This window comes from Litoribrevibacter euphylliae, assembly GCF_042646085.1.
Lineage (GTDB): Bacteria > Pseudomonadota > Gammaproteobacteria > Pseudomonadales > Litoribrevibacteraceae > Litoribrevibacter > Litoribrevibacter euphylliae.
On sequence record NZ_JBHRSZ010000007.1, the window covers coordinates 747,073 to 804,743 of the forward strand.

General features: G+C 46.2%; 47 protein-coding genes and 1 tRNA gene (2 of these 48 only partly in view). 26 read left to right on the forward strand and 22 right to left on the reverse strand.

Annotated elements, in window-relative coordinates; all coding sequences use genetic code 11:
* The 4 genes from guaD to ACFOEK_RS18535 form a co-directional block, all read left to right on the forward strand.
* A protein-coding gene (gene guaD / locus ACFOEK_RS18520; RefSeq protein ID WP_386722964.1) for a guanine deaminase crosses the window boundary here: on the forward strand, positions 1 to 692 show its 3' portion. The gene continues 664 nt to the left of window position 1, outside the view; the window shows 692 of its 1,356 coding nt (coding positions 665-1,356); its start codon lies beyond the left edge, outside the window; its stop codon occupies positions 690 to 692.
* On the forward strand, positions 692 to 1,870 hold the full coding sequence (locus tag ACFOEK_RS18525) for a urate hydroxylase PuuD (protein ID WP_386722965.1): 1,179 nt from the start codon (positions 692 to 694) through the stop codon (positions 1,868 to 1,870). The genes guaD and ACFOEK_RS18525 overlap by 1 nt, the downstream gene beginning before the upstream one ends.
* Positions 1,871 to 2,246: 376 nt before the next feature.
* A complete protein-coding gene (upp, locus tag ACFOEK_RS18530) occupies positions 2,247 to 2,873 on the forward strand; it encodes a uracil phosphoribosyltransferase (protein WP_386722966.1) in 627 nt (208 codons plus the stop codon).
* Between the two features lie 83 nt (positions 2,874 to 2,956).
* Positions 2,957 to 4,183, forward strand: a complete 1,227-nt coding sequence (locus ACFOEK_RS18535; protein WP_386722967.1) for a uracil-xanthine permease family protein — start codon at positions 2,957 to 2,959, stop codon at positions 4,181 to 4,183.
* 110 nt (positions 4,184 to 4,293) lie between these two features.
* Here ACFOEK_RS18535 and puuE read toward each other — a convergent pair whose 3' ends face one another.
* Positions 4,294 to 5,193 (reverse strand): allantoinase PuuE, encoded by a 900-nt coding sequence (puuE, locus tag ACFOEK_RS18540; protein ID WP_386722968.1) that lies wholly within the window; start codon positions 5,191 to 5,193, stop codon positions 4,294 to 4,296.
* Between the two features lie 96 nt (positions 5,194 to 5,289).
* Between puuE and ACFOEK_RS18545 the strand changes: the two genes are divergently transcribed.
* Both ACFOEK_RS18545 and ACFOEK_RS18550 read left to right on the forward strand, forming a co-directional pair.
* Positions 5,290 to 6,306 carry an alpha/beta fold hydrolase gene (locus ACFOEK_RS18545; RefSeq protein ID WP_386722969.1) on the forward strand — a complete coding sequence of 339 codons (1,017 nt, stop codon included), beginning with the start codon at positions 5,290 to 5,292 and terminating at the stop codon, positions 6,304 to 6,306.
* Positions 6,307 to 6,710: 404 nt separating this feature from the next.
* Positions 6,711 to 7,073, forward strand: coding sequence for a PilZ domain-containing protein (locus ACFOEK_RS18550; protein WP_386722970.1), 363 nt, complete (start codon positions 6,711 to 6,713; stop codon positions 7,071 to 7,073).
* Positions 7,074 to 7,154: 81 nt separating this feature from the next.
* On the opposite strand, the gene ACFOEK_RS18555 is transcribed toward ACFOEK_RS18550, so the two are convergent.
* From ACFOEK_RS18555 to yrfG, 4 genes are all read right to left on the reverse strand, one after another.
* Positions 7,155 to 8,705 carry a phosphoenolpyruvate carboxykinase gene (locus ACFOEK_RS18555; protein WP_386722971.1) on the reverse strand — a complete coding sequence of 517 codons (1,551 nt, stop codon included), beginning with the start codon at positions 8,703 to 8,705 and terminating at the stop codon, positions 7,155 to 7,157.
* A gap of 244 nt (positions 8,706 to 8,949) precedes the next feature.
* A complete protein-coding gene (hslO, locus tag ACFOEK_RS18560; RefSeq protein ID WP_386722972.1) occupies positions 8,950 to 9,855 on the reverse strand; it encodes an Hsp33 family molecular chaperone HslO in 906 nt (301 codons plus the stop codon).
* A 61-nt stretch (positions 9,856 to 9,916) separates the two neighbouring features.
* Positions 9,917 to 10,327 carry a ribosome-associated heat shock protein Hsp15 gene (gene hslR / locus ACFOEK_RS18565; protein ID WP_386722973.1) on the reverse strand — a complete coding sequence of 137 codons (411 nt, stop codon included), beginning with the start codon at positions 10,325 to 10,327 and terminating at the stop codon, positions 9,917 to 9,919.
* Between the two features lie 147 nt (positions 10,328 to 10,474).
* A complete protein-coding gene (gene yrfG / locus ACFOEK_RS18570) occupies positions 10,475 to 11,152 on the reverse strand; it encodes a GMP/IMP nucleotidase (RefSeq protein WP_386722974.1) in 678 nt (225 codons plus the stop codon).
* Between the two features lie 104 nt (positions 11,153 to 11,256).
* Here yrfG and nudE point away from each other — a divergent pair, with 104 nt between their 5' ends.
* Both nudE and ACFOEK_RS18580 read left to right on the forward strand, forming a co-directional pair.
* Entirely contained in the window at positions 11,257 to 11,838 is a 582-nt protein-coding gene (nudE, locus tag ACFOEK_RS18575; protein ID WP_386722975.1) for an ADP compounds hydrolase NudE, read from the forward strand.
* A gap of 99 nt (positions 11,839 to 11,937) precedes the next feature.
* The gene (locus ACFOEK_RS18580; protein WP_386723082.1) at positions 11,938 to 13,092 is read left to right on the forward strand and encodes an alpha/beta fold hydrolase; all 1,155 of its coding nucleotides are present in this window, start codon (positions 11,938 to 11,940) and stop codon (positions 13,090 to 13,092) included.
* An 8-nt stretch (positions 13,093 to 13,100) separates the two neighbouring features.
* Here the strand turns inward: ACFOEK_RS18580 and ACFOEK_RS18585 are convergent, their stop codons facing one another.
* Both ACFOEK_RS18585 and ACFOEK_RS18590 read right to left on the reverse strand, forming a co-directional pair.
* A complete protein-coding gene (locus tag ACFOEK_RS18585) occupies positions 13,101 to 13,688 on the reverse strand; it encodes an HAD family hydrolase (protein WP_386722976.1) in 588 nt (195 codons plus the stop codon).
* Positions 13,689 to 13,862: 174 nt separating this feature from the next.
* Positions 13,863 to 15,971 (reverse strand): phytase, encoded by a 2,109-nt coding sequence (locus ACFOEK_RS18590; protein WP_386722977.1) that lies wholly within the window; start codon positions 15,969 to 15,971, stop codon positions 13,863 to 13,865.
* Positions 15,972 to 16,446: 475 nt separating this feature from the next.
* Between ACFOEK_RS18590 and ACFOEK_RS18595 the strand changes: the two genes are divergently transcribed.
* Together ACFOEK_RS18595 and ACFOEK_RS18600 are read left to right on the forward strand one after the other, a co-directional pair.
* Positions 16,447 to 17,421, forward strand: coding sequence for a GGDEF domain-containing protein (locus ACFOEK_RS18595; protein WP_386722978.1), 975 nt, complete (start codon positions 16,447 to 16,449; stop codon positions 17,419 to 17,421).
* A 9-nt stretch (positions 17,422 to 17,430) separates the two neighbouring features.
* Positions 17,431 to 18,468: an AraC family transcriptional regulator gene (locus ACFOEK_RS18600; RefSeq protein WP_386722979.1), complete on the forward strand. Its 1,038-nt coding sequence runs from the start codon at positions 17,431 to 17,433 to the stop codon at positions 18,466 to 18,468.
* Here ACFOEK_RS18600 and ACFOEK_RS18605 read toward each other — a convergent pair.
* Both ACFOEK_RS18605 and rpiA read right to left on the reverse strand, forming a co-directional pair.
* Positions 18,465 to 18,692: a hypothetical protein gene (locus ACFOEK_RS18605; RefSeq protein WP_386722980.1), complete on the reverse strand. Its 228-nt coding sequence runs from the start codon at positions 18,690 to 18,692 to the stop codon at positions 18,465 to 18,467. The two genes, ACFOEK_RS18600 and ACFOEK_RS18605, sit on opposite strands and share 4 nt — an antisense overlap.
* On the reverse strand, positions 18,692 to 19,369 hold the full coding sequence (gene rpiA / locus ACFOEK_RS18610; RefSeq protein ID WP_386722981.1) for a ribose-5-phosphate isomerase RpiA: 678 nt from the start codon (positions 19,367 to 19,369) through the stop codon (positions 18,692 to 18,694). The genes ACFOEK_RS18605 and rpiA overlap by 1 nt, the downstream gene beginning before the upstream one ends.
* A 212-nt stretch (positions 19,370 to 19,581) precedes the next feature.
* Here rpiA and ilvA point away from each other — a divergent pair, with 212 nt between their 5' ends.
* Positions 19,582 to 21,093, forward strand: coding sequence for a threonine ammonia-lyase, biosynthetic (ilvA, locus tag ACFOEK_RS18615; RefSeq protein WP_386722982.1), 1,512 nt, complete (start codon positions 19,582 to 19,584; stop codon positions 21,091 to 21,093).
* 62 nt (positions 21,094 to 21,155) lie between these two features.
* On the forward strand, positions 21,156 to 21,938 hold the full coding sequence (locus ACFOEK_RS18620) for a substrate-binding periplasmic protein (protein WP_386722983.1): 783 nt from the start codon (positions 21,156 to 21,158) through the stop codon (positions 21,936 to 21,938).
* 58 nt (positions 21,939 to 21,996) lie between these two features.
* Here ACFOEK_RS18620 and ACFOEK_RS18625 read toward each other — a convergent pair whose 3' ends face one another.
* Entirely contained in the window at positions 21,997 to 22,305 is a 309-nt protein-coding gene (locus ACFOEK_RS18625) for a DUF1244 domain-containing protein (protein ID WP_449280227.1), read from the reverse strand.
* Between the two features lie 201 nt (positions 22,306 to 22,506).
* Between ACFOEK_RS18625 and ACFOEK_RS18630 the strand changes: the two genes are divergently transcribed.
* Positions 22,507 to 22,583: transfer RNA gene (locus ACFOEK_RS18630), tRNA-Arg, on the forward strand.
* A 124-nt stretch (positions 22,584 to 22,707) separates the two neighbouring features.
* A complete protein-coding gene (locus ACFOEK_RS18635) occupies positions 22,708 to 23,094 on the forward strand; it encodes a hypothetical protein (RefSeq protein WP_386722984.1) in 387 nt (128 codons plus the stop codon).
* A 73-nt stretch (positions 23,095 to 23,167) separates the two neighbouring features.
* Here ACFOEK_RS18635 and ACFOEK_RS18640 read toward each other — a convergent pair whose 3' ends face one another.
* From ACFOEK_RS18640 to ACFOEK_RS18670, 7 genes are all read right to left on the reverse strand, one after another.
* Positions 23,168 to 25,036, reverse strand: a complete 1,869-nt coding sequence (locus ACFOEK_RS18640) for a sensor domain-containing diguanylate cyclase (RefSeq protein ID WP_386722985.1) — start codon at positions 25,034 to 25,036, stop codon at positions 23,168 to 23,170.
* Positions 25,037 to 25,191: 155 nt separating this feature from the next.
* The gene (locus ACFOEK_RS18645) at positions 25,192 to 25,944 is read right to left on the reverse strand and encodes a GNAT family N-acetyltransferase (protein WP_386722986.1); all 753 of its coding nucleotides are present in this window, start codon (positions 25,942 to 25,944) and stop codon (positions 25,192 to 25,194) included.
* 178 nt (positions 25,945 to 26,122) lie between these two features.
* Positions 26,123 to 26,827 (reverse strand): hypothetical protein, encoded by a 705-nt coding sequence (locus ACFOEK_RS18650; RefSeq protein WP_386722987.1) that lies wholly within the window; start codon positions 26,825 to 26,827, stop codon positions 26,123 to 26,125.
* 41 nt (positions 26,828 to 26,868) lie between these two features.
* Positions 26,869 to 27,504, reverse strand: a complete 636-nt coding sequence (locus tag ACFOEK_RS18655) for a hypothetical protein (RefSeq protein WP_386722988.1) — start codon at positions 27,502 to 27,504, stop codon at positions 26,869 to 26,871.
* A gap of 171 nt (positions 27,505 to 27,675) precedes the next feature.
* Positions 27,676 to 31,206: a hypothetical protein gene (locus tag ACFOEK_RS18660; RefSeq protein ID WP_386722989.1), complete on the reverse strand. Its 3,531-nt coding sequence runs from the start codon at positions 31,204 to 31,206 to the stop codon at positions 27,676 to 27,678.
* Positions 31,207 to 31,395: 189 nt separating this feature from the next.
* A complete protein-coding gene (locus ACFOEK_RS18665) occupies positions 31,396 to 32,712 on the reverse strand; it encodes a Na+/H+ antiporter NhaC family protein (protein WP_386722990.1) in 1,317 nt (438 codons plus the stop codon).
* Positions 32,713 to 32,887: 175 nt separating this feature from the next.
* Positions 32,888 to 34,567 (reverse strand): CocE/NonD family hydrolase, encoded by a 1,680-nt coding sequence (locus ACFOEK_RS18670; protein WP_386722991.1) that lies wholly within the window; start codon positions 34,565 to 34,567, stop codon positions 32,888 to 32,890.
* Positions 34,568 to 34,984: 417 nt separating this feature from the next.
* On the opposite strand from ACFOEK_RS18670, the gene ACFOEK_RS18675 reads away from it, so the two are divergent.
* A complete protein-coding gene (locus ACFOEK_RS18675; protein WP_386722992.1) occupies positions 34,985 to 35,401 on the forward strand; it encodes a c-type cytochrome in 417 nt (138 codons plus the stop codon).
* Between the two features lie 414 nt (positions 35,402 to 35,815).
* Positions 35,816 to 38,353 (forward strand): putative bifunctional diguanylate cyclase/phosphodiesterase, encoded by a 2,538-nt coding sequence (locus ACFOEK_RS18680; RefSeq protein WP_386722993.1) that lies wholly within the window; start codon positions 35,816 to 35,818, stop codon positions 38,351 to 38,353.
* A gap of 27 nt (positions 38,354 to 38,380) precedes the next feature.
* Here the strand turns inward: ACFOEK_RS18680 and rep are convergent, their stop codons facing one another.
* A complete protein-coding gene (rep, locus tag ACFOEK_RS18685; protein ID WP_386722994.1) occupies positions 38,381 to 40,420 on the reverse strand; it encodes a DNA helicase Rep in 2,040 nt (679 codons plus the stop codon).
* Positions 40,421 to 40,744: 324 nt separating this feature from the next.
* On the opposite strand from rep, the gene ACFOEK_RS18690 reads away from it, so the two are divergent.
* The gene (locus tag ACFOEK_RS18690) at positions 40,745 to 41,311 is read left to right on the forward strand and encodes an acyloxyacyl hydrolase (RefSeq protein ID WP_386722995.1); all 567 of its coding nucleotides are present in this window, start codon (positions 40,745 to 40,747) and stop codon (positions 41,309 to 41,311) included.
* Between the two features lie 36 nt (positions 41,312 to 41,347).
* Here the strand turns inward: ACFOEK_RS18690 and ACFOEK_RS18695 are convergent, their stop codons facing one another.
* A complete protein-coding gene (locus ACFOEK_RS18695; RefSeq protein ID WP_386722996.1) occupies positions 41,348 to 42,868 on the reverse strand; it encodes a YifB family Mg chelatase-like AAA ATPase in 1,521 nt (506 codons plus the stop codon).
* 338 nt (positions 42,869 to 43,206) lie between these two features.
* On the opposite strand from ACFOEK_RS18695, the gene ACFOEK_RS18700 reads away from it, so the two are divergent.
* Positions 43,207 to 44,862 (forward strand): ABC transporter substrate-binding protein, encoded by a 1,656-nt coding sequence (locus tag ACFOEK_RS18700; RefSeq protein WP_386722997.1) that lies wholly within the window; start codon positions 43,207 to 43,209, stop codon positions 44,860 to 44,862.
* 1 nt (position 44,863) lies between these two features.
* Positions 44,864 to 45,589, forward strand: coding sequence for a substrate-binding periplasmic protein (locus ACFOEK_RS18705; protein WP_386722998.1), 726 nt, complete (start codon positions 44,864 to 44,866; stop codon positions 45,587 to 45,589).
* Positions 45,590 to 45,628: 39 nt separating this feature from the next.
* Here the strand turns inward: ACFOEK_RS18705 and ACFOEK_RS18710 are convergent, their stop codons facing one another.
* Positions 45,629 to 45,883: an accessory factor UbiK family protein gene (locus ACFOEK_RS18710; protein WP_449280228.1), complete on the reverse strand. Its 255-nt coding sequence runs from the start codon at positions 45,881 to 45,883 to the stop codon at positions 45,629 to 45,631.
* Positions 45,884 to 46,238: 355 nt separating this feature from the next.
* On the opposite strand from ACFOEK_RS18710, the gene glnK reads away from it, so the two are divergent.
* Positions 46,239 to 46,577 carry a P-II family nitrogen regulator gene (glnK, locus tag ACFOEK_RS18715; protein WP_284382534.1) on the forward strand — a complete coding sequence of 113 codons (339 nt, stop codon included), beginning with the start codon at positions 46,239 to 46,241 and terminating at the stop codon, positions 46,575 to 46,577.
* 87 nt (positions 46,578 to 46,664) lie between these two features.
* Positions 46,665 to 47,942: an ammonium transporter gene (locus ACFOEK_RS18720; protein WP_386722999.1), complete on the forward strand. Its 1,278-nt coding sequence runs from the start codon at positions 46,665 to 46,667 to the stop codon at positions 47,940 to 47,942.
* Between the two features lie 97 nt (positions 47,943 to 48,039).
* Here ACFOEK_RS18720 and ACFOEK_RS18725 read toward each other — a convergent pair whose 3' ends face one another.
* Both ACFOEK_RS18725 and ACFOEK_RS18730 read right to left on the reverse strand, forming a co-directional pair.
* Entirely contained in the window at positions 48,040 to 48,504 is a 465-nt protein-coding gene (locus tag ACFOEK_RS18725; protein ID WP_386723000.1) for a hypothetical protein, read from the reverse strand.
* A 187-nt stretch (positions 48,505 to 48,691) separates the two neighbouring features.
* The gene (locus tag ACFOEK_RS18730) at positions 48,692 to 50,296 is read right to left on the reverse strand and encodes a phytoene desaturase family protein (protein ID WP_386723001.1); all 1,605 of its coding nucleotides are present in this window, start codon (positions 50,294 to 50,296) and stop codon (positions 48,692 to 48,694) included.
* Between the two features lie 90 nt (positions 50,297 to 50,386).
* Here ACFOEK_RS18730 and ACFOEK_RS18735 point away from each other — a divergent pair, with 90 nt between their 5' ends.
* The 5 genes from ACFOEK_RS18735 to ACFOEK_RS18755 all read left to right on the forward strand — a co-directional run.
* A complete protein-coding gene (locus ACFOEK_RS18735) occupies positions 50,387 to 50,929 on the forward strand; it encodes a PadR family transcriptional regulator (protein ID WP_386723002.1) in 543 nt (180 codons plus the stop codon).
* Between the two features lie 94 nt (positions 50,930 to 51,023).
* A complete protein-coding gene (gene glnE, locus ACFOEK_RS18740) occupies positions 51,024 to 54,020 on the forward strand; it encodes a bifunctional [glutamate--ammonia ligase]-adenylyl-L-tyrosine phosphorylase/[glutamate--ammonia-ligase] adenylyltransferase (protein WP_386723003.1) in 2,997 nt (998 codons plus the stop codon).
* A 50-nt stretch (positions 54,021 to 54,070) separates the two neighbouring features.
* Positions 54,071 to 55,003: a branched-chain amino acid transaminase gene (locus ACFOEK_RS18745; protein ID WP_386723004.1), complete on the forward strand. Its 933-nt coding sequence runs from the start codon at positions 54,071 to 54,073 to the stop codon at positions 55,001 to 55,003.
* A 143-nt stretch (positions 55,004 to 55,146) separates the two neighbouring features.
* Positions 55,147 to 56,907 (forward strand): lipid A export permease/ATP-binding protein MsbA, encoded by a 1,761-nt coding sequence (gene msbA, locus ACFOEK_RS18750; RefSeq protein WP_386723005.1) that lies wholly within the window; start codon positions 55,147 to 55,149, stop codon positions 56,905 to 56,907.
* A gap of 2 nt (positions 56,908 to 56,909) precedes the next feature.
* A protein-coding gene (locus tag ACFOEK_RS18755) for a mitochondrial fission ELM1 family protein (RefSeq protein ID WP_386723006.1) crosses the window boundary here: on the forward strand, positions 56,910 to 57,671 show its 5' portion. Its footprint extends 207 nt past the window's final position; 762 of the gene's 969 nt are visible here — the first part of the coding sequence; its start codon is at positions 56,910 to 56,912; its stop codon lies off the right edge, out of view.

The following is a 57,671-nucleotide window of genomic DNA, read 5'->3' on the forward strand; positions in this document are numbered from 1 at the left end:
TGGAAGAGTACCCGGATGTGTACATGCAAACGCACATTTCCGAAAACAAGGACGAAGTCGCTTTTGTTCAAGAACTATTCCCGGACAGCAAAGACTATCTGGACGTTTATGATCAGTTCGGTTTGTTGGGCAAGCGCAGTGTCTTTGCTCATGGTATCCATCTGACGCCGCGCGAACACCAACGTTTCCGTGAAACGGGCTCGAGTGTCTCTTTCTGTCCGACTTCAAACTTATTTTTAGGCAGTGGCCTGTTGGATATCAAAGAGCTGGAAGAAGAACAGGTGGCTTACAGTGTAGCTACCGATGTGGGCGGTGGCACCAGTTTCTCTATGCTCCAAACTTTGAATGAAGCCTATAAAGTGACTCAGTTGAATGGCAACAAGCTGTCAGCGTTAAAGAGCTTGTATCTTGCCACCTTGGGGAATGCCAAGACGCTTCAATTAGAAGATAAGATTGGTTCCTTCAAAGAGGGTAACGAAGCTGACTTCGCGGTATTGGATTTCAACAGCACTCCGTTGATGAGCTTGAAACAGTCGAAGTGTAAAACCTTGGCTGAGAAGCTGTTCGCCATGATTATTCTGGGAGATGACCGTGCTGTACGTGCGACCTATGTTGCGGGTAACTGTGTTCATGACCGTGACAATTCTAGTGCCTCGCAAACTAACCAAAATAAAGAAGTAGGAGCGGCTTAATGGAAGCGTATCTATTAGAGTGGGCGAATTTATTCTTCCGCTGGTTTCATGTGATAGCAGGGATTGCTTGGATTGGTGCGTCTTTCTATTTTGTGTGGTTGGACAACAGTCTTGAAAATCCACCTCAATGGAAAAAAGACAAAGGCATTGGTGGTGACTTGTGGGCTATTCATGGCGGTGGTTTCTATGAGGTGGCCAAGTACAAGTTAGGGCCTGAAAAAATGCCGGAAAACCTTCATTGGTTTAAGTGGGAGGCCTACACCACCTGGCTAACCGGAATGGTCATGCTGTGGATTGTTTACTACATCGGTGCAGAAAGCTTTTTAATCGATAACTCTCGTCTTGAGCTGACACAATGGCAGGCTATTGGTCTGGGTATGGGCTACATCGCAGTAGGCTTTGCGGTGTATGAAATGCTGGTTAAAACCCCGCTTCGCCATAACGGTAAAGCCTTTGGCTTGGTGTTGTTCTCTTTCTTAGTGTTTATGGCGTGGTTTGCCAGTGAAGTGTTCTCGCCGCGTGGTGCGTTTATTCATGTGGGTGCGTTGATCGGTACCATCATGGCGGGCAACGTGTTCCTGGGGATTATGCCTTCTCAGCGCGCGTTAGTAGAGGCGGTGCAACGTGGTGAAGCGCCGGACCCGAAATACGGGGCCTTTGCAAAACTGCGCTCAACCCATAACAACTATTTCACGCTGCCGCTGATCTTCATCATGATCAGTAATCACTATCCAATGACCTATTCACATGAGCTGAACTGGTTGGTGCTGTCGGCGATCTGTTTCATTCTGGCTTTCGCCCGTCACTTCTTTAATTTGCGCCATCGTGGTGAATTCAAACCGTCCATTCTGCTGATCGCAGCGATCATGATGGCAGGTGTGGCGGTTTGGATTGCGCCAAAGCCGGTGGAAGTGAATGAAGAGGTGGTTGCTGGGTTCACGGATCAACAAGGTATGGCGATTATTAAAGAACGCTGCGCAAGCTGTCATGCAGCAACGCCAACGCAAGCCGGGTTTGCGTCACCTCCGGCAGGTGTTTCCTTGGAGACTATGGATCAAGTGATGGTGATCAAGCCAAAACTCATTGAAGTCATTAACTCCAGCTACATGCCGTTGGGTAATATCACTCAGATGACAGACAAAGAGCGTCAACAGGTGATTGGTTGGTTGTCGATGTAACTCGCGTTATGTCGCCAGTAAGAAGTTTTTACACTCCCTCCGAGTAATACAACGCAAGTTGTACCTTTTAAGGGGCTTGATGATGCAACCAGGCTAGGTGCTGCATCATCTACCACACAGCTTTCCTGAAGCTATGAACTTACCAAGTTTTTGAGCTGTGTGTGCCCCGTTTTTTATTGCGTTCGTCTTGATTGGTCAAGAAATCAACAAAATCGGACGAAATGCTTGGTTTGACTGTACAGACAGCTTTCCAAGAGTCCTTCCCTTTGGCAAAATAGCTGCCCAATTAGTCAGGTGGTGGCATTAGCTTTGCTAGTCTATACCTATCTGGCGATACATTTCTTTTATTGCCCATCACAGTTAATTGGAGATCCTCATGGCTGTTCATGAAATTAAGCACCCTCTTGTCCAACACAAATTATCTATCCTTCGTGAGAAAGAGATCAGTACTAAGCGTTTCCGCGAGTTGGCGGGTGAAATCGGTGCTTTGTTGACCTATGAGGCGACGGCTAACTTTGAAACTGAGTTGGTTTCGGTTGATTGCTGGTCAGGTCCTGCGGAAGTTGAGAAGTTAAAGGGCAAGAAAGTGACTGTTGTACCTATTCTTCGTGCAGGTATCGGAATGTTGGACGGTGTGCTTGAAATGATGCCAAGTGCCAAGATCTCTGTTGTCGGTCTTTATCGTGATGAGGAAACCTTCGAACCTGTTTATTACTTTGAGAAGTTGGTAAAAGACATCGATCAGCGTGTGGCTATGATTATTGATCCTATGTTGGCAACCGGCGGCTCATTTATTGCGACAGTAGATTTGCTGAAGAAGGCAGGTTGTCAGAATATTATGGGCTTGTTCTTGGTAGCGGCGCCAGAAGGGATTGCCAAAGTACAAGAAGCTCATCCAGACGTAGATTTGTATGTGGCTTCAGTGGATAGTCATTTGAACGATCAGGCATATATTATTCCGGGTCTGGGCGATGCCGGTGATAAGATCTTTGGTACTCGATAATAGCTACTTGGGAGCTCTTAGCTAAAGAGAGTTCCTATTAATAAGTACTGAATAATAAAACTACCTGATAAAAGGAAAACTCAATGGATAACATGAAACCCTGGCAGACAGCGCTGTTGGGCGGCCAGATGCTGTTCGTCGCATTTGGTGCCTTGGTGTTGGTGCCGATTCTAACGGGCTTAGATCCTGCTGTTGCCTTGTTCACGGCGGGTGTTGGTACGCTTATTTTCCAAGTGGTAACTAAGCGTCAAGTGCCTGTTTTTCTGGCGTCCTCGTTCGCATTTATTGCGCCAATCATTTATGGAACACAAACTTGGGGTATCGCCGCAACCATGTCGGGGCTGGTGGCTGCGGGTGTGTTGTATATGGTGTTGAGTGCGCTAATCGCATGGCGTGGACAAGGTTTCATTCATCGTATTTTGCCACCAGTAGTGGTTGGCCCAGTGATTATGGTGATTGGCCTTGGTTTGGCGCCTGTTGCAGTACATATGGCGATGGGGAAAACAGGGGATGGTGCCGTACAATTAGTTGATCAGGGCCAAGCCTTAATCGTTGCGGCAATTTCATTATTTGTCACCATTGGCGTCTCGGTATTTGCAAAAGGCTTATTCCGATTACTACCAATTTTGAGTGGTATCATCGCAGGTTATGGTGCGGCGATGGCGTTTGGAATGGTGGATTTCAAAGCCGTTCAGGATGCAGCATGGTTTGTTGTACCGAATTTCACTGCGCCTGAGTGGAATTGGCAGGCTGTGTTGTACATTTTGCCAATTGCTATTGCGCCTGCAGTGGAGCACATCGGTGATGTAACGGCTATCAGCGCGGTGGCTAATAAAGACTATCTTAAGAAGCCTGGTTTACACCGCACTATGCTGGGTGATGGCTTGGCGACGTCTGCAGCTGCTATGGTGGGTGGCCCGCCAAACACAACTTACTCTGAAGTCTCTGGTGCGGTAGCGCTGACTAAAGCGTTTAATCCTGTGATCATGACGTGGGCGGCGGTATTTGCGATTGTCTTGTCTTTCTGTGGTAAGCTGGGTGCGATGCTGTCAACAATTCCTGTTCCTGTGATGGGCGGCATTTTGATCTTGTTATTCGGTACCATTGCTGCCATTGGTATGAATACTTTGGTAAAAGCACAGGTTGATGTGACCGTGCCTCGTAACATGGTGATCGTTGCGGTAACGCTGGTATTTGGTATCGGTGGTATGGCGTTGCAGGTGGGTGATCTGATGCTGAAAGGCATAGGCTTGGCCGCGATTGCTGCGATCATATTGAACCTGGTGTTGCCTAAGCATTTGGGTGAATAACCAAAGGATCAGTGTTCTGATCTAGGTTCTAAATAAAAAGCCGTGCTGGGATGAATACCTCAGCACGGCTTTTTGCGATTCAGAATAATGAGTTAATCATTATTCTGAATCTATTTAGGCTTATGGTGCGTGTGCCAATGTTCGGCAATATCAATACGGCGTGGCACCCAGACATCCTCATGAGACTGAACATAGTCGAGGAAACGCATTAAAGACGCTGCACGACCAGGGCGGCCTATTAAACGGCAGTGTAAGCCAATGCTCATCATTTTGGGCGCTGTTTCACCTTCGGTATACAGCACATCGAACGAATCTTTTAAGTAGCTAAAGAATTGATCGCCTGAGTTAAAGCCTTGATTGGTCGCAAAGCGCATGTCGTTGGCATCAAGAGTGTACGGAATGATTAAGTGATCTTTATGTTCATGAGACCAATAAGGCAGATCATCGGCGTAGGCATCCGAGTCATACATAAAGCCGCCAGCCTCTACCACCAAATCACGTGTATTGGGGCTCATCCGGCCGGTATACCACCCCTGCGGACGCTGGCCGGTGACACGAGTGTGAATGTCGATGGCTTGCTGAATGTGTTCGCGCTCAATGTCTTTATCAATGTATTGGTAATCAATCCATTTTAGGCCGTGAGAAGCGATTTCCCAGTCAGCGGCGTTCATCGCAGCTACAACATCAGGATTCCTCTCTAGGGCTGTAGCAACACCATAAACAGTGACTGGCAGATTGCGTTCGGTAAACATCCGATGCAGTCGCCAGAATCCTGCTCGGCTGCCGTATTCGTAGATGGATTCCATGTTCATGTGACGAACACCTTCCAGCGCCTGTGCGCCTACGATTTCTGAAAGAAATGCTTCGGAAGCTTTGTCGCCATGAAGCACGCAGTTTTCACCACCTTCTTCATAGTTAATAACAAATTGTACGGCCACGCGGGCGTTGTTAGGCCATTTAGGGTCTGGCGTATGTTGACCATAGCCGACCATGTCTCTTGGGTAAGTCATTGGGTAATTCTCTGTTTACGTGTTACAGGTAATTATCGTAGATTTGGAGAGGTTTGATGAATGATCTAATGTTAGTGTATTTAAAAAGTTGACTCAATGGTTAATATTTTATTTAAAAGATCTCTTTTACTTAATCGATTAGTGGTGTTTTTCGGTGCGCTGCTGCTTTCATTTTTAAGTTGGTCAGATCCTCTGTGTGAGTCGTTATCGGCAGGCTTGGCTGATCAATATCCCACTTATATACAGAAGCAAGCGATGAATCCGCAAGGTCGGATTATTTCTTGGAGTCGAGTTGGCTCTGAGGATGGAAAACCTGTTTTCTATGCGCACGGTAACCCTGGTTCACGGTTTGAGTTGTTGTTTTTTCATGAGGTGGCTGAGAAAGAGAATGTCACTTTCTATCTTATGGAGCGGCCTGGGTTTGGCTGTTCTGAGTTTGTTAAGAACTACTCTTTGTTGGATTATGCGCAGGACTTGAAGTGGTTTATTTCATTTCTAAAGATAGATACGCCAGTGAACCTGATGGGCTGGTCCAGTGGCGGGCCGCCGATGCTTTCATTTGCTAAAGCGTTTCCGGATTTAACAAATAAGGTTGTTATTGCGTCGAGTTACAGCGACTTTGGTGAAATGGCTGAAGCGAAGGCTCTGATGCGTCAGTATCATCGTCCTGGCCCTATGTTATCCGATAAAACACCAAGGCTGTTCCATGGCTTGGTGAGCCTGGTTGGGTGGGCCAGTCATAAACTTCCAAACGTGTATTTTCGAGTGACAGAGAAAGAAGTATCAAAGGCTGATCGAATGATCTTAGAGTCAGGTCATATCAAGCCATTATTTCTATTAAATCAAGATCACGCCTTTGCTCAGGGTGCCCAAGGTGCGATTCAGGATCTAGAAGTTCAATGGCAGCCGTGGCCGTTTGATTTAGCCTCAATTATGGTGCCGGTTTTGTTATTGCAAGGCGGTGAAGACCAATTGGTTCCAAAAGAGTTTGCGCGCCATTTACATCAAAACTTGGCTCATTCCACATTACAATTATTTTCCGACCAAGGACATTTATTTGTGTTGCAGTTGAAATATCAGCGAGAGGCCCTGATGTGGCTTGGGTCACATTAATTAGAGGCGTTTTTTGTTAACGAATCGATAACTAAAAGATTACAAAAATAGATCGTTTCTAAGAGTGGAATTGATTAATGTATTGCCAGCTTCAAAACTTAAGGAATCTCTGAACAAGTCCGCTCTAGCTCAGCGGGTGCTAGAAAAGTGTTAGAACAAGGTGGACTTCGTAGAGAATGTCTAGACCTTTTCAAGAAGTTCAACGCAGTTATAGCACTTTTAAAGCCCCGCCCTTTGGGGCCTTAAGAGAAATGCCTCTTTTTTGTTGCTGTTTTTTGACGTAACCCTTCGGGTCGAACCCGTTAGCCTTCAAAACCGCGCCTCAAATAGTCATTTCTCTTATAGGCCTGAGCAGAGAGAGACTTATTCAGAGGTTCCTTAACCAATTAGAAAGTATAAAAAGTATGGCAGCAATGTTTGCAATCAATGATATTTCTGAAGGCGGTAGTCGTCGGCAATCTGTGCGTAGAATGGCATTTTGGAGCGTTATCTTTCAGGACTTATCTGGAAAGTGGTTTAGGGCGAAAACGGATAATGTGTCGTCTGGTGGAATGCAGATGATGACAGATACGGCCTTTCCTGTGGGAACCAAATTGTTTATTAAAATGCCCTTGGTTTATCGTGAGCATAAGAAGCAAATTGAAGCCATAGTTGAAACCAAATACAGCGTTGCAACAAGTGCAGGGTTTAAGACAGGTATGATGTTTACGCGCATTACTAACGCTGACCGAGAGTTTCTGCGTGCTTATTCAGAAAAAGAGATTTAAAAGCTAAGTAAGAGTTTTAGATATAAAAAGGCGGGATATTTACTATCCCGCCTTTTTTATGAGAGTAATCTGATATTCAGATTAGTCTAGAGAAGGACCTGCAGAAACGATCTCTTCTGATACATCGAACTTCTTGAAGTTTTCGATGAACTGACCTGCAAGGTTACGAGCAGTCTCTTGGTAAGCAGAGCTGTCAGACCAGCATTCAGCCGGGTTCAGCAACTTGCTGTCAACACCTGGTACTTCAGTTGGGATGTCCAAGTTGAAGATAGGTAGACGAGTTGTTTGTGCGTCTGCAATGTCGCCATTCTGAATCGCTGCAATAATTGCGCGAGTCGTAGGAATGCTGAAACGCTCACCGCCTTTACCGTAAGCACCACCAGTCCAACCAGTGTTTACTAGGTAAACTTTAGAACCGAATGCGTCCATACGCTTCATTAGTAGTTCTGCGTACTCACCTGCTGGGCGTGGGAAGAATGGTGCACCGAAGCAAGTAGAGAAGGTCGACTTAAGACCCGCTTCAGAACCCATCTCAGTTGAACCAACCAATGCCGTGTAACCACTTAGGAAGTGGTAAGCAGCCGCTTCTTTAGAAAGAACAGACACAGGAGGAAGAACACCTGTCATGTCACACGTTAAGAATACGATGGCTTTTGGTTCGCCAGCACGGTTTTCAAGAACGCGTTTTTCAACGTGCTCAAGAGGGTATGCACAACGAGAGTTTTCAGTAAGAGAAACGTCGTTGTAGTCAGGAACGCGAGTTTCGCTGTCGATCATTACGTTCTCAACGATGGCGCCGAAACGGATAGCGTCCCAAATGATAGGTTCGTTCTTCTGGCTAAGATCGATACATTTAGCGTAGCAACCGCCTTCTAGGTTGAATACAGTACCTTCGCCCCAGCCGTGCTCGTCATCACCGATTAGGTAGCGTGCAGGGTCAGCTGAAAGAGTGGTTTTACCTGTACCAGAAAGACCGAAGAATAAGCAAGTGTCGCCGTCTTCACCAACGTTTGCAGAGCAGTGCATTGGAAGAACGTCTTTCTCAGGAAGAAGGAAGTTCTGTACAGAGAACATGGCTTTCTTCATTTCACCAGCGTAGCGCATGCCAGCTAGAAGTACTTTGCGTGCTGCAAAGTTGATCATTACGCAGCCATCGCTGTTAGTACCGTCACGCTCAGGTACACACTCAAAACCAGCAACGTTAAGAATTTGCCACTCTTGTTTGTTCTTAGGGTTGTATTCGCTTGGACGAATGAACAGATTGCGACCGAACAAGTTCTGCCACGCTGTTTGCGTAGTCATGCGAACCGGTAGGTAGTGCTCAGGGTCGGCACCAACGTGAACGTCAGAAACAAATGAATCTTGCTCTGCAAGGTACGCTTCTACGCGCTCCCACAGTGCGTCAAACTTGTCAGCGTCGAATGGGCGATTTACTTTACCCCAATCGATAGCATCTGCTGTGCTTGGTTCTTGGACGATGAAACGATCCATTGGTGAGCGACCAGTACGCTTACCTGTTTCAACAACTAGAGAACCGTTCGCAGCAAGACGGCCTTCTCCGCGAGCAAGCGCTTCTTCTACCAGTTTTGCCGACGTTAGGTTGTAGTTAACCTTGTCACTTGTTGTGGTCATTCTGTTATTTCCCCGGATAAAAATGAACAACTGCTTAAAAAAGCAGTGACCGAAAACACTCTCTCGAATCGCTCAGCGAAACGAGCACGATAAACTTTTAGGCGCGGGATTATGCCAGAAAATAATCAGTAACGCTAAAAAAAGTGTTTCTTAATGTGAATGATTCTTAAAAACTCGATGAAATGTTTGATCTCTCAACGAATTAGTTAACACCGCAATATTTTTGAAATACAGACGCTTGCGCTTAATGCACTGAACTGTCGTTAGGATCGGTTCCGTCCGACGAATGAGTGCCTTCAAAGAACGACGTTATGTCAATTTTGTCAAAACTGTAGGTTTCATTGCAGAACTGACAAGTCACATTAATCTCAGGCTCGGATTCCAGAATGCTCAATAATTCGTCTTTACCAACGGTCTTGATGGATTCTGCGGTGCGATCACGCGAGCATGTGCAATGAAAGTCAATGTCTTGAACATCGAACAGACGAATGTCTTCTTCATGGTACAAACGATGAAGAATGGAGTCGTTGTCCAAGCTGAGCAACTCTTCGGCTTTGATGGTGTCAGCCAGCGTTACTGCATGTTCCCATTGATGATGGCTGGTTTCTTTCTCTTCGTCGGTCGCGTCTTGTTCCACTGGTAATTTTTGTAAAAATAGGCCAGCGGCTTGTTTCCCGTCGGCTTGAAGCCAGATTCGTGTCGGAAGCTGTTCGGATTGCTCGAAATAGTGCTCCAGACACTTCGCCAGTGAATCACTGTCCATCGGAACAATTCCCTGATAGCGGCTGCCTTTCTCCGGTTGAATGGTAATCACCAAGTGACCGGCACTAAAGAGTTCTTTGATGCTTGTGGTGGTAACGTCACCATGAACCTGGGCGATAGCCCGAATTTTCTGCTCATGTGTGCACTCGGCCATTAGGATGCCAATGCCTTCGTTACCCCGAGCTTGCAAAATTACTGAGCCTTCAAATTTCAGGATTTCACTTAACAGCGATGCTGCGGCCATCCACTCACCCAGTAACTGTTTAACGGGATCCGAATAATCGTTTTTTCTGATTACCGTTTGATAGGCGTCATCAAGACCAACCAATTCACCTCGAATGTCGTGATGTTCGAACATGAAACGTTGGATTTGATCTGAATTACTCATGGGTTAACCGTACCTTTTTAATGAAACGCTTGAGGTTAAAAGTATTTTTCAAACGTTATGTTTATTCGTAAATGTCTGATTTCAAACGACTGATTTGACGGCGCTCTTTTTTGTTGGGTTTATGATCGATAATAAACGCCGCTGCGCCCATGCTTTTACGGAGAGCGGTTTCTTTTTCGCGTTTCTCAATGCTTTCCGTCGTTTCTTGATAGAGTTTTTGCGCTTCTGGCGCACTTTTGCGCTTTTCTTCCAAGGCAAGAACTTGAACCGTCTTCTCGGTATGACCTTGTCGAAGGGTAATCAACGCATTGATTTCGACAAAGCGACTGGGCTTGGTTCGTTGACCGTTGTAATGAACTTTGCCACCTTCGATAAATTGCTTGGCTAAATTGCGGGTTTTGTAAAAACGAGCGGCCCAAAGCCATTTATCTAATCGAATTTTCTCACCGTCTTGAGGGGTGTTTTTGTCCATTGCGTAGCCTGAATAGAGAAAACAGCGAATGACTCACCACTGCCAAATGGCATTCAAGTAGCGTTAATGAGGCATTCTTTGTTTATAAGAAACGTGTTTATGTAAATCGTGTTTGTTTGAATCGCATTTATATGACTCAAAGATACTTCAATAAATGGGGAGTAAATCTTTAAATTCAAGGATAGCAGGGTAACGTCTGTCGAAGTTTTCCGGTTGTTTGCTGTCGGGTTTGACGATGGCTCGTAAGAAGCGGATATCATAGTCGTTAGCAGAGTCCAAAACGCTTTCGCTGTCATCAACAAATAAGGTTCGTTCTGGATCAAATGATTCGACGTTTTGCAGCGATTGCCAGAAAGAACGGTCTTCCTTGGGTTTGCCGAAGTCGTGAGAACAAATCACCATGTCGAGATAGCGGTCGATGTTGGTGTTGGCCAGTTTTAACGACAGACTACCCTGGTGGGCGTTGGTGACCAGTACCGCACGTTTATGTGAATTTGACAGCTGTTGCAAAAAGTCTTCGACGCCCGGTCGGATAGCAATCAGATGTTCGACTTCTTTCTTCAACGCTGCCACATCGAGGTTCAGTCGTTCGGACCAGAAATCAAGGCAGTACCATTCCAATCGACCACGGTAGGAATCAAAGGTATCGACTAATTCAGCGTTGCTTTGCTCTAGTGTGATGTTATGCAGTTCCGCATATTTTTGAGGGATGTAGTTAATCCAAAAGTGATTGTCGAAGTGGAGATCGAGCAGGGTGCCGTCCATATCCAGAAGCACAGTATCGATCTGATCCCAGTCTACAGAAACCTCGGTCTTTGGATGCATAAGATTTGTATCACCTTGAGTTGTGGCGCATATAAGGGTTTAAAAAGCAGTAAAGTTCACCCATTATAAGGCGCTGTTCATTCCTTTGCCTAGCGAGGTTGTGTATGTCCATTAAACCTTCCATTCTTGATCAAAAAGTAGTGGCTGATACTGCGATTTTTCGAGTGGAGTCTCAGAAACTAAAATTCAGTAATGGCGTAGAGCGCACTTACGAGCGTTTGGTTCCCAAAGGGAAGCACGCTGGTGCCGTGATGATTGTGGCGATTAATGATGATAACGAGGTCATGTTGATTCGTGAGTATTCTGCCGGAACTGAGTCTTACGAGCTGTCTTTACCGAAAGGTCTGGTGGAGCATGGGGAGACTATTTTTGATGCGGCTAACCGTGAGCTTAAAGAAGAGATAGGGTTTGGCGCTGAAAATATCGAGTTTTTAACCGAAATGACGGTGTCGCCAGGCTATATGTCGTACCGCCTGCAAGTGGTGATTGCGACTGGTTTGTATCCTGAGCGGTTGGAAGGGGATGAGCCGGAACCCATTGAAGTGGTGCCGACCGATATGAATCTTGCGATTGAATACGCCAATGGCAATGAGATCACTGAAGCCCGTGCGGTGGCGGCTTTATATATGACACGTGAGTTATTTAGAAATCGAGGTGACAGTGATCAGGAAGAGTCTTTCTTTTAACAAGTGATATTTCTGCTTTGTGTCCTCGATGATGTGCTGTAGTTGTGGTGAAGTGAACAAATCAAACATAGACGTAGTTTGGAGTGGTGTGTGTTGAATATGAATGGGTTGATTCGTCTGGGTAAGGCAACGTCTCAGAAGTGGATAAATAAGGGTTTCATTATTGCCAACAATGCTGCCGAACGAATGCTCTATAAAGATAACCTGATTCTTTCTGACAAAAGTGCGTATGACGTCGTTTGTGAGAAAGGTCTAATGTCGTTGAAGCGTTACCATCCGTTAAAAGAAACCTCGATTGAAGTGGATGGAGAGAAAGTTGAAGTTAGTTCTGAACGTAAAAAGACACCCATTATTTTTGTGCCGCCGTTAGGGGCTACTGCTCAGATTTTTGATTTAATGCCGACGCGCAGTTTGGTTCGTTATTATTTGGCGCGCGGTTACGATTGTTATCTGATTGATTGGGGCGATCCGGATCGTAGTCATGCGGGCTTAACCTTCGAAGATTATGTAACTGATTGGATGCCTGAAGCGATTGAGACAGTGCAACAGCTGACCGGACAGAACCAATTCAGCCTTTTTGGATACTGCATGGGCGGGCTGTTCTGTTTGCTGTATGCGGCGTGGTCCAAGAATGAGCATCTTAGGAATTTGGTGACCGTTGCCAGCCCGATTGATGTTCGACAAGTCGGTCCGGCGGGGCAACTGTTAAATGTTATGCATCACGCCTCAAAAGTGTTAGCGAGAGTAAATAACACGCCACTGAAATCAATGGTTCGTCCAGAGCATTTGCATGTACCGGGACGACTTGTCGCCTTGTCTTTCAAACTGACCAACCCGTTGGGGAGTTTGGCCAGTTATTGGGACTTGCTAACGGCACTCAGCGACCGCGAAGCGCTTTCTGAACACACCACTATGTCGAACTGGTTTGAAGATATGGCGGATTACCCGGGCGGTATGATTCAGGAAATTATCAGTAAATTGGCGGTGGGAAATCAGTTTGCTGAAGGTCGGGTTCGAATTAACGGCGGGACCGCCAGTTTCAGTGACATCAAAGCCAATTTGATGTCGTTCGCAGGCGATAATGACAAAATTGTTGGTATCCGAGCCGCACGTCATTTGTTAGATGTAGTGGGCAGTCAGGATAAATCTTTCTATGTGGTACCGGGCGGTCATGCCGGGGTGTTTGGTGGTTCCAGCGCCTCTCAATACGCTTGGGCGATGAGTGCTGACTGGCTGGATGAGCGGAGTGATTGACGATTAATTCAGTCTGTAAATAGCTGTGTATGTAACTCTTCAAAACATGAAAACACGATGTCTGCCTGCTCTGAGTAGTGTGGCAGACTGCCTTCCACATACAGGCAAGAACGCATTCCAGCATTGGCTGCGGCTTGCACATCATAAAGATAATCACCGACATAAATCAGGTGCTGAGGTTCCAGCTGCCATTGCTCTGCAATCTCGAGTAACGCTGTAGGGTCTGGCTTAGCAGGGGCATCTTCTCGGGTGATGACCAGCTCAATTGGGATTTGGTTGTTGGAAATTTTTAGCTGCGCAGCTTTGGAAAAGTTGCGGGTGACGATAGCCATCGGTAAACCTTGCGCTTGCACACGCTTGACGAAGGCTTCGGCACCCTTGATCCAGTCTGCTTCTTCCGCATCCTGCATTTCATGATCTTCAATCAGTTGTAAGAATTCGCTTCTGAGCGGTTCCGGTTGCGCTGAGACGTGTGCCAATAAATCGGTGTGCGGCGGACAGTTAACGGCAGAATCCAAGGCCCGGAAGTCTAGTGAAGAATGAACCAATGTACCGTCGAGATCAAAAATTACGCCGAGAACCGGGTGTGTTGTCATGGCAGAATGCTCCGATGTGAATCGAATATCTAGTAATGAGACTCCATGGTAGCGCTTTGGCATGACCCATGTCGCTATGTTTTTCGCACGATATATTGAGGTTGTTAGAAAAAGTGAGAGAGGCCAGATAATGCTGACCTCAATAGCAAACAGGTATGATTCTCAGGACTTATTTTAGTTCTGGACGCTTTCGATGATGTCTTTCCAGCTGACCAGTTTGAAATTCTGATTCTCCAGTGCATAGCTGTCATCGATGTTGTACCAATCCTGAGCAATGAAGATACCCTCCGGGTAATCTGCACCCAAGTTGGCAGCAACGGCGTGAATGCCATCGGTATCGCTGGCTCCGTCGAGGCCTTCAGTGTCGTTTCCAATGATGGCGAAGTTGCCGATGACTTGATTGTTGTTATTGAGATCGTAAATCACGTAGGTGTTATTCCCTTGGCTGGACGCAATCAGGTATTTGTCGTTGCCATTGTCGTAAATGGTCAGGCCTTCCACATCGGCTACCAGTAATTCTCCATCGATCGCTGCGAAAAGAGTGGCTTCAGTCGATGCATTAGCATCGGCTTCGAATTGCCAAATGGCTTCGTCTTCTTCACCTATAAACAGCAGACCGGTTTGATCGTCCGCAACGCAGCCTTCCGGTTGTGATTCGACAGTCAGCGTTCTTACGATTTCACCCTCGACGCCTGCGTTGGTGAGAGTCAGTTGCCATTGCTCGGTGACACCGTTCTTGCCATTCACAAATACATAAGGCGTACCGTCGACCGCTTGATACATACACAGGCCATAGACCTCATCGACGTTCGAAATCAGTTCTGGTGCATCTTGATGGACGTTATCACCAACAGCGGTTAATGGTTGAATGGGATCTTGTCCGCCTGTGGCTTCATTAATTGAATAAAGCGCAATGGTGTTGAGTTCGCGGTTAGACGCGGCGGCCAGAGCGAACGTTGTGCCATCCCAGTCAGTCACGTTAGCGCGAATATCGACGTTATTTGGTTTGCCACCTTCTAGATATTGAAGTTCGTTACCATCGAGATCGTACGCCATCAAACCGCCTTGTTTATTGGTGGCGATGATCAGGCTCTGACTCGGATCGGTTGGGTGCAGCCAGAATGCCGGGTCATCGGCGGCATCACCATCGTCGTCCACTTCCTGGGTTTCACCTTTGGAGGCTACCAAGGCGATGCCTTGAAAGGTCAGCTCACGATGGGTGAGTAGATTATTGACGTTAATATTGGTTTCACTGGAAGCCATGGCGTAGGTATTTAGCTCGGTGAATGGAAGCTTTTCGTAGACCGGCTCATCGGCTTCGGTGTTGGCCAGCCATAAACCATCGTATGCGACAGCAAGCGCTTTGGCTTCTTCAAGGGATTCCGGCAAGAATTGACCGGCGTATTCATTCTCATCTAAACGGTCATAGAGTAAGAAACCTTGCCCTTCGTCAGCGACGACTAGGTAGCCACCATTTTCTTGGTATATCAGATCCAGGCCTTCCACTTCTTCTAATCGACCCAGAGGATCAACGCTGTCGACTAAATGGCGATCTTTGACGTTTTCCGGGTCGGCGCCGTATGCCCAGATACCTAAATCTTGTTCCGCGATGTAGAGGGTGGCGGTTTGATCGTCAATGACACAGGCGCTCAGTTCTCCACCCACATTGAAGTTACGGACAGCGAGAGGATCGCCCAGGTTATCTTCAATAGTGCTGACGATTTGAGTACCGTCGTAAGTGAGCTTGTACTGAATGGCATCGCCATCTTCGGTGACGCCAGTGAGGCTAAGTGCACCAGTGGTGACATTCTTATAAAGACAAAGGGATTCGGCTTCGACGTCGACATTCAGCGTACCTAGATCAACTAGGGGAGCCGTTGTGTCGTTTTCGATGCTATAAAAAGCAAAACCGCCGTCATCGGGTAAACCAACTGCTAATACGTCGATGTTGTTCCCCAGATTGTCTTCGATGTTGTAGCGGATATCTGCGCCTAACACTTCACGAGAATCGTCGTGAAAGAGTTGTGTTCCGTTTTGATCAAATACAGCCAGGCCGTCTTCTTCTAACGTCGCGATAAGGAAATGTTTACTTGCGTCTGTCGGGTCGTGCCAAACGGCTGCATCGGCAATGTCTTCGTAGCTTTGATTAGTAACCGTTTGGGTTTGAAGGCTGGCTACTTGGGCATTGTCGTCGGATGGGGTAGATGAAGAGCTATTGTCGTTGTCGCTACAACCGCTGAGTAGCGCGGTTACTGCAATCAGGGTGATAGAAGTTTTATTCATTGGGTGTTCCTAGTCATGCTTCTGTTATTCATTTCTGTGATGCCTCATGTTCAAAGGCATATCTTTATTCGCTGTTGATAAGGTATTTGGTTACACAGCGCCAGGGCACACTAGAAAGGCGAGATTGCAGAGTTATGACACTTTTGGGGCGGTCATTTGGAAACGCAGGGAATCACGTCTAAATAGCAGAAGAGGTGTGAAAATATGAGCTCGCGGGACTAAATCTCATGCCAAGAAACCGCGATCAAAACGGAAATTCGTGTTGAATGCGCCCATTTGACGTGCTTTTTAATCGAGAGCCCAAGAAAAACCTCTTCAATGACTTACAGTATTCAAAAGTGGCGTGAGCTGATGGGACTTTTTTACACTTCGTTATCACCAAACTGTCATATCCAACCAGTACAACTGCCAGTGTTTCGTTTTGATGACACCAGGCGTTCAGTGTATTTCTTAGGGTGCTCTAAAGGGGGTTGTGATGTGGGATCTGTATTACCGAATTCGTTATTACGTGCATGATGTATGGCAGGGGTTGAAACCGCATCGCTTGTGGCTGGTTGTGGTGATAATGGTTGTGATCAGTCAATTGGGGATGAATGCCGCAAGTGGTGAACTAAAGCCTGTAACAGAACTCGATTGGATCGATATGTTTGGTGAAGGTGCCACTGCACTGTTTATTTTGGTGTGGTTGCTGATTGTTCTTTCCATTCGGTCACCTGGACGTGTGACTACTCTCTTTGCTTTGGGATTGTTGGGCATTTTTATCTCCAATTTTCAGGATCTTATAGATGAACTCTATCAGTTATCGGATGGCGTCGTGTGGGACAGTTGGTTGGAATCCATGCCTGTTGGCTTGCTGATTCTGACGGCTGCGCTGTGGTTTTGGCGGACAGAACAACACCGCATTCAATCTTTCATGGAGCGACGTGGAGTGGTTTCTCGCATTTCGCAAGAGCCAACGACCTGGGATAGTGGCTTAGCATTGCCGGAATACGATGCCTTTATAGCAAAGATTGACCCGAACTGTGATGACCAAATCTTGATGATGGTTCAGCTCGATAATTTTCACGATGTGACGTATCAACGGGGCCGTTCTGAATCGGATCAGCTCGCGAACTCGTTTGTTGAGTTGCTGTTACTTCATCTTAGAGCTCAGGACATGATGTGTCGCTATACGCCGGGTTGTTTCGTAATCTTGTTGACGCAGCTGGATAACGTAAGTGTTCTGCGTCTCCAACAGAGTATTGGCTGGTTGCTCGCCAGTTATTGCGATCGAGTTTATCGGGATCAATATGCGCTTTCGGTGTCATTTGGCATCTCAAACTGTGGTGATTCATTAAGTAGAGAATCATTAACTAAGGAGACATCAGAGCATTGGGTTGAACGAGCACGACAGAACCTTACGCCGTTTAATGATGCGTCCACTCATGCCTGTGAACAACTGGGCTGTTAATGGTTTGCCATGATGGCTAAATTGAATCTTCCGTGTTGGACCGAAGGGCATCACAAGGTGTTGAGTCCGACCGGGTATGTGTTTTCAGCGTTGGAGGTGGTCTTGGGGGAAGATCTGGGGTCTTGGTCTCAGAATCCCAAAGCGCATTATTTACTGCGTCGAACCGGGCTGTTCTGTGAGGATGTGTTGAGGCCGGACTGTCAGGTTTCGCCGAATCAGGTTGCGCGTTTGCTGGATAATCTTCGTAAAGAAGACCCGACCTTGAGCTTTGCTATCGCTCAACGTCTTTTGCCAGGCGTGCTGGAAACGTCCAGCAATTTGCTCATGCATGCGCCGACGCTAGGTCATGCGTTAGAGGCCATTTGCCTACTGTGGTGGTGTCACTTTCCTTTGCTGGCGCCGAGAATAAGACGTACGGACAACGCCTGTTTTATTGTGCTGGACGATGCGTATGGTGTCGCACAGTCCAACACCGACTTGTACGTGTTTTTGGCGGAAACTGTGTACAGTGCGTTAATGACCTTTCTTAATTGGAGTTTTCAACAGGCCTTACCTTGGCAAGCTTCGTTCTCATATAACAAACCGAGTTGGCATCGCTTTTATCTCGGAAACACCGATATCGATGTTCGCTATCACCAGCCCATAACCTACCTGGCGATTTCGCAAAAGAACATGGGGGTGTCTCGTTCGATGGCGTCTGCCAGTGTTTTTACTATGGCAGAGCGTGCATTGGAGGGGAAAACGAAGCTCGACAGTTTAATTTTGTTGATGAAAGCCAGGATGAGGACCTCCCTGATTGAGGTGCCAAAACTGGAAGCGTTTGCCGATGAACTTGGTGTCAGTACGGCGACGTTAAAGCGCAAACTCAAACAGCATAACACCAGTTATCAAATGCTATGGAATCAGGTACGTTGGGAAGAGAGCTATTTTCTTAAACGTCATCATCGACTCAGTGATGATGAAATCGCCGGGCAGTTAAGTTTTTACGATGTCAGTAACTTTCGTCGATTTTTAAGGCGATGGGAACGATCACGCTCGATCGGTTAGTGCAATGTTTTGTCGTCGGGCTGCTGTTGCTCTTGGCTGGACTCGGACTCTTTGACTTGTCGACGAACTTCCATCGCGACATATTCCAACTGGTCATCGTTGAGGTTGGAAACGTCCTGACCTTGCGCTTTGAGCAGTATGCGCAGCTCTTGCAGCTTTTTGCGTTTCTGCCAGGCTTTGGTGCCCGGCAGATAACTCACGAGTTTGCGAAGAGGGTTCGTCATTAAACTGAAGCCTTGAGCGTGTTTACGCCCGTGCTGGTGCCAAGCATCAGTACATCGGCTGGTCGCAAAGCGAACAGGCCGTTAGTAATCACGCCCGTGATTTGATTGATCTTTTCTTCCAGTTCCATTGGCGAGGCAATTTTTAAGTTGTGAACGTCCAAAATTACCCCACCGTTGTCGGTGATGACACCTTCACGGTAAACCGGGTCACCGCCCAGCTTTACGATTTCACGCGCGACAAAACTACGAGCCATTGGGATTACTTCGACCGGTAATGGGAATTGCCCAAGCATCGGTACCATTTTGCTTTCGTCGGCGATGCAAATGAACTCTTTGGCGCAGGCCGCCACGATTTTCTCGCGTGTCAGTGCTGCGCCGCCGCCTTTAATCAATTCAAGACGCTCATTGGTTTCATCCGCACCGTCGATGTAAAACTCGAACGAGCCAACGGAGTTCAAATCATAAACAGGAATGCCATGATCTTTCAGGCGATCTTCAGTCGCTTTGGAGCTGGAAACCGCGCCATCAAACAAGTCTTTATGCTCGGCCAGTGCATCGATAAAAAAATTGGCAGTGGAACCTGTACCAATACCGATTACGCTGTCTTTATCCAGCTTAGGAAGAATGTATTCCAAAGCGGCTTGTGCAACGGCTTGTTTGAGTTCGTCTTGTGTCATGTTTCCGGTTCCGAAGTGGGTAAAAGAATTGGCGCGAATCATATCAAACGGTAGCAGACTTTTATAGAGATCTCCTGACCTTCTTTGCTTATTGAATGACCTCTCGACACGGCGGATTGCTTAACAGGGTGGATCAAACAGGTTATGCTAGCGGGTTCCCAAAATCGTGCTCTGAAGAGCAACTCATTTCTAGTCATTGATAAGGTAATATCATGCTTCAGCAATACATCAAACGAATCCTGACGGCGCGTGTATACGATGTGGCGATTGAATCGCCAATTGATCACGCTGGTTTTCTTTCAGAGCGTTTGGGTAACAATATTATTTTGAAGCGTGAAGATCTCCAGCCAGTGTATTCTTTCAAGCTTCGTGGTGCCTGCAATAAAGTAATGCAGCTTCCCGAAGAAGAACGTAAGCGCGGTGTCGTGGCTGCATCAGCCGGCAACCATGCGCAAGGTTTGGCGTTGGTGGCTCAACAATTGGGCTTACCTTGTACCATCGTGATGCCGAACACTACGCCAGACATTAAAGTGAAAGCGGTTCGAGCGCGAGGCGCGGAAGCAATCCTTAAGGGGGATACTTTCGATGAAGCCTTTGCGTATAGCCAAAAGCTGGTGGAAGAAAAAGGCTATGTCTATATCCATCCGTATGACGACGAAGACGTTATCGCGGGTCAGGGCACCATTGGTATGGAGCTATTGCACCAGACCAAAGGCGATCTTGATGCGGTGTTTGTACCTGTCGGCGGTGGTGGTTTAATTGCCGGTATTGCGGCTTATATCAAGTACCTCAGACCAGACATTAAAGTCATTGGTGTGGAATCCAACGAATCCGCGTGTCTCTACGAAGCGATGAAAGCGGATGAACGTGTGATTCTTGATCAAGTTGGCATCTTTGCTGACGGTGTTGCTGTGGCGCAAATCGGGGAAAATACCTGGAAAGTCGCCCGCGATTATGTGGATGAAGTGATCACGGTTTCTACCGATGAAATCTGTGCCGCCATGAAAGATATCTTCAGTGATACCCGTGCAATCTCTGAACCGGCGGGTGCCTTGGGTGTGGCAGGTCTTAAAAAATACGTTGAGCGGGAAGACGTTGAGAACAAAAATCTGGCGGCCATTGTCAGTGGTGCGAATACCAATTTTGACCGCCTGCGTCATGTAGCGGAACGAGCTGAAATAGGTGAAAAGCGCGAAGCCTTGTTTGCAGTGACTATTCCCGAGCGTCCTGGTGCGTTCAGAAAGTTCTGCGAGCTGTTGGGCAAACGCAACATTACTGAATTCAACTATCGCTATTCAGACAACGATCAAGCGCAGATCTTTGCGGGCATTCAGTTAGCTGATCAGAATGATCGTCATTCCGTGGTAGACGTGCTGAATAGTGAAGATTATTTGGTGATGGACTTAACCGAAAATGAAATGGCGAAAGTACACGTTCGCTACATGGTCGGTGGGCGTGCTGATAACGTTAATGATGAAGTCGTGTATCGTTTTGAGTTCCCGGAACGCCCTGGCGCTTTGATGCGTTTCTTGAATCAGTTAGGTCACAAGTGGAATATCTCGATGTTCCATTATCGCAACCATGGTGCTGCGTATGGCCGTGTGTTGGCTGGTTTGCAAGTGCCCGAGGATGAGCGTGGACTTTTACGAGAATATATGGATAAATTGGGCTATCGTTATTGGGAAGAAACGGATAATCCTGCTTATCAATTGTTCTTGAAATAAATACTATAAGGTGCTGATTTCAAAGAACTGTTTATGTACTAAAGCACGTTTTTGGAATTAGCATGCATTTACGTTTTGCCCGTCTTAAAAACCCTTTTTGTCAGCTGGTACTTATACTGGCTGGCGTTTCTATGTTGTGCTCTCCAGGCTATGCCGATCCGAAAAAGAGTGACCATGTTCACTTGGGAACAGGGGATTGGCCGCCTTTAATTAGCCCAGAAGAGGATGGCTTTGGGCCGATTTCTCAGATTGTAGTCGAAAGTTTCGAGCATGAGGGGATTACCCCTATTCTGCGTTTTTGGCCTTGGTCTCGTACCATGGAAAACTTGAACGAAGGTAATATTGATGCCAGTTATGCGTGGCGCAAAACGGATGAACGGCTTGAGACGTATGCATTCAGTGATCCAGTTTATGACACGGGTAATGTGTTTTTCTATCGTAAGGGGTATCCGTTTGATTGGACGGTCATTGAAGACCTTAAGGCCTATCGGATTGGTGGTGTGCTCGATTATGCGTATTCCAACGAGTTCGTCGAAGCTGAAAAAGCGGGTGTACTAAAGCTCGATCGCGTAGCAGATGAAAAGCAGCTTATTTATTTATTGTTAGCAGGCCGAATCGATGCCTTTCCTGCATCGAAAGTTGTCGGTACTGAGTTGTTACGCCAGCTGGCTCCCGATCAGTTCGATGAAGTGGTGATTCATCCTAAACGAGTTTCAAGTCATCCGCTTTTCTTGATTACCCCAAAAAACGAACAAGGCCAGAAACTGATAGAGCGTTTTAACCGTGGTCTTTCTGCCATAAGAGAAAGCGGTCGTTATGATGCCATCAACAACCGCTTTCAATAGCCTGATTAAATTTAGTTAAGGAACCTCTGTACAAGTCCCTTAATTCAAACCGATTGATTTACTTCTTTTGTAGCGCGTTAAAGGCTGCCATTTGTTCTTCGGTTGCTGGTTGTTGATGCTTTTCCTTCCATTCGCTGTAAGGCATACCGTAAATGCGTTCACGTGCCTGATCATCCGTTAGTTCAACCCCTAAATCATCGGCTGCAGCTTTATACCATTTCGAAAAGCAGTTGCGGCAGAAACCAGCCAGGATCATTAACTCAATATTCTGAACGTCTTTGCGATTATCAAGATGGGCTAATAAACGTCTGAATGCCGCTGCATCCAACTTGTCCTGTTGTTCTTGAGTCAGTTCTGGTGAAGTCATGTTGCTACCCTTATGTGAATTAAATTTGTCTAGATGGATTCTTAGAAGCTTTCAAATACTCGCTCAGAGTTTCTGTAAGTATAAAAGGGTCGCATTAATCTGAGAAAGGTTCGAGTAAATATAAGCAGAAAGCTAGACGACACTGGTTGAGACAGTTAGAATTCCGCCTTCCTTTCTGAGAACATTTCGTTCTTCAAGGATGCACCCGTAGCTCAGCTGGATAGAGCGTCGCCCTCCGGAGGCGAAGGCCGCGCGTTCGAATCGCGCCGGGTGTGCCATTTTCTTCAGAGTTCTTCTTTTGTTTTTCCTTTTAGCTGATTTTTTGATCAATTTCTTTTCAAATGATTTCATTCTGATAGTATTGGCGCCTTTTTAACCTCAGGCACGAGCAGTTACCCAGAAATGAAAGCAGCAGATACCTTCCAGCTAAGTCCAGCACAGTCGAATAAGCTTTGGCATAAATGTCTTATGTCCTTGTATTTGCCTGTGGTTGCGAGCGCAATGACGCATTTGTTGGTGTATCCGATGCTGATGCTTTTGTTATTTGTTTGGTATATGCGTAACCCTGTGATGAAAGCGGTGTTGCAAGACAGAGCAGTGGCTAAGCTGTTGTTTGGTTTTGTTGCGGTTAGCTTTGCGTTCTTATCTGCTTGGTTGTATCTCACTTTTGAGCCGGCACGAGTACTGGTCAGCTCAGCCTATGTGGTCTTTGCTGTGATGCTGGGGCGTCGTCTTGAGACCTTAGCTCATACAGTGTGGCGTGGTGCCCGCACCAGCTACCAAGTATAGGGAGCCTCTGAACAAGTTCGCCCTAGAAGTTCGCACTAGCAGCGGGCGCTAGAAAACCCGTTGGGTGCTCCACCTACACTTGGTGGAGCTTGCTTTTAGGTTCGTAGGCAATGACTTGATTACGGCCGGCATCTTTTGCTGAATAGAGTGCTTCATCGGCGTGATCAAACATCTTGGTTCGGTGTTCAGAAGAGTACGGGACTAATGAGTTCAGCCCGACGCTGACGGTGACTTGCAGTTGCTCCGTAGCAATTTGGAAGGGCGTATCCGCGATTTTCTGTCGAATCTTTTCTGCCACTTGATAAGCACCTTGTTCGCCTGTATCCGGCAGTAGTATTACAAACTCTTCGCCACCATAACGACAGGTAATGTCTTCCGGTCTTGAGATCACTTGTTTGATGGTATTGGCGACCATCACTAAGCATTCATCGCCGACTAGGTGTCCGTGGTTATCATTGAATAGTTTAAAGTGATCAATATCGATAATCAGTAGTGATAATGGCTGTTGCAGGCGGTAAGCGGTGGTGTAGTAGTGTTGAAACTTTTCGTCGAAAAAGCCTCGGTTTTTGAGCCCAGTTAAGGCATCTTTCGAGTTCAGCTCGAGTAATTTTTGGTTCAGTTCTGCCAACTCAGAAGTACGCTCGTTGACACGTTGTTCCAACATCACGTTGGCTTCTTTTTGAATTTTCAGTGTTTCTTCTTGCGCTTTCCGCGCTTCTCGTTCGTGTTCTAACGCTTCTAATTGGGCGCTGAAGGCTTTGCGCTTTTCTTGGTTGAGGCGATCCGCCAAGGCAATGGACAGCAGAATGATTTCCAATGCCGAACCAATTTGAGTGGCACTTTCAGTAATCACATTCTGTGGCAGCAGGGTGAATTTATTGAGCGCCAACACAATGCCGCCTGAAAGCATCGCGGTCCATGCCACCGTAAAATAACGGGCAGAGACATCGCCTTGAATACATCGATAGACGCCTGCCATTAAAAGTGCGACACAGGCCGATACCGCTACATAAATGGTTGGACGAATCATGGTTTGGTAGGTAAATAATAAAGAGCAAACCATCAGGATGGCCGCAAACCAGGCGACCGCTTGCAGTGAACGGTTGATCCAGAAATGCGTTTCCGGTTTCAGCGATAAGAAACGCAGTGAGAAGAAGGTGCCGAAGACCACGACTCCATTCAGGAAGAACACAATCGACTGATCGTTCCACCAAGTGGCTGTGGGCCAGAGATATTGGAAGCTGAGACCATTGAGTGACGCCAAAAACAGCGGCATGCAGCTGATGTAAGCCACGTAGTGCAGATAGGTTTTTTCACTGACCGCAAGATAGACGAACAGATTATAGAGAATCATCACTAAGGCAATCCCGAAGTAGATGCCTTGGAAGATGACGCGTGATTGATCTACCTGGTGAAAGTCAATGGGGTTCCATAGATCCAGTGGCGCTTGCACTGAGCTGGTGGTTTTGAGCTTGAGGTAGACGTCGATTTGTTCGTTCACTTCGAAACGCATCGGGATCAGGAAATTTCGGTTTTGTACCAAGCGTTCATAAAAAGGAATTTTATCCCCAAGAATAAAGTGGTCGGTATAGGTACCGTTTCTCACCAGATAGACGTCGATGTGATCCAAGACGGCATAGCCTATTTCAAGGACGCGTTCGAAGGCCATAGCGTCTTCATTACGCAGAGAAAACTTCAGCCAATAACTGGAGTCAGAATAACCAAAATTCACTTGATTACCTTGATTCTTCTGCCATTGATCGTGAGGTGTGGATTGCAGAGCGGTGAAGGTGATCTGATGATTCGGGTCTTCTATAAAATAGACCGCATCTTCGAGGCTCAAACGTCGTTGGTTTTCGTTTAAGGATAGATAATCTTTTGCGTGTAACTGTGATGAGCAGAGTAAAACCAGCAGTGAAACGATCCATATCATGCGCTGCATAGCCGAAGCCTCAAGTTATTGTTATTTTTGTTCCGTCTATCATAGCCTAGTTGGCTATAGATTGACCTGCAAACGTACGACAATAAGATAAGTTTCTCTGTGGTTACAGGTCAGAATAAAGAGTACGAACCAGCGGCGGTTTATGAATTATCGGGTTATGGTTCCAGCGATTGGCGAATATCCACCAAGCGTTCTACTTGTTCGCCTTCGTCGTCAAAGTTTTGTGGGCTTAGCCATTGTTGAAATGCCATTTCCAACTGCGGCCATTCTTTATCAATCACAGAAAACCAGGCGGTATCACGGTTATGACCTTTAACCACCTGAGCTTGTCGAAACACCCCTTCAAACTGAAAACCTAAACGCAGCGCGGCACGTTTTGAGGGCTCGTTGAAATCGTTGCACTTCCACTCATAACGTCGGTAGCCTAAGGCGAAGGCGTGTTGCATCATCAAATACATGGCTTCGGTGGACAGGGGGGTACGTTGCATTCTTGGGGAAAATTTCAGGTGCCCGACTTCAACGGAACCGGCCGAAGGCATGATCCGAAGATAGGCCGCCAGACCAACCGCTTTACCGGATTTGAGGTCAATGATGGCGTAGAATTTTTGATCCGGCTGCTGGATCTGTTCAGACAACCAATCCTGGTATTCAGAAAAATCACGAAACGGACCATAAGGAAGATAGGTCCAGCTTTCAGGGGTAATATCTTCTGCATTTGCCTGATACAGTGCCTGGCCATGAAGTTTTGGATTCAGTCGTTCGAGTCGGCAAAAACGGCCAGTGGTTGGAATCTCGGTGGGGGAGCTAGGAGGTGTCCAATGTCCCATCGGTTCACCAAGGGTTTGCCCGTATTTGTTGGTAGTGAGATCGGAGGCGTGAGTCGTTGTTGTCGTTATTGTTGTATTCATGAACTGATTGATTTACCAAGTAAAATTGTAAATCTAAAGAGTGTAGATGTTTGTCAAAAAGAATGCGAATGCTTGGGTTTGAGGTTCCCTACGCTTATGCAGAAGGTTACAGCTCTGGGTCGACAAAATCCCGCATTGTACGGGATTTATCCTTAGCAAATGGAGACGGTTTTCGATACTAAATCCCAGAAAAATAATATCGGCCCGCTTGCTCTAATATGATATAGCGAGTTCCTCGATCATTTCTGTAGTTATAACAAGTACTAGTGGAGTGGATGATAAGACAGTCGTTGATTGTTAGCCTGAATGGGCTGTTCTTTAAGTGATTCTCTTGGTTGGCGCTCGAAGTCTTGATCGCATTTTCTAAACTTGCAACGATCGCCTTGTAGTCCTTGATTAAGCGCTCTCGGTGAGCCGGCTTCATCTCTGTAAGTTGATTGCTGAGGCTTTTGTATTCATTTTCATCCAAGCCTGCAAAAAAAAGTGCTTCATCTTTTGGAATGGCCAAATGCGCAAGAAAGTACGAAAAGTCGTGACTCGACAGTGCCTTTACCACAGATTTTGCTAAAGCAAGCTGGCTGTCTTGAGGGTATTTGTCATGATCCACTTTTATCCCATTTCTAAAGACTTGGCTCTTCAGATCATCAAGCTGCTTGCTACTCAATAGTGCGATGGTCGATGGCTGGTATTGCTCAGCGATGTGTTGATATTTGTCATACGCCTTATTTAACTGGATGCTGTCTTCCAGCTGTTTTGCGGTAACAAATTCAAGGTTGGCTTCGTGTGTATCACTCGTCGCATGGCTTAAGTTTGTATAATTTAAGGCGAATAGTAACAGCAATGTATTCAATAGCTGGTTGGTTAAGCGGCTTGGCTTGGTCATTCTCTCAGGCACCTTTCTCATTACTCTTGTTACCCTTTTCATTACTTAAAATACCAATAGTAATTATTGTCTGCTTTGATCAGTTTAAGTCCACGAATGTCTTGCCAGTTCAGTTCGTATAGCAAAGCAGTACCTTTACTGCCTCCCTTCACATACTCTAGTGTTGCATCGTTGTCTAACAGCTGATGTAAGTTGTCGATGATGTTGATAATTTTAGAGTCATTCGAATCCAACAGTTTTTGCATGGTTTCGATGATATCCGGATCAACTTCTGCATCAGGAGAATGTGCAAGCGGACTCAGGTGATGCACCAGATATTGAGCGTCTTTATTTTTAAATACTTTGATCAATGATCGGAGTAAGTCCTGATAAGTCGATTGCGGATACGTATCGCTGTCTTTTTTAATGCCACCATTGAACACTTTGTCTTTGAGTTCACTGATTTCTAACGAACTGACAACGCTGGCGTTGCTTCCGGGGTAATTTTTGATGATGGTTTGCAATAGATCGTATTGTTTATCAAATTCCCCGGTATGTTGATACAAGCTCGCCTCAACAAACAGGCGGTTGGCCTTACTGTCATCAGGCTGTGTTTGTGGTGTTATTTGCGTTGTATTGCAACCGAGCATAAAAGCTAGGGAAAGTGTAATCAGGGAAAGTCGTGCAATTTTTCTCATTGATGAACTCTGGGATGGTCTTTGGCGATTTATTCAAGCATGGCCGCATGGCAATTTCTTAGGTCCGTGAAGCGGGGACTAAGGCCTTCAGCCGTTCGACGTATGTTTACGTCTTCGGGCTGAAGGCTCCTTAGATGCTTGTTAGGTATTAAGCAGCGTATGTATTTTTTGCTAGCTCAACGTTTCCCCTAAGTATTTCGTCACCACATCCCGCACGGCACGAGATTTATCCTTGGCAAAGTTGGCCAGGTACGGACGAGCGTCCGGATATTCTGCCAGTATTTCCATCAGGATGGCTCGATTATCGGCGCGCAGGAATTTGGCGACTTTTTTCAGCTCATTGGTTTGTGTCAAAGCGACCACCCAAAGCTGGCAAGCCTGAAGGTGATTATGTTTCACGCAATACAATAGGATGTGTTCATAATTCACGCCTAATTCATGTATCCACATCAGAAATTGCGCGGTGGCCTGTTCTTCATACGCATCGTCATCATCGTCCTGCTCCAGACGTTTCTGTAACGACATGCTGCCCTGAAGAACCTGTTGATCAAGAAGGCGATTTACCAGGTTACGCTCAAACAGTTTAAAGCCACGATAATTCACGTTGAGCAGTAGTTTCGTTAGGCGATCACGGCGGGTGTCGTCCAATAACCAAATCAGAGTATCCAGACCATTGAGACGATAATCGGGCGCCTGCACTTTCAGGTATTCGCCATGCAGATATTGTTTGCTCATTGTCAGAGTCGTCTGATAATCGGCGTCCCCCTGCAAGTAACTCATAATCTGATCCAGCAGTTGCTGGCTGCGGAAATCACGGTCGGTTAGCTCGAAACAACGTTGCATCAGCTGTTCGCCGTTAACGTCACTGTTAATCAGCAACACAAAGCCGCCAATCTGGTTTAATGCTTTGGCCGGTTTTTCTGAACCACCAATAATTTCCCAGTGATCGCCTCGGTCTTGTAATAGCCACAAATTTTGCCAGTCGATGTCCAGCGGTGCCAGGTTGTTCAGAGTCCGGAACTGTTCACTGACCTGATGTGGTTTCTGCGCCAGACGTTCATCACTCAGTTCGACAAACTCGGTGTTAAATTCGTCTGTTAAGGTCGCGTTGAAGTCTTCCCATTGCATCGTATTCAGACTGAGCTGAATACTGCGCAGCAGCGCTTGGGGCAGATCGGTGTTCAGTTCTTGCTGATACAGCTCGCTGAAACGCGGGTATTTCAATAACAAACGGCGGTAAAACTCGGTTTTGGTGCTTTCGTTAATATAACGCAGACCATGATGTAAGGCCTCAGCATCGCGGCGCTTAAGCGGGCCAAATACCGACTGGTCGTCACTGTCGATGTGGGCAAATTTATCCAGCCATTCCTCGTATTCTTCCGGACCGTCGTAATTATTCAGACGACACTGGCTTACCTGAAAGGCCTGCAGATAAGCGCGATCGATACCGGCATCCAGCATCCTGAGGCGATAGTGCTCCAGAGCGTCGGCGCCATCGTCAAATTCAACATGGTAGTCATTCGTGGAGTAGGCCTGGGATACCAAACGGGTTACCCGTACCGGCGCTAACGCCACCATCAGTTGCCACAGGCGTTTGGCTTGTTGTTTAAAGGCACAGTCTTTGGGCGCCTTTAGCAGCCAGAAACAAATTAATAAACAACGCTGATAATTCTCGTCATGGTCACTTAAAAAATGGTAGCCAATCTGTTGCTGATTAAACTGGTTCATATTCAGAGGTCCACGCACCACTTCTTCGCGGTGGGCATATTGCTCAAATAACTCAATTACCTGCGGCTGGGTTAACTGTGGCTCTTCGGCGGTGAAATAGTCGGCCAGTTGTTCGACCTGTTGTTCCGTCATGCCTCGTTGATCAAAAATTCCCTCACCGAGAATATCGAGACTCTCTCGAAGATAATCGAACATCGCCTGCCAGGGTGTTGGCGATGCAAATTCAGCGGCTAATTTTTTGCTGTTGGCATTGGTGGCGTTATTTTCATAGGCATCGTGTAATAACAGCGCCATTTGAGCGTATTGGCCGATGGCAAAGGTGCCGTCGTCTTTTCTGGGCCAGTTGGCCGGGTTGGCCAGTGTCGGATGTTCACTGAACAACTCGCGTGCTGCTTCTAAATTCTCAAAACACAGCAGTTCGTCCATGTCGCAAAACGTGGCGCCGATGTCATTCAATAAAAGGGCATTGATCTGTTTTTCCTGATCCGCTGCAGATGCCTGGCTGTAACGACTGAAATAGGCATGTGTATCCAGCAGTTCATAATTCTCAATCAGACGGACAGGGAGAAAATTCCCCAACTCACGTTGACCCAACAGGCGGTAGAATACATCCAGCAGACGCAATACCTGTTCGCCACGTTGTTGCAGACTGGAGGATGGCATAATGTCGGCCAGTTCTTCGGCATCTTCATCATCACAATACATTTCATCCAGCAGTTCATACAGTAATGGGCCAAGTTCCGGGGCGATGTTCTGATTATTATGAGTGCCAAGCAGATCGTCGCTGAGTTGCTGATAAAACGCCGGAGCGTGTCGTTGTGCCAGCTCTATCAGAGGGATTTCGGTTAAGGCCTCAACGGCTGCCGGCTGGCTGCCATCAATTATATGTTGCCAGACCGTATCCCCCTGAGGTAACGCCAAAATTAGCGGTTTCACATTACGCAGGTGCTGACCTGTTGTGTCGTTGTCCCAGTATTCTTCTTGATAAAAATTACCCGTCGCGTAACACACCAGCGGCTTGTTGGTTTGTGCTTTGATCTGTTGTTGTAAGTCGAGTGCCTCGTCTTCCAGGCTGGCGGTTATAAAATGCTGCTGGCGGTGTGCTTCCTGGTCTTCTTCGTTGAACGGGTCACCTTCTTCGGGCAGCAGGGTTAAATAAAAGTCGAGTACCGGGTCGGCGTTATCAAAATCGCTGTCTTCGCAGTACAGCATTTTCGGACTGGTCAGTAGGCGTTCAGTTAAGGCTTGTTTGAACCAAGAGTATTCTTCCGGGTTGGCTTTTAAGAATTCGCCGAGTGGTTGATAGTGAGTGTCACTTTCCCATTCGTTGCCATACATCTGGAAACGTATGCCACTGTTGTCACACCAGATATAGGCGTTAATCACATCGCGTGTCCAACCGTGTTTGTGCACAAAATGGGCGAGGTAATCCCTGTAGCCACCGGCGTGCTCATCGTCCCAGTAGGGGATAAAAAACTGTGCCAAGAACGTGATGTATTGACTGTCGTAGCAGCCCAATAAAAATAACGCTTCAGTGCCGTACACCCGCATGTCGTCAGTCCACATGGCGCTGGTGTCGTTGTATTTTCGGGCATAGGCGACCATGGCTTCGGCGGTGTTCACCAACTCGCCGATAACGGTTTCGTGTTGCAGTGCGATGGCAAACAGGATGGCTTCCGAAACATACAGTTCGTCGTCATCCGCGATGGTTTCATCGTCTTCAAAGGTCCAGGACTCTGGACCTTGCTGATATGCACTATAAGCAAGCTTTCGCCAGTGTTCACTTTCGATGTCCTGGAACTGCAGGCGACGAGTCGAGTTTTCTTCCTGTACAACAAACTCTACATCGAATTGACCTTTGTTAAAGGCACGGCCTGTCGCCAGGTGTTGCTGGTACTGTTGCAGCGCGGAACGCAGGGATTCTGGGCGGTCGATAAAAACAGGGATTTGGATGGACTTGTCGAACTGCTTCATGGGTTGTCCTTAACTTTACTTTCCATAACTAATAGTTTGTAAATTAGGTCAAGTATGATATCAGAACCTGGCAGTTGCTCAGAGTCTTCTGCTTAGGCAAATGGTTACAGTCTGTAAGTTCAGAGGTTATGTCAGGCTTCTCGGACGAGAAGCCTTGTCAGGAAGGAAATGGTATCAGCACGAAGATTGTTATTGAGGTCTCAGGCTTGGCCAACGAGTGATGATTGAGAAAGCAGCCAATGCGGCTAAGGCCCAGCAGTACACGACGGAATCAATCAATTGCAATGGTGACAGTCCTGCGATGGAGGCGGCTAAGAGCATTTGAGCGCCCCAAGGAATGATGCCTTGAACAACACATGAAACTATGTCCATTAGGCTGGCACTACGTCGTGGGTCGACCTGATAACGTTCTGCTATATCTTTTGCCAAGCTGCCTGAAATCAGAATAGCCACTGTGTTGTTGGCGGTACAAAGATTGGATAGGGCGACAGACAGTGCAATGCTGGTTTCGCCTGCGCGTTGATGATTGTCGTTACGTTCTGATCGGCGACTCAGTTTGTCGATCTGGTTGGCTATCCAGGTTAAGCCACCGCCGGCTTTCATCAGTGCCCCCAAGCCAGCAATGAGTAGGGACAGAATGATGATTTCCTGCATGCTGCTATAACCGGCATAAATGTCCTTCGACCATTGAGTAATGTGATACTCCGGCATCATTGAAAGCCCAACCACACCTGCTAATACGATGCCTGTCAGCAGCACTGCCAAGACATTTAAGCCTGCTACTGCGAGTACTAATACCGCCACATAAGGTAGGATGTTGATGAGCTTGTAATCTTCAACCGGTGCGTTGTTGATTTCACTGCCTTGAATAAACAGCCAAACCAGGGTGATCAGCGCAGCAGGAAGGGCGATCTTGAAGTTCAGTCGAAACTTGTCGGCCATTGAGCACCCTTGCGTTCGGGTTGCGGCAATGGTGGTGTCGGAAATAATCGACAGGTTATCACCAAACATGGCGCCACCCATTACTGTCCCTACGGTTAATGCCAAGGGTAATTCGGTGACTTCGGCTAACCCCACCGCGATCGGTGCAACCGCTGCGATGGTGCCCATCGAGGTACCCATTGCGGTGGCCATAAATGCTGTCATGACAAACAAGCCGGGAAGGATCAAAGAAGAAGGAATCACGCTAAGACCAAAGTTGACCGTTGCATCAACACCGCCAATGGCTTTAGCGACGCTGGCAAAACCGCCGGCTAGCAAAAATATCAGTAGCATGGTGACTAAGGTCTGATCGCTACAGCCTTTAATAAAGTGTTCGAAGCGTTCATTAATGCTGCCTTTTGCCAACAATAACGCCAGTATTATGGCTGGTAGAATTGCAACTGGAGCGGAGATTTCATAAAAGGCAAACTCGATTCCTTGGTTTTGATAATAGAGACCGCTGCCTATAAACAGAGATAGAAACAGAAGCATGGGCAGAAGTGCCCAAGGAGAGCCTTTGGTCATGATCGAACTCCAGTAGAAAAGCCGCGTATTCTAAGGAATTTTGACCGTTTGGATAATAATGTTTCGTTATAAACTCATGCCCTTTGTTAACGCCATCAAGGCATCATTAAAGGGCATGTGTGGTGGGTGTTTTAATAATTACTATTTATTTAGTAGTGCTCACTCCCGACTGCGGCTATTGCTTGATCGGCAAATCCAACCAAGATTGGTAATTCTTGTGGTACTTAAACTTTAACGAATACAGCTCCAGGGTTGGTGGTGCATACAGTAGGTCAAAAGTATCGATCACCAGCGCCAGCTTATGACCTGCCGGTACGTCATAGGCTGTTGCTACCAAGTCAATATTAACGGTTTGGCGTTGATCTTCTGCGGCTTCGTAGTCTGTTACCGGGGCGTGTGTGATCAAGCGGCCAATGCCAACATTATCGACGTCATATAAATAAGCCACCATCTGATATTTGGACTTGCTGGGTTCGATGTTGAGTTGAAGCTTCGGAATACCTCGAAGTTGTAATGTTTGATCGAGACGTCCGGTATCAAAGACAATGCCGTTCACTCGGCTAATGAAAGGAATCGAAGTCAGCACTGGTGCATCAATTTCCCCTTCGATTAGGCTCGACAGCATAGGTACGCCGGTATTGGCCAGTGTGTCGAGGCCGGACAAAATGGTATCCGTTTGCGTCCACCATGGACGGTAAGGACTGTCTTCCAGTGAACCATTGGTTAGCAAACCGCGTGAGTGAAGATACAAGCGTTGATCCTGCACCAGCGGGCTCGGCCATTGTTCCAACTGCTCATACTGATCGTCAGCGTATTTTGGCTCTACGTTATACGCCGATTCTTGATCAATGCCGTTTTGTTCGCCTTTTAGATAACGATCAAACCAGCGCTGGGTATTGGTCCAAAGATAGTGCTCTTTATCTGCATTGATTAAGCCCCACAGTTCAGCACTGGCGTGCATGCCTTGGCTTAAGTCGATGCGTTTCGGCGTGGTCAGCTTCTCATACAACGCAAGGGCTTGGTTGGGTTGGAACAGGTTGTCGCCATAGTTATTGGCAATATAGATAGGTACATTACGCGCGTTTAGAATATCCACATAAGTCACGGCTGAACGACCATACGCCCACTCCAAGGTTTCCGGGATGTTCTTATGAGTAATCAGATTACCGTAGTTTTTGGCAATGTCTTCTTCCGGGTTGCCTGTCAATTCACCCAAGAGTGTTAACAGTCCACCCCAGATCAGGCGTGGTGTGTCCTGAGCATAGAGAGACTCAACCAAGTCGCCCCAGGTGCTCATGGCAACGACCGCTGAAACCCGTTCATCGTGTGCTGCACCGAGTAAGCTGATCCCTGAACCGTAAGAAATTCCTGATACACCGATGCGTTCAACATCGGCAGGGGTATTGGCCAGTAGCCAGTCAATCATACGGCTGAAGTCGATCATGTCTTTAGGGCCAGCGGTATTGATCTCACCTGTGGACTCACCAAAGCCACGCGTCGCATAGCTCAATACGATATAGCCTTGCTCTGCCAGTTTCGCGGCTTGAGGAATGTATTGGTATTCATCTAATGACCAGCTATTAATAAAGATGATGGCCGGATAGCTTTCCTTGCCTGTGGTCGGAACAAATACATTGGCGGTCAATTCAACGCCATCAAAGCTGGTAACCACTATGTCGTCATTGACGGTATAGAGGTCGGAGTCAGGGAATTGGCCAGGAATAGAGGTAAAACCAGCCAGTAAATTGGTTGCGTGGGTATAACTGCTTAACCCAACGACCAGCAACACGACCAATGCGGTAGCGAATTGCTTGGATAGGGTATGTGCGTGCTTAATGACGCGTTGAGTACTCATATTTATCTCCAATATTGTTATTTTTGTTGTGGATCTATCGTTTTGAGTGACAACTATTTTGTGTGCTTCAGGTAAAAGGCCCTCCGTCTATGTAATCTGATGTCTTAGGAAAGGTAGCAAGCCTGATGTGATCTTGCAGGTTTAAAAGTGACGTAAATAGTCCGAAAGTTCTTGTTTGTCGTGGCTGTCGTGTTTGATCAATTGATAATGTGAACTGGTCGAAAAATAGTCAGAGCGATTGGGTAGGCGACATAATCTTTCAGAGATGAAGAAAATCTTGATATAGCTCTATGCTTTTAGAATCAACCGTTTGGCCTTTGTGGTTATTGCGGTTATAATCGCGCGATCAAAAAATACATATGGCCTTATTTCTTCAAAAGGATGGGGCTGATTAGCTGATAACAGAGGTCTTGAAAGATGATGAAAGCCATTCGTTCAGTTGTTGCGGTACTTGCAGGCGTGATGCTAACTACCCTGGCAATTGCGAGCTCAAATAGTGACGATGCAATCCGTGAGCGCATCAAGCCAGCAGGTTCTGTATGTATTCAGGGCGAAGAATGTGCTGCAGCGTCAGGTGCTGCGTCTGCTTCGGCTTCTGGTCCTCGTTCTGGTGAAGACGTTTACAACTCGTTCTGTGGTGCTTGTCACGGTGTTGGCGTTTTGGGTGCTCCTAAAAAAGGAGCTGCTGCTGATTGGGCGCCTCGTCTAGAGAAAGGGTTCGATAGCGTATTGGCTAATGCAATCAACGGTATCAACGCGATGCCACCGAAAGGCACCTGCGGTGACTGTTCTGATGAAGAACTATCGGAAGCGATTAAATTCATGAGCAACTAAGCGTCATTAGAATTTAAGATTCTTCTAAAAATGGGCTAATCAAGGTTAGCCCATTTTTTATGCCTGCTATTTATTGCGCGTTTGGCGTTCCCTTCTTTGTTCTGTCTTTCTTATGATTCTGTTTCTGTGGCCGATATCAATATGTACTGAGGCATAGTTGATCAGTATCCTGGAGCCGACTCGTTCCAAGACGCGTTACAATTTAATGGTATAAGGCAGCTCAATTCTAAATAGTTCTGGAATATCATTGGTTTACAGGCTAAGGTGGTTTATTCGGCTTCGCATTTTATTGGATCAAATCTTTTCCCATGAAACCGTTATTTGTAGACATAAAGTAACGGAATAGATAATGAGCAAAGAGCGGTTGATCCGTAGAATGTTTTCTTTAATGCATCAGAAGTAGCGCTAGGATTTATGAGCTCTCGTTTGGCTGATTCAAAGTTTATCAGTTTAAAGTTTCAGGTGGCCAGTGCCTTTGCACTTGTTGCGTCCCTCATCGTACTCGTGTTTGCGGTAGCGACCTATATTTGGTCGACCGAACGTTTGGATCGATTACTTGAAGCCGAGCTCATTAAGTATCAAACCAATTTCAAACAACTTATTTCTATGACTGGTGATGGGCTGGTGGATGTGGCTGATCAAGTCATGTTGCTCGCCAGTACCGAAGCACTGACCGCAGGTGGTATTCACACTTTGTCGGGCGATTCAGCCAAAGTAGCCGATCCCGACCTAACCGCACTCATGCGTGCCATCGACCTGCAATGGGATAACCTTAATCTCTTTGGTCAACTCGACGCCATTGTGTTGTTGGGGGATCGCGCCGAAGTGTTGGCTCAGAAAGGCCAGGTAAGTATGCAGCCTGTCACGGCGCTGCTGGAATGGGTGCCACAGAAAAGCCGCCCTGAGTCGTTAATTCATTGTTCTGATGATTGCCGCTTATATATAGGTGTTCCTGTTTTACTCGATGGCGGAAAACGCTACGTAATGGTGATAGCGCAATCGATTTCTGATGTGGTTGCTGCGATGGGGCGTTCGTTCAATGTCGAGTTGGCTCTGGGTGTGGCAGGCGAGTCCAGCTATTTAGGCCGGATGGCGAACTGGAATGTGGGCTTGATGTCATCGTCCAGTCAGGTGCTAACCAATGACGTACTGAATTATGCCAGTCGCACTCACAGTTTGAAGGAACTGATCAATGCCGGTCAGCAGTTATTGATGCAGGAAAAAGCCTGGGCCTTATGGGCTTTGGAAATCAATCAACACGGTGATGTGTTATTGGTTGCATCGGATTTGACAGAAGAACAGCAAAGCAGTCGCCAGTTGATGATGTTCTCGCTGTTGTTTGCTTTGTTGGCCGGAATGTTATCGGTGCTGGTGGGGGTGACTTTATTGTGGCGTCCGGTTCAACGCATCGCGTTGCATAATCAAACCTTGCCGCTGTTGGCCGATGGTGAATACGAACTGGTCCGCAGTCGTTTAGCACCGGATCATGGTAGCCATTACAACGAAGTGGATCAGCTGGATGTGGCAACTGTGGATTTGTCTCGTCGTTTGGAATTTCTCAGTCGTGAAGTGGAGTTAAGAACCGGCGAATTAGAACGTTTGGCGATGTATGACACTCTGACACACTTGCCGAACCGTTCTCTGTTTGTTCATGAATTACGAGAAGCGGTCAATGATTTGCGAGATCATCCCGACGAATCTGTGGGCTTAGTGTTCCTAGATTTGGATGGTTTTAAGCGGGTTAATGAAACCTTAGGGCACATGGCTGGCGACAATCTGTTGGTACAGATGTCTCGCCGAATTCAGACACTTATTACCAGACACGATACCTTGTGCCGTCTGGGTGGCGATGAGTTCGCGATTATCTGCCGTCATCTTAAAGACCCGGACGACATTCATGTATTTCTCAAGAAAGTCTTGGCTGAGTTCCGTAAACCGGTTGAAGTAGATCAGCGCGTTTTAACCATTACCGCCAGTATTGGAGTGGTCTGTTGTGATAATCCGGACAGCAGTCCTGAAGACTTAACTCGTCAGGCTGACATGGCAATGTACGCTGCCAAGGACGAAGGCAAGAACAGCTTCCACTTCTTTAACGATCAGATGTTGATCGATATTTCGAAAGCGTTGGAGTTGGAATCCGAGCTCCAAACGGCGCTGGATAATGATCAGTTCTGTTTGTTCTTACAGCCGAAATACTGCCTTGAATCGGGCGTGCTGGATGGCTTTGAAGCCCTTGTTCGTTGGCGTCATCCAGAAAAAGGGCTGATCATGCCGAATCACTTTATTCCTCAAATGGAGCAAGGTGAGATGATCTTCCAGTTGGGGCGTTGGGTGATCAGTCATGGTTTGAATATTATCCGTGGGCTTGAGCGCTCGGGGCTAGGTCAATTTAAGTTGGCGGTGAATTTGTCGGCGCGTCAGTTCTGTGATGATAAGTTGGTGGATCACCTTAGTGCTTGTTTGCAAGACATGCCTGGTGATCGCTTGGAATTGGAAATTACTGAAAACGTGCTGATTCATAACAGTGAGTTGGCGGCATCGGTGATGAAACAGGCCAACGATTTGGGCGTGACCGTGGCCTTGGATGATTTTGGAACCGGCTATTCGTCCTTAAGTTATTTACGTCAACTGCCGGTGGATGTAATTAAGCTGGATCGTAGCTTTATCGCGCCGACCAACGAAAGTGAAGAAAGCCGTCATATTGTGACGTCGGTGATCGATTTGGCGCATAAGCTGAATAAGTACGTGGTGGCAGAAGGGGTCGAGACTCAAGAGCACTTGCTGTTTCTGAAAGAGCATAACTGCGACAGTGCTCAAGGCTTTTTACTCTCTAGACCGATTGATGAGCATGAACTGCCGGATGTGTTGGCAAAAGGCGATGTGCAGAAGAAGGCGTCTAACTATCTGAATGCCGATGTGCTGGATATCATCACCAGCGATGAAACGGTTTAGTCTTTTCCGTCTTTCGCTGTGATTGGTTCAGTCACCTAGCAGTGACTTTAAACTGCTTAAGGTTGCCTGACCGTGTGCTTTCAGCTTTTCAGGATCTTCCTTTGACTTTACTCCCTGCCAGGTTAAATCTTCTTGTGGTAATTCTTCCAGGAAGCGGCTTGGTGTAGTGTTAAATATCTCACCATACTGCTTGCGTTTAGCGGCGTAAGTAAGTGTTAACACTCGCTTGGCGCGGGTAATTCCCACATACATCAAACGTCGTTCTTCTTCGATGTTGTCGTCATCGATACTGTTGCGGTGTGGCAACAGTTCTTCTTCCATGCCCATGATATAGACATTGGGATATTCCAGACCCTTCGAGGCGTGAAGCGTCATTAGTTGAACTTTGTCGGTTTCTTCCTCTTCCTCCTGACGTTCCATCATGTCCCGCAGCACCAGCTTAGCAATTGCGTCTTCGATGTCGCCTTCGTCGCCGTCTTCTTGTGCCCGGTGGATGGAGCGTTGCAGCGATTCCACCAGAAACCAGATGTTGTTCATGCGCTTCTCTGCTTGCGCCGGGCTGTTACTGGTTTGATGAAGCCAGGCTTCATAATCGATGTCTCGAATCATTTCGGTAACGGCATCGATGGCGTTGCCTTGATAGCAATTTTGTGTGACGCGTAACATCCAGTCTCTAAACTGACGCAATCGTTCAGTCGCCTTTTCTGACAGTACTTGATTGAGGCCAATGTCATCACAGGCGTCAAACAAGCTGACATTACGCTGGTTAGCCAATCCACTCAGCTTTTCAAGTGTGGTTGGGCCGATCTCGCGTCTTGGAATGTTGATAATGCGTAGGAAGGCATTGTCATCGTCAGGGTTCACGATCAGCTTAAGGTACGCCATGATGTCTTTCACTTCAGCGCGCGAGAAGAAGCTGGTACCGCCAGATAAATTGTAGGGGATCTGGTAGGACTGAAGTTTCATTTCTATCAGTCGTGATTGGTGATTACCGCGATAGAGAATGGCGTAGTCACTGTAATGATTGCCTCGGCGAAGACGCTGCTCGATGATGTCTGAGGCTACGCGTTCGGCTTCGGCGTCTTCACTTTTACAGGCGATAACCCGGATCTCTTCGCCCATGCCGTAATCCGACCACAGTTTTTTATCGAATTCGTGGGGATTGTTGGCAATAAGAATGTTGGCGGCTTTCAGTATGCGGCTGGTAGAGCGATAGTTCTGCTCCAACTTTACGACTCTTAAGCTTGGAAAATCGACTTTTAACTGGGTTAAGTTTTCTGGTCGAGCACCACGCCAAGCGTAGATAGACTGATCATCGTCGCCTACCACGGTGAATTGCGAGCGCATACCAACCAGTTGCTTAACCAGCAAATACTGACTGGTGTTGGTGTCCTGATATTCGTCCACCAACATGTAATGTACTTTGCGTTGCCATTTATCAAGAATGGCCGGATTGTTCTGGAATAACAGCGTTGGCAGTAGAATCAGATCGTCAAAGTCGACGGCGTTATAGGCTTTGAGGTAGCGATTATAGTGTTCATAAACCACTGCAGCGGCCACTTCTTCCGGCGAACCGGTGACGTTCATTAAGTCTTCCGGCATCAGCATTTCATTTTTCCAGTTGGAAATCTGATTCTGAATTTGCTCGGCCATGCCGCCATCATCGTCGTATTGGCGGATCATGATTTCTTTAATCAGGCTCAATGCATCTTGCTGATCGAAAATTGAAAAGCCGGACTTGTAACCCAGAGCCTTACACTCTTTGCGAATGATGTTTAAACCCAAGTTGTGAAAGGTCGAGACGGTCAGTCCTCGACTGGCTTTGCCTTTGACTAACTGCCCGACACGCTCTTTCATCTCGCGTGCGGCTTTATTGGTAAAGGTCACGGCGACGATGTTGTGTGCCTTGATACCACAGGTATCAATGAGATAAGCGATCTTGGTGGTAATCACGCTGGTTTTACCACTGCCAGCTCCTGCAATCACAAGAAGCGGTGTGCTGATGTATTTACACGCTTCCTGTTGTCGGTCATTGAGCTGTTGAATACGCTTTTCTATGGCTGTCATAAGGTGTCTGGCAGGGTCTAAGTAGCAGTGAAGAGAGTTCGCGGATTCTACCAGAAACAGCAGTAAAAAAGACGAAAAATAGTGAAGTGTCAGAGTAATTTCCCGACAGTTTACATAATGCCGTTCGTTTCCCCGTAAAGACCTCCCTGATCCATCTAAAAATACGATTGGTTAACTGAGCAATACCTCTAATACTTATTCTTATGCCTTTATTGGAAAGGACTCTGTAGCATGTAGTGCTGGTGTGGATAGTACTGACTTGAATGGTACGCTCCTTAATGGCACAGAGGCTTTAACAGGGTCTTTTTGTGAGGTGTATCTATAGTGCGTAGTGGTCTGATGCTCTTGGTATGGTGCCTTCTGATAAGCGGTGCTTGTCCACCCTCATTAAGTGCAGCTGAAGATAATGACTACAATGCGACAAAACTTCGTTTAGGTGTGTTTGCTCATAATAAAGGGTTGATTTCGAGTCGAGTCGAGCATGGCACCGACTTCAATGGCGAAGTTGTTTTTTCTCCAATAAATATCTTTTGGGATGCAGAACCGACCTTTGGTTTTATGCTCAATGGTATAGGGAATACCAGCTATCTGTATTCTGGTGTCAGTTGGGAGATTGACCTCTTTGAGGATGCAGATAACTCAGGTCTGTTCATTATCCCGTTCTTGGGCCTTTCGGTGCATAACGGGAAGCGTGAACCTGAAAGTAAGCGCAGAGGGCTAGGGTGTCGCGTGTTGTTTCGTGAAGCCATTGAAGTTGGTTGGCGGTTTTCCGGTTCTTCAAATCAGTGGGCCTTATCTGTATTGACCGATCACCTCTCCCATGGCGGTTTTTGTGAAGATCGGAATCAGGGGTTGGATAATACCGGCATTCGCTTTCATTGGTTCTATTAGTCTTTCAGAAGGTTCCTGTGTCGCTTTGCAATGGCGCTATTGGCGGCGATGAAAGTCGAGCTTTCGATAGCTTAGGGCTTCGGTGAGGTGGGTCGTGGAGATTAACTCGCTGTCTTCCAAATCCGCAACGGTACGAGCGACTTTTAAGATTCTATGATAGGAGCGAGCGGATAACCCCAGCTGTTCAATGGCTTGATTCATCAGATCAAAATCGGCTTGGCTGATTTGGCAGTGGGCTTCGATTTCCTTGGTGGACAACATGCTGTTTGGTTTATTGGTTCGTAGCAGTTGTCGGTTCCGGGCGCGTTCAACTCGCTGTTTCACGGTTTGGCTGGTTTCTTCTTGCTGTGAGCTGCCTGCGACCAACAGTTCCTTTGGAATGAGATTAACTTCAATTTGCAGATCAATTCGATCTAATAAAGGGCCTGAAATTTTGCTGCGATATTTTTCGATTTTCGCCGGAGTGCAGTAACAGATGTCGTTTGGTCCGCAGACTTTGCCACAAGGGGTTGGATTCATAGCTGCAATGAGCTGGAACTGGGCAGGGTATGTGATCTGATGCCTTGCTCGGGAAATGGTGATTTCTCCACTTTCCAAGGGCTCTCTTAATACTTCCAATACCTTGCGGTCGAACTCTGGTAACTCGTCTAAAAATAATACGCCTAAATGAGATTGGGTGATTTCTCCCGGTTTTGGGGTTGATCCGCCACCCACTAATGCCGCCGCAGATGAGCTGTGATGAGGCGTTCTAAAGGGTCGTCGTTTCCATTGGTTAATGTTCAAGGGGTTGCTGATGGATTGAACTTTGGCGATTTCCAGCGACTCTTGATGGGACACTTCCGGCAAGATGCTGGTCAGTCGGCTGGCCAGCATGGTTTTCCCCGTTCCGGGAGGGCCTGACATTAGTAAATTATGGTTTCCTGCTGCGGCGATCTCGAGCGCCCGTTTCGCTTGCGGTTGGCCTTTGATGTCGGAGAGGCAAAGCTGAAAAGAGGTATCTTGTGTTTTGTCTTGGACATCCTTGGTTGAGTAGTGGTCGAGCGTCGTTAATTCGTTGAGGTGGGCACATAGTTCGGACAGGTGTTTGATGGCAAGCACCGGATTGTTGCCGGGAAGACAGGCTTCTTCCGCATTAAGGTAAGGTACGATCGCTACTTTTCCTGCGTGATCAGCGGCAATGGCAGAGGGCAATATGGCACGAACGGAACGTACTTCGCCAGATAAAGATAACTCGCCTATGATTTCATAATTGCTCAATTGATCGGCTTTGATTTGGTTTGAGGCGGCGAGAATGCTGATGGCAATGGCTAAGTCATAACGACCGCCTTCTTTGGGAAGGTCGGCAGGCCCTAGATGAATGGTGATTCGGCCGAGCGGGAATTCAAACTCACTGTTAATAATGGCACTACGTACACGGTCCTTACTTTCTTTAACGGCTGTTTCAGGTAAGCCTACGATTGATAAAGATGGCAACCCGCCTGAAATATGGGTTTCGACGGTAACGAGAGGCGCATTCAAGCCTAAAGCTGCTCGCGTATGTATGACGGCCAATGACATAGTGTTGTGTTCCTGTTGCTGTAAGGTTTATCCACTGTAAGAAGGTGGTGCCACCCTAGGCAGAGCTTGAATCGTTAAATCACACCATTGGCTGACGCAGAACGAATAAGGTGTTCAGTTCTTTGAGGATTTCTTATTAGCCGAGAACGTATTTTCTTCCTAAACTAAAAGAAAATAATTAGACAGACAAAGAGGTTAGCTGTGCACGTCACACTTCTTCCGACGTTGGGCACACACTATTCATGAGGGAACTGCGTTCATTAAATTGTATGTTTAGGCATAGTTTTATACGGTTAGCTATGTGTTTTCCGCTGCTTTGTTTTAGTTCCTTCCATCTAATGGCATTTGAACCCTCTGATAGTCAACAACAGGCCATTGAACGGTGGCTTGATACTGAGTTCACGCCTTCCACGCTCAGCAAACAAGATCAGAAAAAAGAATTGTACTGGTTTGCTGAGGCCGCTCAGCCTTATCAAGATGTTGTCATTCGAGTGACGTCCGAACGGATCGATACGCACTGGTATGAAGCGACCCAGTTGGCCAAAGCCTTTTATGAGATTACGGGCATTCGTGTGTACCATGAGTTGACTGGTGAAGACGATGTCATCAAGAAGTTATCAACGCAAATTACGACCGGAATAAATCTATATGACGGCTATATCAATGACAGTGATTTGATTGGAGCCCACTTTCGACAGGGCGCGGTGTTGCCGATTTCTGAGATCATGATGAACGAGGCCATAACCCTGCCTACTCTGGATATTGATGATTTTATCGGCATTAAATTCACTTCTGGGCCTGATGGAGTGATCTATCAATTGCCTGATCAACAGTTTGCTAATCTCTATTGGTATCGCCATGACTGGTTTTCTCGACCCGAGTTGAAGCGTCAGTTTCAGGCGCTCTATGGCTATGAATTAAATGTGCCGGCCAATTGGTCGGCTTACGAAGATATTGCAGAATTTTTCTCTGTTCATGTGAAAGAGATTGATGGGGTACGAGTGTATGGCCATATGGATTATGGTCGGCGTGATCCTTCGTTGGGTTGGCGTTTCTCGGACGCCTGGTTGTCTATGGCGGGGACAGGAGACCCGGGCATTCCTAATGGCTTACCGGTGGATGAATGGGGCATTCGTATGGAAGGGTGTCGTCCAGTGGCAGTGTCGGTAGAGCGAGGTGGCGCTTTGGACGGGCCTGCGGCTGTCTATGCACTTAATCGTTACATCGATTGGTTAAATCGATTTGCGCCAGCTGAAGCTAAAACCATGAACTTTACTCAGGCTGGCGCTGTTCCGGGACAAGGAAACATCGCACAACAGATTTTCTGGTATACGGCGTTTACTGCGGCGTTGTCCGACCCTGAATTGGGTTTGTTAAATGAAGATGGCACTACCAAATGGCGAATGGCGCCTTCACCTAAAGGTGCGTATTGGGAAAAGGGCATGAAATTAGGTTATCAGGATGCTGGTTCATGGACGTTTCTTAAAAGTACACCGGAAAATCGTCGAAATGCGGCGTGGTTGTATGCACAGTTCCTCGTATCTAAGACGGTTTCTCTAAAAAAGACCTTGGTAGGCTTAACACCGATTCGGCGTTCGGATATTGAGTCGGAAAGCATGACTGAGATGGCGCCTAAGCTGGGAGGTTTGGTTGAGTTTTACCGAAGCCCTGCGCGTGAGCGGTGGACGCCGACAGGTATTAATGTCCCCGATTATACTAAGTTATCTCGTCATTGGTGGAGTAATGTGGCTGATGCCATCGAAGGTAAGGCTTCGCCTCAGGAAGCGATGAGTAAGATGGCCCAGGGTATGGAGACGGATTTAGTTTCAATGACCTTTGCTCGTGTTGATTGTGCGCCTCAGTTGAAGCCCAAACGCTATCGCAGCTTTTGGTTAAACCAACCAGGCGCACCAAAGGCTCAGAGGTTGGATGAAAAACCAGCAGGTAAGACCTTTAGTTACGAGGCGTCGCTATCCAGTTGGCTGGAGGATTAAAATGCGCAAGGTGGCTTGGTTAGTGGTTATCTTAATGAATGCCTGCTTGCTGGGGAGTCGAGTCTGGGGGGCGGATATTGTTACTTTAGTAACGCATGAGTCTAAGCCGTACGCTTGGGTCGATGAGTCAGGGCATATTAATGGTATGACGGTCGACATTGCTAATTTGATTTTTCAGCGAGCGAATATAAAGAAAAACTGGAAATTGATGCCTTCAAAGCGAGCTTATCGTTACGCAAAGACCAATATAAATACCTGTATTTTCCCGCTTCAGAGAAATCAGGAACGAGAGGCAGATTTCCAATGGGTCGGCCCGATTATGATCAATCGTTACGCTTTTTATACCTTGGAAAATAGTACCATTGAGTTAAATACCCTCGCCGATTTAAAGTCATTTAAAGTTGTGACTTATCTGGGGAGTGGTTTGAAGGAGTACCTGAGTGGCTTTGGTATTCGGGTGATTGAAACGCTGCAGGATGATATGGCGGCGACCATGGTGTCCTTGGGTCGAGCGAATGTCTGGGCAGCCGATGTGTACAATGTGCCGTATATGTTGGAAGCGCAAGAGCACAAGTTTGACGAAGAATTCATTTTTTTTACCAGCATCAGCGCCATGGCGTGCCATTTATCGATGCCAGAATCCTTGATTGCTGATCTACAGGAAGAGTTAACCGGCCTGTATCGTACGCTTGAGATTGCCAAAATAGTGCGTCGCTATGAACGATAATGTGCACTGCACTATTTTGACGCTTTTTGAGTGAGGCGTTTATGCCTTGTTTTGTTCCAGCTCAGACACCTTTTTTTCTAGTGCTTCAACCATTGCTCGGGTTCTGTGTAGAACTTCTGTCTGCGCATCGAACTCTTCCCGTGTTACTAGGTCCAGTTTGCTAAGCGCTGAAGATAACAGGATCTTTACATTGTTATGCAGTTCTTCTTGAGCCATTCTGGCTGCACCTGAAGCACCGGGTAATGCTTGTGTTAGTTGCGATGCCAGCGTGTTCAGCAAGTCATTAGGAATCATACCAATCTCCACATCTAATCTGTCTGCGGACATCCTAACTTAGAATGTCTGAATGAACCATCTATGTGCCTCATTCTGGCGAATAATTATTGAAATGCGCTATAGTGGGGTCGACTTTAATGCTTGTGCATCAAATTTGTGCATAAATTTTAGTCAATGGCCTGGGTTAATCCGAATGATTTAGGTCTGTTCAAAATTTTTATCTGTAACTTAATGAAAAATAAAGCTTTTTGAAAATGGGCACAGTCCATGCTCAAAGAGGGGTATATCGGATTGAGCTTTCAACAGGAATTAGAAAGCAGATCCAAAACGTTATAACTCAATTTTTAGGCTAATAACTCTTAGGGAGAACACCATGAAATTGGTAACCGCAATTATTAAGCCGTTCAAATTAGATGATGTACGTGAAGCATTATCTGAGATCGGCGTTCAAGGGATCACCGTTACTGAAGTAAAAGGCTTTGGTCGTCAAAAAGGCCATACCGAACTTTATCGCGGTGCTGAGTATGTTGTTGATTTTCTACCAAAAGTAAAAATCGAAGCAGCAATCTCAGAAGATCTAACAGATCAAGTGATCGATGCGATCAGCAAAGCAGCGAACACAGGCAAAATCGGTGACGGTAAAATTTTCGTGACCAGCCTGGAGCAAGCGATTCGTATTCGTACCGGTGAAACTGGCGCTGACGCGGTTTAATCCGTAAGCCTCTCACCTGAAAACAGTTAAGTTACAGATTTATAAGATAGAACAGGCTCATTCGGAGGGCTGAAGATGGAACAGGTAATGAATGACGTAAGTCAACTGCAGTATGCGGTTGATACATTTTATTTCCTAGTGTGTGGTGCACTGGTAATGTGGATGGCAGCTGGTTTCGCCATGCTAGAAGCAGGGTTGGTACGTTCTAAAAATACCACAGAAATTCTGACGAAAAACGTCGCGCTATTCGCAATCTCATGCACTATGTACATGGTTTGTGGTTATGCGATTATGTATAACGGTGCTGCAGAGCTATTTATGCTTAGTGGCATAGAGGCGAATGGTGTCACAGGTGCTGAAGATCCTGCTACTTATGCCCCATCAGCAGACTTCTTCTTTCAAGTAGTTTTTGTTGCTACAGCGATGTCAATTGTTTCTGGTGCAGTTGCTGAGCGTATGAAGCTATGGTCATTCCTTGCTTTTGCTGTTGTTATGACTGCTGTTATTTATCCGTTAGAGGGGTCTTGGACTTGGGGTGGTGCAGATGTCTTTGGTTTGTTTAACCTAGGGTCTTTAATTGAAAATGAAGTAGTTGACGGTGAAATGACGTACTATGGTTTCACTGATTTTGCTGGTTCTGGCATTGTTCATATGGCAGGTGCAGCAGCAGCATTGGCAGGTGTTCTTTTACTAGGTGCTCGTAAAGGTAAATACGGTCCTAACGGTGAGGTGAATGCGATTCCTGGTGCAAACCTTCCGCTAGCTACACTTGGTACATTCATTCTTTGGTTAGGTTGGTTTGGCTTCAATGGTGGTTCTGTACTTGCCTTGGCTAGTGTAGAAAGTGCGAATGCTGTCGCTGTTGTATTCATGAACACTAACGCAGCTGCTGCTGGTGGTCTGATTGGTGCTTTATTGCTTGCTCGTATTATGTTTAAGAAAGCTGATCTTACGATGGCATTGAACGGAGCTTTGGCGGGTCTGGTTGCTATTACTGCTGGACCAGATACTCCTACTGCCCTATCTGCAACAGTAATTGGTTTTGTAGGTGGTCTAATCGTTGTTCTTTCTATTATTGCAATGGATAAGATCAAGATTGATGATCCTGTAGGTGCTATTTCTGTGCATGGTGTGGTTGGCTTGTTCGGCGTGATGGTAGTTCCGTTTACTAATGACGGTACTCACTTTGCCGCTCAATTCCTAGGTGCACTAACTATCTTTATATGGGTATTTGTTGCAAGCTTGGTTGTTTGGGCAATCTTGAAGGCTGTAGTTGGTATTCGAGTTACAGAAGAAGAAGAATACGAAGGTGTGGACTTGGCAGAATGCGGTATGGATGCATACCCAGAGTTCACTCAGAAGTAATTGCTTCTTGCGCAATAAAAAGGCTCCTTCGGGAGCCTTTTTTGTATTTATGAATCAATAATTTCTAGTGTGAGATTAGAGATTAAAGTAAAACGGGTTATCTAAAGTGATAGATACTTGCTGCGCTATTAACGTTAATATTTTGGACTGTTCGAGAGCCTCTATTAGCTCCCGTATTATCAATCAGTTTTTCTATGTGCACTCGATCAATTGTGCCTAATGAATTAATGTTAATTCCGTCATAATAGTTAGTTGTTGTATGAGCTACCTCTGGTTGTTCAGTTGCGGATGAGTAATCTTCTGATGTAATGGGTAGCTGTTTAGAGTTAGGGTCATTAGCTAGAGTTTGATTCGCTTCATCCGCATTAATCGCGCTTTCTTCACGAGCTGAAAGGGTCGTATCAATTTGACCGCCTGCTGCGGTTGCACCGAATGGGTCGAGTACAACGGTTTCGCCCATTTCAGTATCCGTTAATGGTTCCACTGCATAGACCGAACCTGAGAAGGCTATTATTGCAAAAGAAATGCAGGACAGCTCTTTGATTGGTTTGAGGGTTTTCATAACATGATCCTGAAATGTAATTTTAAGTTATTATTTGTAATTCGATATTCTTACAGATTATAGGAGTCTTTTCTTTGTTAAAATGTGTCATGTGGTCAAAAAGCGAACAAAACCTAGATGGAAGTTCGTTCATGGCTTACGTGTTGATAAGAGATGGCCAGTAATATTACTGGCCTTTCATTATGGGCTAAGCATTTTTTATGAGTTTTATGACTTTATAACCATCTTTCAGTCCTAGCATGCAGGAGGTCGTCATAACGCCGCCCATGAGTGCGCCTCCAACACCAGCCGTGACAACATCCGCTCCAGTAAGGTAGAAGTTTTTAATCGGTGTTTCCGGATGTAACCAATCTTGTTTGAAACGTTCCACTGTGTGATCCACGCCATAAATTTCACCTTCTAAATTCCATTGGAACCATTGAGTTGAGATAGGAGTTGATAGCTCGTAATAATCCAATGCATCACGGAGTTGTGGCATTTCTTTGTACAGTACTTCCAGCATGTCTTGAGCAATGCGTTCTTTGAGGGTTTCGTAGTCTTCACCTCGCTTGTTCCAGGTTGAGTCAGACCATGGCGCAAAGTTTTGCCACTCTCCGACCGTGACAATCTCAACCGTAGATCGACCGGGATAACGCTCATCCCAGGTTGGATCTTTCGCTGATGGGAACGAGATGTAGATCAGAGGCAGGTTGCCTTCAGGTTTTTCTTTATAAACCCTTACGTTACTGTCGTGATCGTAATCTGGGTAAATCCACAGATTGGTTTTGTTAATGCCCAATTCTTCAGAGGAGCCTTTGAATCCAGCATAAATACAGAGATGGGCAGAGGATAATTTTACGCCCTTCTCGACATGCTTTAGATTATATTTTTTAGAGGCTTGTTCGGGTAATAATCGTTGAAGCGTGGGTAGTACGCCTATATTGCTGACCACTTGATCTGCATAGATTTGATCGCCATTTTGAAGCTGTACGCCGATGGCTTTATTGTTTTTTATGAGGACTTTATCAACGCCTGCATAGGTGAAGACTTCACCGCCGCTCTTTTGAATGACAGGAATGATCTTATTGGCGATCTGCCATGACCCGCCAACCGGGTAGTTACCGCCTGCAATGTAATGCTTGGCGACCATAGCATGCATCATAAAACTGGCTTCACCAGGAGGAAGCCCATAGTCACCCCATTGGCCGGTAAGTACGCCAATCAGTTTTTGATCTTGAGTGAGATCTTCTAAGACTTCGCGGGTTGTTTGGAAGAAATACTTCGGCAGGATGACATTGCGGACTTTGTTGTAGAGCCTACCAAAACGTCGTGGCAGCGCTTGTCCGGCAAAGAACTTAGGAACTTTGCTACTGACATCACTTAATAAATCCACGTAGGTGTCAATCGCTTTGGCTTCGTTTGGAAAGTGCTTTTTGAGTTCTTCCTTGAAGGGGCCGCGCCCTGCATAAAAATTATAGACTTCGTCATTGATGATGATTTTATCGTAGAGGTCATCCATAGGGGCCCATTCTAACTTTTTGTCAGAAATCGCATCAAAGACTTTTCGGATCATAGACCATGGCTTGTGTACTTCCCCAACGTAATGCACGCCTACATCCCATTCGTAACCGTTTCGTTCGTAGCTGTGGGTGTAGCCGCCAGCCGTGTAGTGTTGCTCAAGGACGCATACTTTCTTTCCAAGCTTGGAAAGTAATGCTGCATTACAGAGTCCTCCAATACCAGAGCCAATAACAATGGCGTCATAATGGTCCTCGGCTCTGCCAGTACGATATCGTTTTCCTGTTCTAACCATGGTCAAATCTCACTGTATTATTTTTATTCAGTTCTAATGTAGGGTGAAATTCGATAATATGCAACAAGTTGCATATATAAAGAGGCGTTTATGTCATTAAAGCATTCTTTGCTAGTGCTGCTGGCGGAGCAGTCGTCTACAGGGTATGAGTTATCCCAGAAATACAAAGAAGCCATTGGCTTCTTTTGGAAAGCCAGTCATCAGCAGATCTACAAACAATTAAAAGAGTTGACGGCTGATGGTTGGGTGACTTTTGAAGAGCAAAGCCAGCAAGGCAAGCCAGATAAGAAAAAGTATCAAGTTACTGACAGTGGTTTTCAGGAGTTACAGCGCTGGTTGTCATCTGAAATTAAACCGGCCAAAGCTAATGATGCGTTACTGGTGATGTTGTACGGAGGTAAGCATGTCGAACATCAGGTGCTTCTTCAGGAAATTGAGCGTCACAAGGGGTTGCATGAAAAGAACTTGAAGAAGCTAGAGGCCATTCAGGGCCTATACTTGTCGTTAAGTAAAGCTCAGCAAAAAGAGTATCGTTTGCCATATTTAACATTAAAACGGGGATTATCTTCTGAGAAAGCTTGGTTGCAATGGGCGGAGGAGGTTATTGAGGAATTATCTGATGCTGCTCAATAGCCATCTTAAAAAATGATTGAAGCCTTCTAAGGCCTTACTTTAGAGTGTGCTTTCTATAGAAGGTACTTGTTAATAACGTTGTAATGGAGAGGGTATGACCGGGATAACGGATTTGGACAGTCGTATTAGGTCTGATATTGAAGCACTGAATTCGGTTGAATTAAGAGATCACGCATTACAACAGTGGCAGATATTATTGGATTCCTCTTCCATCGATGCTCTGAATGGCCTGCTGACGTCTGCGGTATGCGGTGATCATGTAACTAAAGAGTTAGTTCGAGTGATAATAGGTAGTGATTATGTTGTGGATTGCATGGTGCGTTACCCTTCAATATTAAAGGCTCTGTCTGGGGCTGATTCTGAGGCTTCAAATGTCACAGGTTTTCATCTTTGGGCAAGTGTGCCAGAGGATTACTACGATCAACAAATCAAAGCATTGGTTGATATTTCAGAGAGCGAAGAGCAGTTATCTAAAAGTTTGCGGTTAGCTCGTCACCAAATGATGGTTCGTGTCATTTGGCGTGACTTCAATGGTTTGGCGGATTTGTTTGAGACTACGAGAGAGCTAAGTCGTTTCGCCGATGCCTGTGTGGAACATACCATGAATTGGCATACACAGGCCTTAATGCCAATTTGGGGTGAACCGCATGCCAAAGACTATGAGGGTAATTGGCATCCTCAGCGAATGTTGGTGCTGGGTATGGGGAAATTGGGGGCAGACGAGCTAAATCTCTCTTCCGATATTGACTTGATTTTTGTCTATCCAGAGTCCGGTTGGACAAAAAATGGTAAGCGAGAAATTTCCAACCAAGAGTTCTTTACGAAAGTGGGTCAAAAACTGATCCAGACGTTAGATGCTGTTACGTCAGAAGGCTTTGTTTTTCGAGTGGATATGCGTCTGCGCCCTTATGGTGACAGTGGCCCATTAGTGATGAGCTTCAATGCGTTGGAAAGTTACTATCAAAGTCAGGGGCGTGAGTGGGAACGCTACGCCATGATCAAGGCGCGGGTGATGGCTGGTAATCAGGAAAAAGCCCAAGAATTGATGACTATGTTGCGCCCGTTTGTTTATCGAAAATACATTGATTTCAGTGTCATTGAAGCGCTTCGTGGTTTGAAAGATATGATTAACCGTGAGGTTCGCCGAAAAGGCATGGAGCATAATATTAAGCTTGGCCGTGGCGGCATTCGTGAAATTGAATTTATTGCGCAAGTTTTCCAATTGATTCATGGTGGCTTGGATGTTCGGCTTCAAAACCGTTCATTGATGTCGGTGCTTCTTCAATTGCGTGAGGGTGGTATTTTAACGGAAGAGGCGTATGCCAATTTGGTATCGGCTTATCACTTTTTAAGGGATACCGAACATGCGCTGCAAGCGCTGCAAGATCGGCAAACGCAATTGCTTCCGGACGATACATTGCATCAATTGAGAGTTGCTCACGTGATGGGGTATGGCTCATGGGATGCATTCAGTGATGATCTGGTTGCGCATCGTAAAAACGTGGAAGCAGAGTTCGTTGACCTAATTCAGCCTGTGGATGAAGAGAGTGGCACTTCAGAGCCAGCTTTTTGTGATGGTTGGCGTTCAGTCTGGTTGGATGAGATGGAAGATAATGAAGCCATTGCTGTTTTTGAAGAGCAGTGCTTTGATGATGCGTCGGCCGCCTGGAAGTTGATAAAGGATTTAAAACAGAGCAAAAAAGTTCGAACACTTCAACGGGAAGGGCAAGAACGTTTGAATCAGTTTATTCCCAATCTGCTTCAACAATTGGCGTGCAGTAAACGTCCGACAGAAACTCTGTCGCGGGTGTTGATTTTGGTGGAAGCGGTTCTTCGTAGAACTGCGTATCTCGTCCTTTTGTTAGAAAACCCTGTTGCTTTAACTCAGTTAATTAAATTGTGTGATGCTAGCCCCTGGATTGCTAATCAGTTGGCGAAAACGCCTGTGATTCTGGATGAGCTTATCAACGTGTCTTCGCTGTATTCTCCGCCTAATAAATCGGAGCTTGAGGATGAGCTGCGCCAATATATGTTGCGCATTCCTGAGGATGATTTGGAAGCCTTGATGGAGGCTTTGAGGTATTTCAAAAATGCACACGTGTTAAGAGTGGCGGCGGCCGAGGTAACAGGTGCTTTGCCATTGATGAAAGCCAGTGATTACTTAACCTACATTGCTGAAGTTATTCTAGAGGCAGTTGTGGATATGTCTTGGCATCAGATGGTCGAGCGCTATGGCTATCCAACCGACGATCATGGGCCAGTCGCCAGACCGCAATTAATCGTGGTCGGTTATGGCAAGCTCGGGGGGATTGAGCTGAGTTATGGCTCGGATTTAGACATTGTCTTCATTCATGATGCCAGTGTAGCTAAATACACCAATGGTGATAAACAGGTCGATAATCAGACTTTCTATACGCGGATGGTTCAGCGCATTGTTCATATCATGACGACAATGATGCCATCGGGTGATCTTTATGAAGTGGATATGCGGCTTCGACCGGAAGGTAATTCCGGTATGCTGGTGGCCAGCTTAAAAGCGTTTAATGATTATCAGCACAAAAATGCATGGACATGGGAACATCAGGCGCTTGTGAGGGCTCGTGTGGTTGCAGGGTCGGCAGAATTAGCTGGAAAGTTTGAGCTGGTGAGAAAGGACGTGTTGTCGCAAGTTCCAGCGGAAGGGCTTAATGAATCGGTCGTTTCTATGCGGAAAAAAATGATGGCCAGTTTAGCTTCTGCTGAGGACGGGAATAAAGACGGTGTTTTCCATCTTAAGCATGATGCAGGCGGTATGGTCGATATTGAATTTATTAGTCAGTATGCGGTCTTAAAATTCGCTAAAGAATATCCTGGTATTCTTACTTGGTCGGATAATATTCGGATTCTTGAAACCATGGAGCGTCTGGGGTTGTTGGGTGAGGTTGAGGTTAATCAGCTGATTGATGCCTACAAGGCTTTCCGAATCGAAGGGCATCGAAAGATTCTCGATAATCAGAAGGTAGTGTTGTCTGGAGATGAGGTGTCTGAATATCAGGATTATCGTCAAAAAGTGATTAAAATATGGCAGCATTTTATGGTAGATAGCGTATAATGTTCCGCCAATTAAAAATCTGTCTATGAGTTTAACAAAGGAGTAAGAACATGGCTTTGCCTACTATGGCTGATCGTGACGGTCTGATTTGGCTTGATGGTGAAATGGTTGATTGGCGCGATGCCAAAGTCCATGTCCTTACCCATACATTGCACTACGGCATGGGCTGTTTTGAAGGTGTTCGTGCTTATGAGACTGATCAAGGTGCTGCGATTTTCCGTTTGCAAGAGCATACTGATCGTTTGTTCCGTTCTGCACATATTCTAGGAATGGAAATTCCATATACAAAAGAAGAGATTAATCAGGCTCAAAAAGATGCGGTTGCTAAGAATAATTTGAAGCAAGCCTATCTTAGACCTATGGTGTTCTTTGGTTCTGAAGGCATGGGACTACGTGCAGATAATCTGAAAGTGCATGTGATGGTTGCCGCTTGGGAGTGGCCTGCTTACATGGGTGAAGAAGCGAAGACGAAAGGTATTCGTATTCGTACTTCTTCTTACACGCGTCACCATGTAAACATCACCATGTGTAAAGCGAAAGCGAACGGTAACTACATGAACTCCATGTTGGCGTTGCGCGAAGCATTGGAAAGCGGCTGTGAAGAAGCCTTGTTGCTGGATAATGAAGGCTATGTAGCTGAAGGGTCTGGTGAGAACATCTTTATCGTTCGTGACGGTATTATTTATACCCCTGAATTAACGTCATGCCTTGACGGTATTACTCGTAATACCATCTTTAAGTTCGCTGCAGACCTTGGTTATGAAGTAAAAGAGAAGCGTATTACTCGTGATGAAGTGTATGTTGCAGACGAAGCTTTCTTCACTGGTACGGCGGCTGAAGTATTGCCAATTCGTGAACTGGATGGTCGTAAGATTGGTTCTGGGGTTCGTGGTCCTATCACCGAACAATTGCAGACCATGTACTTTGATCAGGTAATGGGTAAACGGAATGAATACCCTGAATGGTTGGCTTTGGTTAAATAAGCGACTGATATAATTATAAAAACCACATACTTGGCAATTAACCTTCTATGTTAGTCGTCAATATGTGGTTTTTTGCTTTTTGTCTGCTTTGAGAAAATCCAATGTTGGCAATACCTATCTTCCCAATTTGAAAAGATGAAGTGATGTCGAAAAGGAAAGATTTAGACGGTGATTTAACACCCGTACAAGTGTATTTGAGATTATTGTCGTATGTAAAATCTCAATGGTGGCTGTTTGTTTTAAGCTTTATAGGATACGCGATTTATTCGGCTTCTCAGGCTGGCTGGCCAGAAATTATTGGCTTGGTGGTAGAAGAGAGCCCAGATATTCCTTTTGATTTAGAAAAGTTTATTGCCTTGCCCATCGCTGTTCTGGTGATGTTTTTTGTTCGAGGCATTGGTAGTTTTATCGGACAGTATTCTATTTCGATTGTCGCTCAAAAGTTAGTGCATGCACTTAGAGTCGAAGTCTTTAAGAAGGTGTTGTCTCTGCCAGCGTCCTACTTTTCGTCGACTTCTTCCGGTCATCTGTTATCCAAAATTACCTTTAATACCACTCAAGTTGTTGGTGCCGCCACCGAGGCAATTACGGTCTTGCTGCGTGAAGGCATGACCGTGATTGCGTTGTTGGGATACATGATTTACTTGAGTTGGGAGTTGACGCTTATCTTTCTAACGTCCATGCCATTTATTGCCTTTGCTATTGGTTATGCGTCTAAGCGATTCCGACTGTTAAGTAAGCGTATTCAGAATTCAATGGGTGATATCACTCAGTCTGCTTCTGAGTCTGTGCAGGGGTTTCAAGAGATTCGCATTTTTGGCGGTGAAAACTATGAATATGATCGCTTCAATGGTGCTAGTACTTACTCTGCTAGGCAGGGTATAAAGCTGGCGCTGGTTCGATCCATTAACACCCCCGCGGTACAAATGCTGATAGCCATTCCGATGTCGGTCTTGGTGTATATCGGTTTGAATCCTGAGTATTTGTCGGAGATTAATGAAGCGCTGTTCATTCAGTACATTACTGCTGCTGGGCTGGTTGCGAAGCCGATCAGAACCTTGACGAATATCAACAGCAAAATGCAAAAGGGAATTGCGGCGGCAAGTACGTTATTCGAGTTACTGGATACTCAAATCGAGAAAGATCATGGCACTAAGACTCTTGCCGATGTGAAAGGGAATCTTTTGTTTGAGAGGATTTCTTTTGGCTATGAGCAAGGTAAGACAGTCCTGAGTGACTTTTCTCTTGATATTAAGGCAGGAGAGATGGTCGCCATTGTTGGTCATTCTGGCAGTGGTAAAAGTACTTTAGCAAGCTTGCTACCACGATTTAATGACCCACAATCCGGTGACATTCTATTAGACGGAATACCAATTCAAGAGTTGGATCTTAAGTTTTTAAGGGAACAAATTGCTTTGGTCAGCCAGAATGTCTTTTTGTTTAAGGGATCGCTTAAAGACAATATTGCTTATGGGGAGTTGGTTGGTGCAGATGAAGCTTCAATTATGAAAGCCGCGCAGTCAGCCTATGTCATGGAATTTGCCGAGGCGCTTGAACACGGTTTAGACACTGAGATCGGTGAACGTGGATTAATGCTCTCAGGTGGTCAGCGTCAGCGATTGGCGATTGCTCGAGCGATTCTAAAGGACGCGCCTATTTTGATTTTGGATGAAGCAACTTCCGCACTCGATAATGCCTCTGAACGCTATATTCAAGCAGCAATGAATGAAGTCATGAAAGGGCGAACCACTATCGTGATCGCTCATCGATTGTCGACGATTGTGGGGGCTGATCGAATTGTAGTGATGGAAGCCGGTGAAATTAAGGAAATTGGTAGCCACGATGAACTGCTGGCCAAACAAGGCGTGTATGCTGAGCTGTATCAAAGCCAGTTTGAAGAGTAGCCATGATGCAACCAACGACTATTAATGTTTGTTTTGTCACGGATGAAAAACCGGGACATAAAAATCAGTTGCTTGGTTTGGAGCAGTCGTTGAAGTTGCAGGTGAATATTGTTAGTCAGTGGGTATCTGTTTCCGATGTGTCGGTCTCATGGGGTGACGTACTTTTTAAGCGACTGAATCTTCAGTTGAGTCAGGTTCCTGATATTGTGGTAGGTGCCGGTAGTGCAACCCATAAGTTAGTGTTGGCTATAAAGCGGAAGTTTAAATGCTTTTCAGTGTTGTTGATGAAACCAAGCTTGATACCTATCAGCTGCTTTGATGCTTTGGTTATCCCTGAACATGATAATCCACCTGACAAGTCTTCTATTTATAAGAGTTGTGGTGTTTTAAATAAAGTTAGGCCAAGGGATCCGAACTACCAACCGACCCGAAATGGATTGATTTTGATTGGTGGACAGTCAAAGCACTTTCAGTGGGATTCAGATTCCATCTGGCAGCAAGTGAGGCAGATTGTCTCTGACACACAGGATGTTGATCATTGGGTGTTGGGGGATTCTCGCAGAACTCCGCAAGATTTTAAGGATCTAGTATCGCAAGATATGTTGTCTCAAGACTTGTTATCTCCGAAACTGTCTGAGCAATTGACTTATGTTCGGCATGACGAGGTTTCTTCTGATTGGTTGCCAACTCAGATGGCACAGTCGGATCGGATATGGATAACACCAGACAGTGTTTCTATGGTGTATGAAGCGCTTACTTCAGGG

What these genes read in the sequence shown, in the direction of transcription:
- glnE (WP_386723003.1), top strand. Translation starts at nt 51,024, where the DNA reads ATGACCGGGATAACGGATTTGGACAGTCGTATTAGGTCTGATATTGAA.
- ACFOEK_RS18625 (WP_449280227.1), bottom strand. Translation starts at nt 22,305, where the DNA reads ATGACTTCACCAGAACTGACTCAAGAACAACAGGACAAGTTGGATGCA.
- ACFOEK_RS18645 (WP_386722986.1), bottom strand. Translation starts at nt 25,944, where the DNA reads ATGAATACAACAATAACGACAACAACGACTCACGCCTCCGATCTCACT.
- ACFOEK_RS18640 (WP_386722985.1), bottom strand. Translation starts at nt 25,036, where the DNA reads ATGCAGCGCATGATATGGATCGTTTCACTGCTGGTTTTACTCTGCTCA.
- yrfG (WP_386722974.1), bottom strand. Translation starts at nt 11,152, where the DNA reads ATGCATCCAAAGACCGAGGTTTCTGTAGACTGGGATCAGATCGATACT.
- puuE (WP_386722968.1), bottom strand. Translation starts at nt 5,193, where the DNA reads ATGACTTACCCAAGAGACATGGTCGGCTATGGTCAACATACGCCAGAC.
- ilvA (WP_386722982.1), top strand. Translation starts at nt 19,582, where the DNA reads ATGCTTCAGCAATACATCAAACGAATCCTGACGGCGCGTGTATACGAT.
- ACFOEK_RS18555 (WP_386722971.1), bottom strand. Translation starts at nt 8,705, where the DNA reads ATGACCACAACAAGTGACAAGGTTAACTACAACCTAACGTCGGCAAAA.
- ACFOEK_RS18600 (WP_386722979.1), top strand. Translation starts at nt 17,431, where the DNA reads ATGATGGCTAAATTGAATCTTCCGTGTTGGACCGAAGGGCATCACAAG.
- ACFOEK_RS18675 (WP_386722992.1), top strand. Translation starts at nt 34,985, where the DNA reads ATGATGAAAGCCATTCGTTCAGTTGTTGCGGTACTTGCAGGCGTGATG.
- ACFOEK_RS18720 (WP_386722999.1), top strand. Translation starts at nt 46,665, where the DNA reads ATGAATGACGTAAGTCAACTGCAGTATGCGGTTGATACATTTTATTTC.
- ACFOEK_RS18605 (WP_386722980.1), bottom strand. Translation starts at nt 18,692, where the DNA reads ATGACGAACCCTCTTCGCAAACTCGTGAGTTATCTGCCGGGCACCAAA.
- ACFOEK_RS18545 (WP_386722969.1), top strand. Translation starts at nt 5,290, where the DNA reads ATGGTTAATATTTTATTTAAAAGATCTCTTTTACTTAATCGATTAGTG.
- ACFOEK_RS18730 (WP_386723001.1), bottom strand. Translation starts at nt 50,296, where the DNA reads ATGGTTAGAACAGGAAAACGATATCGTACTGGCAGAGCCGAGGACCAT.
- ACFOEK_RS18525 (WP_386722965.1), top strand. Translation starts at nt 692, where the DNA reads ATGGAAGCGTATCTATTAGAGTGGGCGAATTTATTCTTCCGCTGGTTT.
- ACFOEK_RS18665 (WP_386722990.1), bottom strand. Translation starts at nt 32,712, where the DNA reads ATGACCAAAGGCTCTCCTTGGGCACTTCTGCCCATGCTTCTGTTTCTA.
- ACFOEK_RS18655 (WP_386722988.1), bottom strand. Translation starts at nt 27,504, where the DNA reads ATGAGAAAAATTGCACGACTTTCCCTGATTACACTTTCCCTAGCTTTT.
- ACFOEK_RS18710 (WP_449280228.1), bottom strand. Translation starts at nt 45,883, where the DNA reads ATGATTCCTAATGACTTGCTGAACACGCTGGCATCGCAACTAACACAA.
- ACFOEK_RS18700 (WP_386722997.1), top strand. Translation starts at nt 43,207, where the DNA reads ATGGCATTTGAACCCTCTGATAGTCAACAACAGGCCATTGAACGGTGG.
- rpiA (WP_386722981.1), bottom strand. Translation starts at nt 19,369, where the DNA reads ATGACACAAGACGAACTCAAACAAGCCGTTGCACAAGCCGCTTTGGAA.
- hslR (WP_386722973.1), bottom strand. Translation starts at nt 10,327, where the DNA reads ATGGACAAAAACACCCCTCAAGACGGTGAGAAAATTCGATTAGATAAA.
- ACFOEK_RS18595 (WP_386722978.1), top strand. Translation starts at nt 16,447, where the DNA reads ATGTGGGATCTGTATTACCGAATTCGTTATTACGTGCATGATGTATGG.
- ACFOEK_RS18735 (WP_386723002.1), top strand. Translation starts at nt 50,387, where the DNA reads ATGTCATTAAAGCATTCTTTGCTAGTGCTGCTGGCGGAGCAGTCGTCT.
- glnK (WP_284382534.1), top strand. Translation starts at nt 46,239, where the DNA reads ATGAAATTGGTAACCGCAATTATTAAGCCGTTCAAATTAGATGATGTA.
- nudE (WP_386722975.1), top strand. Translation starts at nt 11,257, where the DNA reads ATGTCCATTAAACCTTCCATTCTTGATCAAAAAGTAGTGGCTGATACT.
- ACFOEK_RS18680 (WP_386722993.1), top strand. Translation starts at nt 35,816, where the DNA reads ATGAGCTCTCGTTTGGCTGATTCAAAGTTTATCAGTTTAAAGTTTCAG.
- hslO (WP_386722972.1), bottom strand. Translation starts at nt 9,855, where the DNA reads ATGAGTAATTCAGATCAAATCCAACGTTTCATGTTCGAACATCACGAC.
- ACFOEK_RS18745 (WP_386723004.1), top strand. Translation starts at nt 54,071, where the DNA reads ATGGCTTTGCCTACTATGGCTGATCGTGACGGTCTGATTTGGCTTGAT.
- ACFOEK_RS18670 (WP_386722991.1), bottom strand. Translation starts at nt 34,567, where the DNA reads ATGAGTACTCAACGCGTCATTAAGCACGCACATACCCTATCCAAGCAA.
- ACFOEK_RS18590 (WP_386722977.1), bottom strand. Translation starts at nt 15,971, where the DNA reads ATGAATAAAACTTCTATCACCCTGATTGCAGTAACCGCGCTACTCAGC.
- msbA (WP_386723005.1), top strand. Translation starts at nt 55,147, where the DNA reads ATGTCGAAAAGGAAAGATTTAGACGGTGATTTAACACCCGTACAAGTG.
- ACFOEK_RS18535 (WP_386722967.1), top strand. Translation starts at nt 2,957, where the DNA reads ATGGATAACATGAAACCCTGGCAGACAGCGCTGTTGGGCGGCCAGATG.
- rep (WP_386722994.1), bottom strand. Translation starts at nt 40,420, where the DNA reads ATGACAGCCATAGAAAAGCGTATTCAACAGCTCAATGACCGACAACAG.
- ACFOEK_RS18635 (WP_386722984.1), top strand. Translation starts at nt 22,708, where the DNA reads ATGAAAGCAGCAGATACCTTCCAGCTAAGTCCAGCACAGTCGAATAAG.
- upp (WP_386722966.1), top strand. Translation starts at nt 2,247, where the DNA reads ATGGCTGTTCATGAAATTAAGCACCCTCTTGTCCAACACAAATTATCT.
- ACFOEK_RS18620 (WP_386722983.1), top strand. Translation starts at nt 21,156, where the DNA reads ATGCATTTACGTTTTGCCCGTCTTAAAAACCCTTTTTGTCAGCTGGTA.
- ACFOEK_RS18695 (WP_386722996.1), bottom strand. Translation starts at nt 42,868, where the DNA reads ATGTCATTGGCCGTCATACATACGCGAGCAGCTTTAGGCTTGAATGCG.
- ACFOEK_RS18725 (WP_386723000.1), bottom strand. Translation starts at nt 48,504, where the DNA reads ATGAAAACCCTCAAACCAATCAAAGAGCTGTCCTGCATTTCTTTTGCA.
- ACFOEK_RS18650 (WP_386722987.1), bottom strand. Translation starts at nt 26,827, where the DNA reads ATGACCAAGCCAAGCCGCTTAACCAACCAGCTATTGAATACATTGCTG.
- ACFOEK_RS18580 (WP_386723082.1), top strand. Translation starts at nt 11,938, where the DNA reads ATGAATGGGTTGATTCGTCTGGGTAAGGCAACGTCTCAGAAGTGGATA.
- ACFOEK_RS18660 (WP_386722989.1), bottom strand. Translation starts at nt 31,206, where the DNA reads ATGAAGCAGTTCGACAAGTCCATCCAAATCCCTGTTTTTATCGACCGC.
- ACFOEK_RS18705 (WP_386722998.1), top strand. Translation starts at nt 44,864, where the DNA reads ATGCGCAAGGTGGCTTGGTTAGTGGTTATCTTAATGAATGCCTGCTTG.
- ACFOEK_RS18585 (WP_386722976.1), bottom strand. Translation starts at nt 13,688, where the DNA reads ATGACAACACACCCGGTTCTCGGCGTAATTTTTGATCTCGACGGTACA.
- ACFOEK_RS18550 (WP_386722970.1), top strand. Translation starts at nt 6,711, where the DNA reads ATGGCAGCAATGTTTGCAATCAATGATATTTCTGAAGGCGGTAGTCGT.